This is a genomic window from Paraburkholderia ginsengisoli NBRC 100965 (assembly GCF_000739735.1).
Lineage (GTDB): Bacteria > Pseudomonadota > Gammaproteobacteria > Burkholderiales > Burkholderiaceae > Paraburkholderia > Paraburkholderia ginsengisoli.
Genome location: NZ_BBJF01000001.1, coordinates 1 through 57,553, shown reverse-complemented (window position 1 = coordinate 57,553; position 57,553 = coordinate 1). Strand labels below are relative to the sequence as shown.

Sequence of the window (57,553 nt, the reverse complement as noted above, 5' to 3'; positions counted from 1 at the left end):
AGCCGCCTGCGGCACCGCCAGCCGCGCCGTTGTTCGCACCGAAGCCACCTGCCGCGCCGCCCGAACCTTCGCCGCCACCCGAGCTCACCGCATTCAGCGCGCCGTGCGCGACCGTCGACTTCTCGACGTGCGTCGCCGCCATCGTGCGGAGGTAGTAGGTCGTCTTCAGACCACGCACCCATGCGAGCTTGTAGATCTCGTCGAGCTTCTTACCCGATGCGCCGCCCATGTAGATGTTCAGCGACTGCGCCTGGTCGATCCACTTCTGACGACGCGAGGCCGCCTCGACCAGCCACACCGGATCGAGTTCGAACGCGGTCGCGTAGATGGCGCGCAGGTCGGCCGGAATGCGGTCGATGCGCGAGAGCGTGCCGTCGAAGTACTTCAGGTCGGCGACCATCACTTCGTCCCACAGGCCGCGCGCCTTCAGGTCGCGCACCAGGTAGTCGTTGACCACCGTGAATTCGCCCGACAGGTTCGACTTCACATACAGGTTCTGGAACGTCGGTTCGATACAGGCCGACACGCCGATGATGTTCGAGATCGTCGCCGTCGGCGCGATCGCGACGCAGTTCGAGTTGCGCATGCCGTAGGTGGCGATACGCGAGCGCAGCTCGGTCCAGTCCATCGACTCGCTCGAATCGACTTCGACGTAACCGCCACGCGCGTCGGCCAGCAGCTTCACCGAGTCTTGCGGGAGGATGCCGCGGTCCCATAGCGAGCCGCGGTAGCTCGAGTAACGGCCGCGCTCCTGCGCCAGTTCGGTCGACGCGTAGTAAGCGTAGTAGCAGACCGCTTCCATCGACGTGTCGGCGAACTTGACCGCCTCTTGCGACGCGTACGGCGTGCGCAGCAGGTGCAGGCAGTCCTGGAAGCCCATGATGCCCATGCCGACCGGGCGGTGCTTCAGGTTCGAGTTACGTGCCTTGGCGACCGCGTAGTAGTTGATGTCGATCACGTTGTCGAGCATGCGCATCGCCACGCTGACGGTGCGCTTCAGCTTGTCGTGGTCGAGCGCGAGCGTGCCGTCGGCCTGTTCCTTCAAGTGAGCGACGAGGTTCACCGAACCCAGGTTGCAGACGGCGATTTCGGCGTCGCTGGTGTTCAGCGTGATTTCCGTGCACAGGTTCGACGAATGGACGACGCCGACGTGCTGTTGCGGCGAGCGCACATTGCACGGATCCTTGAACGTGATCCACGGGTGGCCGGTTTCGAACAGCATGCCCAGCATCTTGCGCCACAGTTGCGCCGCCGGAATCTTCTTGAACAGCTTGATCTCGCCGCGCGCGACCTTGTCTTCGTAAGCCGTGTAAGCCGCTTCGAACTCGGCGCCGAACAGGTCGTGCAGGTCCGGGCAGGTGGACGGCGAGAACAGCGTCCAGTCGCCACCTTCCATCACGCGCTTCATGAACAGGTCGGGAATCCAGTTCGCCGTGTTCATGTCGTGCGTGCGACGACGGTCGTCGCCGGTGTTCTTGCGCAGCTCCAGGAATTCTTCGATGTCCAGGTGCCACGTTTCCAGGTATGCGCAGACCGCGCCCTTGCGCTTGCCGCCCTGGTTCACGGCCACTGCCGTGTCGTTGACGACCTTCAGGAACGGCACGACGCCTTGCGACTTGCCATTGGTGCCCTTGATGTGCGAGCCGAGTGCACGCACACGCGTCCAGTCGTTGCCCAGACCGCCGGCGAACTTCGACAGCAGCGCGTTTTCCTTCAGCGCTTCGTAGATGCCGTCGAGGTCGTCGTCGACCGTCGTCAGGTAGCACGACGACAGTTGCGAGCGGCGCGTGCCCGAGTTGAACAACGTCGGCGTCGACGACATGAAGTCGAAGCTCGACAGCACGTTATAGAACTCGATCGCGCGCGCTTCACGGTCGATCTCGTTCAGCGACAGCCCCATCGCGACACGCATAAAGAATGCCTGCGGCATTTCGATGCGCACGTTGTCGTGATGCAGGAAGTAGCGGTCGTACAGCGTTTGCAGACCAAGGTAGCCGAACTGCAGGTCGCGGTTGTTGTCGAGCGCGGCGCCGAGGCGCTTCAGGTCGAACTGCAGCAGCTTGTCGTCGAGCAGTTCCGCTTGCACGCCGCGCTTGATGAACTGCGGGAAATACTCGGCGTAACGCTCGCCCATTTCGGCTTGCGTGACTTCTTCTTCGAGGATCTCGCGGCGGATCGTGTGCAGCAGGATGCGCGCGGTGACCTGGCTGTATGCCGGGTCCTTTTCGATCATCGTGCGCGCAGCGAGAATGGCCGAGTCGTAGACCTGGCTCATCGGCACGCCGTCGTACAGGTTCTTCACCGTTTCCGCGATGATCGGGTCGGCGCTCACCGCGTCGCCCAGGTTCGCGCAGGCGGATTCGATGATGCCGCGCAGCGCAGCCAGATCGAGCGGACGCGTGATGCCGTTGTCGGTGACGTTCAGACCCGGCGCGCTCGCGGCGACCTGCTCGTCATGACCGCGCGCCTGCGTGCGCTTTTCGCGATACAGCACGTACGCACGCGCGACGTTGTGTTCGCCGCCGCGCATCAGCGCGAGTTCGACCTGATCCTGAATGTCTTCGATGTGGAACGTGCCGCCGTTCGGGCGGCTGCGCACGAGCGCACGGACCACGCTCTGCGTGAGTTGCTCGACCAGTTCGCGCACACGCGCCGACGCCGCGCCTTGACCACCGTTGACGGCGAGGAACGCCTTCGTCACGGCGATGGCGATCTTCGACGGCTCGAACGACACCACGCTGCCATTGCGACGGATCACCTTGTAGTCCGCAAGGGTGGTCTGCGGCGCGAGCGCTTGTGCGCCTTGTGCCTGGCCGAAAGCCTGGCCAGTCGGTGAGCCCTCATACCGGGTCGTCACGTTGTCGGTGGTTTGCATGTGCAAAGCTCCTGGTCCTGGAAATGTTGCGGGAATAATCCGCGGATTAAATCGAACGCCGCGCCGCGAGCGCGAGCGATGAGGTGCAGGAAAAGAGCCGGCCGGGCCGGTTGGCGGGATGCGACTGCGATGAAGCCTGGTTCGAATTCGTAACGGTCTTCATCGTGTGTGTCGCGATCACTTGCTATGCCCCTTTCCTGAATGCTTCTGGATGCCGCCGGAGGTCTCTACCGGCCGCGCCACAGGGATTTTTTTCACTGCTGGAATGCTTGCGGCGCCATATTCCACAGAACGGGGCGCCGCTATTTATGCACTGGGTTATCCACACAGTTATGCACACTCGACACAAGATATAGTGTGCAAGCGAATCTACGGCACCAAGTATAGTGGAGATTCAAGGCAGGTCAAATCGTTTTATTTGGCCGCGCGGGGTTGACTTTTTACATCGCGCGCTGCGATGCGGTCTCCCGGAGAACGAGGCTGCGCCTTGTTCTCCTCGCATCACGCGAAGTCGCGCGAAGGGTCGTTACGGCGCCTTGGAAAACTTGAGATAGGGGAAATACTGATCGGCGAGCGACGTGTCGTCTTGCAGTCGTTGCCATTCGAAATACGGCCCTGGGTCGGTCTTGCGGCCTGGGGCGATGTCCGAGTGACCGGCTAGTGCTTCGACCGGATAACGCGCGTTCAGCGCGCTCACCAGCGCACTGAGCGTGCGGTATTGCGCCGCTTCGAAGGCCGTGGTGTCACTGCCTTCCAGCTCGATGCCAATCGAAAAATCGTTGCAGCGCTCGCGGCGGAAAAAATTCGACGGCCCCGCGTGCCACGCCCGCTCGTTGCACGACACGAACTGTTCGAGCACGCCGTCGCGATGAATCACGAAATGCGCCGACACGCGCACGCCGCGCAGGTGCGAGTCGTAGTACGGATGGGCGTCGCAGTCGAGCGTGTTGAGGAAGAGTTCGGCGATCGCCGTACCGCCGAACTCGTTAGGCGGCAGGCTGATGTTATGGACGACGATCAGCGTCGGCACGGCTCCGGCGGGCCGCGCTTCGAAATTCGGCGATGGTAGTTTGCGTGCGGCGGCGACCCAGCCGTCTGCATCGACGGCGAACTCGACGCTCATCGAGCGTCGCGGCCCGTGGGACGCGCGCCGTGACGCTGCGCGTGCGCGGCGCTGCAGAACGGCTGCCCCGCCACCACGACCGAGTCGCTCTTCGGCGCATGCACGCCGCACTCGACGCAACGGATCATCGGCTCGGCGAGTTGCGGCGCGTCGGTGGGACGCGCGCCGCCATTCGCACCATGGGCGCCGGCGCCTGGCGCGCCATTGCCAGTGCGTTGCGCGGTTTGCGCATCATGGCGGCGCAGCGCCTTCACCAGCCATTGGCCGACGATGAACAACAGGATCAGCAGAAAAATTTGTCGCATGGGGACACGCTCACACTACGGCACGGTGCAACAGCACCTCGAAAACGAAACGGCTGCCGACGTACGCCAGCAACAGCGCGACGAACGACGCCAGCACCCAGCGCAATGCCGCACGGCCGCGCCAGCCGGACACCTTGCGCGCGGTCAGCAGCGCGCCGAACATCACCCAGGAAAGGATCGCGAAGACAGTCTTGTGATCGAGCCGCAATGCGCGGTCGACCAGTTGCTCGCTGAACAGGATGCCCGACAGCAGTGTGAGCGTCAGCAGCACGAAACCCGCGCCGATCAAACGGAACAGCAGCTTCTCCAGCGTCAGCAGCGGCGGCAGCGTGTCGAGCCAGCTCGACAACCAGCCGTTGCCCGCCGCGGCCGCATGCCGCTGCGCGACGCCGCCGCGCATCGCATGCAGACGCCGCTCGACGAGCAGCATCAGAATCGCGTGCAGCGCCGCGATCGCAAACAGACCATACGCGATATTGGCGATCAGGAAGTGCAGCTTGAACAATGGCGCGGCCGAATAGGGCAACACACGCACGCCGTTGAACGCGAGCGGCAACAGCGACGCGATGCACGCGAGCGGCAATACGAGCAGACGCAGGCCGTCGAGGGGAAAGAAAAAACTTTCGATCCAGTAGATGCCAGCGCCGAGCCAGAACATCGCCGACAGCGCGAACGCGAAGCCGAACACCATCGCGTTCTGCGGGAAGATGGTGGCATGCAGCAGCACGCCGTGCGCGAGCAGTGCGACGAACAGCAACGCACGACCCGGCGTGCTCATGCCCGAAGCCGCTGACGCAGCCGGTGCGCTCGTAGCAGCCGGCACCGGCGGCACGCTCTCGAGCATGGGGCGCACGGTGGCGTGCCGGTGCGAGCGCCACCCGGCCACGGCAAGACCGCCGTAGAGGAGCGCAGTGAGGGCATACAGTACAATATCCATATTCGAAGTTTACACTAGGCCCCTGCTCCGCGACGTCTTCCACTTCGCGCGCCGCCCGGGCCGCACTGTTCATCGCTCCCCATGCTCGACAATCTGACTCAACGGATGGCGCGCGTCGTCAAGACGCTGCGCGGCGAAGCCCGGCTCACCGAGGCGAATACCCAGGAAATGCTGCGCGAAGTCCGCCTCGCGCTGCTTGAAGCCGACGTGGCATTGCCCGTCGTGCGCGAGTTCATCGCCAAGGTGAAGGAGAAGGCGCTCGGCGAGGAAGTCATCAGCAGCCTGTCGCCGGGTCAGGCGCTGGTGGGCGTGGTGCAGCGCGAGCTCACCGCGATCATCGGTGGCGACTACGAAGGCCAGGCGGTCGAGTTGAATCTCGCCGTCACGCCGCCGGCCGTGATCCTGATGGCGGGTCTGCAAGGCGCGGGTAAGACGACCACGGTCGGCAAGCTCGCCAAGCTGCTGCGCGAGAAGTACAAGAAGAAGGTGCTGACCGTTTCGTGCGACGTCTACCGCCCTGCCGCTATCGCGCAGTTGAAGACGGTGACCGAGCAGGTCGGTGCGGACTTCTTCCCGTCGGAACCGGATCAGAAACCGGTCGACATCGCGCGCGCCGCCGTCGATTGGGCCAAGCGCCACTACCACGACGTGCTGCTGGTCGACACGGCCGGCCGTCTCGGTATCGACGAAGCGATGATGCAGGAAATCGCCGCGCTTCACCGTGAGTTGAAGCCGGCGGAAACGCTGTTCGTGGTCGACGCGATGCTTGGCCAGGATGCGGTCAACACTGCGAAGGCCTTCAGCGACGCACTACCGCTCACCGGCGTGGTCCTCACCAAGCTCGACGGCGATTCGCGCGGTGGCGCGGCACTCTCCGTGCGTCACGTAACGGGTAAGCCGATCAAGTTCGTCGGTGTTGCGGAAAAGCTCGACGGCCTCGAAGTGTTCTACCCGGACCGGATGGCGAACCGGATTCTCGGCATGGGCGACATTCTTGCCCTCGTCGAAGAAGCGCAGCGCGGCGTGGACGTGCAAGCGGCGCAGAAGCTCGCCGACAAGGTCAAGAAAGGCGGCGATTTCGACCTCAACGATTTCCGCGCGCAGCTCACGCAAATGAAGGGCATGGGCGGTCTGTCGTCGCTGATGGACAAGCTACCCGCGCAGTTCCAGCAGGCTGCCGCCGGCGCCGACATGGGGCAGGCGGAAAAGCAGATGCGTCGCATGGAAGGCATCATCAATTCGATGACGCCTCTTGAGCGCGCAAAGCCCGATCTGATCAAGGCCACCCGCAAGCGCCGCATCGCCGCGGGCGCGGGTGTGCAGGTGCAGGAAGTCAACCGCATGCTGAACCAGTACGACCAGATGCGCACGATGATGAAGAAGCTCAAGGGCGGCAATCTGCAGAAGATGATGCGCGGCATGAAGGGCATGTTGCCCGGCATGCGCTAAGCTTTAGCAAGACGGCGGGCGCGCGTGCCCCGGAGACGAACCACGGCGCGCGCGGCTGACTCCTGGCTCGTGCGGGTTTATTCTGTACCGCAGGCCGCCGTTCCCCAAGGGAGCTTCCTTCGGGGTGTCCCTCAAGGGGCTACCCGCGAGGCGTTCTCTCTCACCCTTTGTATACAGTTACCGCCCGTCAGACGTCATGAACCGCGAAGAAGCTCTCCACATTTTTAGCCACTCCGAAGAAATCGTTTCGGCCAGCGACGTCAACGCGTCGATCAGCGGCATGGCGGCCGCCATCCGCGACGAAATGAGCGAGGACTTTCCGCTCGTGCTCTCGGTGATGGGTGGCGCCGCGGTGTTCACCGGCATGCTGCTGCCGCACCTCGATTTCCCGCTCGAGTTCGACTACATCCATCTGACCCGCTACCGCAATACCACCAAAGGCGGCAACGAGATGCAATGGCGCGTCGCGCCGGCCGAGTCGGTGAAGGATCGCGTCGTGCTGGTGCTCGACGACATCCTCGACGAAGGTGAGACGATGGCCGCGATCCGCGACCGCATCCTCGCGATGGGCGCGAAGCGCTTCCTCTCCGCGGTGCTGTGCGAGAAGATCATTCCGAAGGCCAAGCCGCTGCGCCCGGACTACTGCGGGTTCGAAGTGCCGGACCGTTATGTGTTCGGCTGCGGGATGGACGCGAAGGGTTACTGGCGCAACCTGCCGACCATTCGTGCGCTGACCGAAGGGGCATGATTGCCCGAAAAAGCCTGGACGTAAAAAAGCGGCCCGCGTGGGCCGCTTTTTTGTTACTGCGTTAGAAGCGCAACGCGATAGCACGCACCGCTTTCGCTGAATGCCTCGCCGGGTCCGGCTTCACAAATGCTGCACGAAAGACCGGATGCCGCCGAGCATCATCTCGACCGAGATCGCCACCAGCACGAGACCCATCAGCCGTTCGAAGGCCGCCATCGTCCGCTCGCCGAGCCAGGTCTGAATGCGCTCGGCCAGCATCAGCACGATCGCGCAGACGATCATCGTGACGGTCAGCGCGCCGATCCACTCGAACATCTTACCGGGCGCTTGTGACGTCAGCAGCATTACCGTCGCTAACGCGGACGGCCCCGCCAGCGCCGGAATGGCGAGCGGCACGATCAGCGGCTCGCCGCCGCGCGCATCGCCGCCGAACGGACCGTCCGGATGCGGAAATACCATCCTCAGCGCAATCAGAAACAGCACGATACCGCCGCCGATCCGTAACGACTGGTCGCTCAGGCTCATCATGCGCAGAAAGCTTTGCCCCAGCACCATGAAAATCAGCAGGATCGCGAAAGCGATCGCCACTTCACGGAGGATCACGATCGTACGACGCTCGGGCGCCACGCTGCGCAGACAACTGATGAAGATCGGAATATTGCCGAGCGGATCGGTGATCAGGATCAGCAGCACGGTCGCGGACAGGAAGGTGTACTCCACTGTCCGCTCCGCTTAACGAGCCAACGCCGCGCGCACTTTCCCGATGACCGTCTGGGCGGCGTCCTCGACCGGCAGCAGCGTCGCTTCGGCGTCGCGGCGGCCCTGGTATTCGAGCTTGCCGTCCTTCAGGCCACGGTCGCCGATCACCAGACGATGCGGCACGCCGATCAGCTCCCAGTCGGCGAACATCACGCCGGGACGCTCGCCACGGTCGTCGAGGATCACGTCGATGCCCGCTTCGACCAGCGTCGCGTACAACTTGTCGGCCTGCTCGCGCACCGCGTCGCTGCGGTCATAGCCCATCGGGCACAGCACGACTTCGAACGGCGCGATCGACTCCGGCCAGATGATGCCCTTGTCGTCGAAATTCTGTTCGATCGCTGCGCCGAGAATCCGCGTGATGCCGATACCGTAGCAGCCCATTTCCATTGGCTGCGGCTTGCCGGTTTCGTCGAGGCAGTTCGCGTTCATCGCTTCCGAATACTTCGTGCCGAGCTGGAACACGTGGCCCACTTCGATGCCGCGGCAGATGTCGATCTCGCCCTTGCCATCCGGCGACGGATCGCCCTTCTTCACGTTGCGGATGTCGGCGACGACCGGCTCCGGCAGATCGCGGCCCCAGTTCACGCCGGCGATGTGATAGTCCACTTCGTTCGCACCGACCACAAAGTCGCTCATATTCGCGACCGTGCGATCCGCGACGACTTTGACCGGCTTCTTTGTGTTGATCGGGCCAAGGTAGCCAGGCGGCGTGCCGAAGGTCGCGATGATTTCCGCTTCGGTCGCCATGCGGAAATCGGCGAGACCCGGCAGCTTGCTCGCCTTGATCTCGTTCAGATCGTGATCGCCGCGCAGCATCAACAGCCAGATGGTCGGCTCGGCGCCTTCGTTTTCCGTTGCCAGTACGATCGACTTGATTGTGCGTTCGAGCGGAATGTTCAGCAGTTCGGCGACGGCCTCGCACTTCGCCTTACCCGGTGTTGCGGTTTTCGTCATGGCTTCGGACGGCGCCGCGCGTTGCGCGTATAGCGGCAGCGCTTCAGCCGCTTCGACGTTCGCCGCGAAATCCGAGGTCGGGCAGTAGGCGATCGCGTCCTCACCGGTTTCGGCGATCACGTGGAATTCGTGCGAGCCGCTACCGCCGATCGAACCGTTGTCCGCCGCCACCGCGCGGAAGTCCAGACCGAGGCGCGTGAAGATCCGCACGTACGCGTCGTACATCTTGCGATACGACTCGCGCAGACCTTCGGCGTCCTTGTCGAACGAGTACGCGTCTTTCATGATGAACTCGCGACCACGCATCACGCCGAAACGCGGACGGATCTCGTCACGGAACTTCGTCTGCACCTGGTAGAAGTTGACCGGCAACTGGCGATAGCTCTTGATCTGGTTGCGCGCGATATCCGTGACCACTTCTTCGTGCGTCGGGCCGAGCACGAAGTCGGACTGCTTGCGGTCCTTGAAGCGCAGCAACTCGGGGCCGTACTTTTCCCAGCGGCCCGACTCCTGCCACAACTCGGCCGGCTGCACCGACGGCATCAGCAATTCAATCCCGCCTGCCCGATTCATTTCTTCGCGCACGATGGCTTCCACCTTGCGGATCGAACGCAGACCGATCGGCAGGTAGTTATAGATGCCGCCGGCGACGCGGCGGATCATGCCGGCGCGCACCATGAGCTTATGGCTGACGATTTCGGCGTCGGCGGGAGCTTCTTTCAGGGTGCCGATAAAGAAACGGGAAGCTTTCATTCAGATTATCCAAAAGCGGCGGCTCCGGAGGGACCGCCCGAAGGGTGAAAACGGTGGGGAAATCGATACAGACCCGGCGCCGAGCGAGCACGGTTCACGACACCGGCGACGACGCTGCCCGAGCGTGGCGCCGAAGCCGCGGCGCGATGCTGATGCACAAGGGATAAGGCCCGGAAAGACTGACAGGCTACCGCAAATGCGGGGCTTTTGCGGCGATTCGTTCCATTCTGGTGCGATTCGGTGCGTCGGGTCCGTTATCTGTTTATAATCAAAGCAATTTTAAAGGATTCGAAGGTGGTTGTATGCTGGATCGTGAAGGCTTTCGCCCGAACGTCGGCATCATCCTCTTGAACGCGCACAACGAGGTGTTTTGGGGCAAGCGGCTCCGTGAACATTCCTGGCAGTTTCCGCAAGGGGGCATCAAGTACGGAGAGACCCCCGTGCAAGCGATGTATCGGGAGTTACACGAAGAAACCGGGCTGCTTCCTGAGCACGTCAAGGTGATCGGTCGCACGCGCGACTGGTTGCGTTACGAGGTGCCTGACAAGTTCATCAAGCGCGAAGTACGCGGTCATTACCGCGGCCAGAAGCAAATCTGGTTCTTGCTACGGATGGTGGGACGCGACTGCGACATCTGCTTGCGCGCCACCGACCATCCCGAGTTCGATGCGTGGCGCTGGAACGAGTATTGGGTGCCGCTCGACTGTGTGATCGAGTTCAAGCGGGATGTGTATCAGTTGGCGCTGACGGAGCTGTCCCGTTTCATGCGCCGGGCTGCGCCGCGTGCGGAAAAACCTGGCGGACACCATGGGCCGCGTTATCCCCGGATAGCGTCGTCGATGGAAAGTCCACCGGATTCCACGGTAATGACGGTGACTTCCATCACCACCGTCAGCGTCGAAACATCGGTTCACGTCACGATCGCATCCGATTGCGGTCAGGACTCCGGGTCAACGGCCGAGGTCGGCGCCGGCCCGGAACACCTGGACGAATCGGCCAGCGAAACCGCCGGCTCGCTGTTCCGCCCGGGCGTGCGCAATTAACAACTCTGTGCGGCTGTCCATGCCGCCTCCGCTGGCGCGGCCTCGGGCCGCGCCAGTGTTTCGAGGAAACCATATTGAAAGCACTTGCACTCGTCGTGGCGTGTGTCGCCACCGGCGCCCTGCTGGCTGGCTGCTCGAGCGCCGGCAAGCCCTCCAATAAAGACGACAGCGCGTTCGTTTACCTGCTCGACCGCAAAGGCAATTGGGTTGAAAACCAGGTGGACACCTTGCCGCCGCTGCCGCAAGACTCGAATCTGCTGCCGTTCGAAGTGTCGGGCAATACGCCGCTGCAATTCGCGATCGACCGGAACTCGTTGAGCGTGGGCACCGACGGCGTAGTGCGCTATACCGTGGTTGTGACGAGCCCGAGCGGCGCTCGCAATGTGAACTACGAAGGGATTCGCTGCGACACGTATGAATGGCGTCTGTACGCGGGTTTGAACGCGGATCACGACGACTGGGACAGAACCGTCGCGAACGAGTTCTCACGCATCGAGAACGGCGCGCTGAACGCCTATCACGCGGCGCTGTATCAGGATTACATGTGCGCGAACAAGATGCCGACGGGCAAGGCCACGCAGATTCTCGACAATATCCGCTATAAGCGCACCGCGACGTCGTTGATTCATTGAGGCTTGTGCATGTGCGCGCGTCTTTGACTCAGCGCGCGTCGGGACATAAAAAAGCCGTTCCAGTTTTCACTGGAACGGCTTTTTTATCGGCCGTGTGTACGTACTGGACTGTAGATCAGACCAGCACCAGGTTGTCGCGATGAATCAATTCGGGCTCCAGCATGTAGCCGAGCACCGATTCGATCTCGCCGCTCGGACGCCGTTGAATCAGCTTGGTTTCGGCGCTGCTGTAGTTCGTCAGGCCGCGCGCCACTTCGTGCCCCGCGGGACTCAGGCACGCGATCACCTCGCCGCGCGCAAAAGCGCCCTGCACTCCGACGATGCCAATAGGCAACAAGCTCTTGCCGCCAGCCGTCAGTTTTTCGACCGCGCCGTCGTCGATCACCACATGGCCCCGCACCTGCAGATGATCGGCCATCCACTGCTTACGGGCCGCCATCCGTGCGGTGCGCGCGATCAACTGCGTGCCGATTGCCTCGCCTGAGGCCAGCCGCGATAACACGTCCGCTTCGCGACCGCTCGCGATCACCGTATTGGCGCCGCTGTGAGCCGCGCGCTTCGCCGCAAGAATCTTGGTCAACATGCCGCCGCGACCGAGGCTCGAGCCCGCGCCGCCCGCCATCGCCTCGAGTTCCGGCGCGCCAGCATCGGCCTGCTGAACGAGCGTGGCGCTCGGGTCCTTGCGCGGGTCGGCCGTGAACAGACCTTGCTGATCGGTGAGGATGACGAGTGCATCGCCTTCGATCAGATTGGCGACCAGCGCACCCAGCGTATCGTTGTCGCCGAATTTGATTTCGTCGGTGACGACCGTGTCGTTCTCGTTGATGATCGGCACCACGCCCAAGCGCAACAGCGTGAGCAATGTGGAGCGCGCGTTCAGGTAGCGTTCGCGGTCGGCCAGGTCGGCGTGGGTCAGCAGAATCTGCGCGGTCTGAATGGAGTGCTCGGCAAAGCGGCTCTCATATACCTGCGCGAGACCCATTTGACCGACAGCCGCGGCCGCCTGCAATTCGTCGATTTCGCGTGGCCGTTTGGTCCAGCCGAGCCGCTGCATTCCTTCCGCGATGGCGCCCGAACTGACCAGCACCACTTCCTTGCCTTGCGCGCGCAGCGCGGCAATCTGCGCGGCCCAGCGGCCGATCGCAGCATGATCGAGGCCGCGCCCGTCATTTGTGACGAGGCTCGAACCGACTTTCACTACCAATCGCCGTGAATCTGCGATGACGGAACGCATTGTGCGCTGTCTCCCAAGATGACGCGTGATGCATGCCGGCAGCCCGAGCAGGCTGCCGGCGCTCGAGCTTTTCTTATTGCTGCGGGTCGGTGCTGGATTCGTCGTTGGCGGGCGGCGCTTCCGGCTTCTCGCGGAAACGCACGTCGGCGGCGAGATCTTCGGCTTCCGCCTGGCGCTGTGCGTCCGAATGCGCGGCGATGTGATCGAACACCGCGTAGCAGAGGTTTTCACAACCCTGGCCGGTCAGCGCCGAGATTTCGAACACCGGACCGTCCCAACCGAAGCCTTCGAGGAATGCCGCCACCCGCGCTTCACGCTCGTCTTCCGGCACCATGTCGAGTTTGTTCAGCACCAGCCAGCGGGTCTTTTCGTACAACAACTCGTCGTACTTGCGCAGCTCGTTGACGATCGCCTTGGCTTCCGCGACCGGATCCACCGCTTCGTCGAACGGTGCGAGGTCGACGATATGCAGCAACAGGCCGGTGCGTTGCAGGTGACGCAGGAATTGGTGGCCGAGACCGGCGCCTTCCGCCGCGCCTTCGATCAGACCAGGAATGTCGGCGATCACGAAGCTGCGGCTCGGCCCGACACGCACCACGCCCAGATTCGGCGCGAGCGTCGTGAACGGGTAGTCAGCGATCTTCGGCTTCGCGTTCGACACCGACGAGATAAACGTCGATTTGCCCGCGTTCGGCATGCCGAGCAGACCGACGTCGGCCAGCACCTTCAATTCGAGACGCACCATGCGGCGCTCGCCCGGCTTGCCGTCGGTCTTCTGACGCGGCGCGCGGTTCGTGCTGGATTTGAAATGCAAGTTACCGAGACCGCCGGCACCGCCCTGCGCGATCTGCACGCTCTGGTTGTGCTCGGTCAGGTCGGCGATCAGCTCGCCGGTTTCCATGTCGGTAATCGTGGTGCCGACCGGCATGCGCAGCGTGATGTCGTCGCCGCCTTTGCCGTAGCAATCTGCGCCTCGGCCGTTTTCGCCGTTGCGCGCCAAATGTTTTTTCGCGTACCGATAGTCGATCAGCGTGTTGATGTTGCGGTCCGCGACCGCGATCACGCTGCCGCCCCGGCCGCCGTCGCCGCCATCGGGGCCGCCGAACGGAACGAATTTCTCGCGGCGCATCGACGCGCTGCCATCCCCTCCGTCGCCGGCGATGACTTCAATCCTCGCTTCGTCAATGAACTTCATGCGTAACTCCGTCCCGTGGTGTACTGCCAGATGGTGCTGCTAGATTGAATGCTACTGGATGCTGCTATTTTGCCGCGCCCGCCGCGCGTTGATCAATCGACCGAACGGCATAGCCTTTCCGGCATGAGTGATCGACCTCGCGAATCCAACGAAAGCGCCGCAATAAAAAAAGCCCCGCTAACTTCGCGGGGCCTTTTTCCGGTCCTGAAGCCCGTGCCTGAGTAAACTCAGACTGCTGCCGGGACGACGTTGACCATGTGCTTCTTCGCTGCGCCTTTCGTCGAGAAATTGACGTGGCCGTCCGTCAGCGCGAACAAGGTGTGATCCTTGCCGATGCCGACGTTTTCGCCCGGGTGCATACGCGTGCCACGTTGGCGAACGATGATGCCGCCAGCGTTGATTGCCTGGCCGCCATAAACCTTCACGCCGAGGCGCTTCGATTCAGAGTCGCGGCCGTTGCGGGATGATCCGCCTGCCTTTTTGTGTGCCATTTGATTTGCTCCTTAACCGGTGCGCTTACGCGTTGATAGCGTCGATGCGCAGTTCGGTATAGTTCTGGCGGTGGCCGCCATGCTTCTGGTAGTGCTTCCGGCGACGCATCTTGAAGATGGTCACTTTTGCGTGACGACCTTGCGACACGACGGTAGCCTTGACGGAAGCCCCACTGACCAGCGGCGTACCGAACTTAATCGATTCGCCTTCGCCCACTGCGAGAACCTGGTCGAGCGTGATTTCAGCGTCAATGTCTGCCGGTATCTGTTCTACTTTAAGTTTTTCGCCGACGGCAACTTTATACTGCTTGCCACCGGTTTTTATGACCGCGTACATTGAGAACCTCACTCTGTGTTCATTTTTTCCACGCACCGCGCGCGGAAACCCGTGATTATACATAGAGTTAGCTGCTCGGTCAAAACTCATTCAGTGGCGCCGCACGTCTACCCCGATGCCTCGCCCACAGCGCCGGCGCCGCCGTCCCGAATGCGAGCCCGAGCACGCCGCGCCGCAGCCTGCGACCCGGAACTGTCGCGATTCGCCTTATAATTCGCGGCACTACCCAATTCAGCCATCATGTCGTCGACTGCCACCCCCTCCTCCAACGCCGCCAGCCTGCTCGCTCCGATCGCCGAAGACATGCAGCAGGTCAATCGCGTCATCCGGCACCGCCTTGCGTCCGACGTGATGCTGATCAACCAGATTTCCGAGTACATCATCAGCGCCGGCGGCAAGCGGCTGCGGCCGGCGCTGCTGTTGCTGGTCGCGGGCGCGCTGGGCGAAACCACGGGGCACCGGCATGAGTTGGCCGCGGTGGTCGAATTCATTCACACTGCCACGCTGCTGCATGACGACGTGGTCGACGAATCCGATCTGCGGCGCGGCCGCCAGACCGCCAATGCGCTGTTCGGCAACGCCGCGAGCGTGCTGGTCGGCGACTTTCTGTACTCGCGCTCGTTCCAGATGATGGTCGGCGTGGGCAAGATGCGCGTGATGGAGATTCTCTCCGAGGCGACCAACATCATCTCCGAAGGCGAAGTGTTGCAACTGCTGAACATGCACGATGCGGACGTCGACGAAGCCCGCTACATGCAGGTGATCCGCTACAAGACGGCCAAGCTGTTCGAGGCGGCTGCCCAGCTCGGCGCGGTGCTGGCCGGCTCGGACGCGAAGACTGAAGCGGCCGCCGCGGAGTTCGGCCGGCGCATCGGCACCGCGTTCCAGATCATGGACGACTGGCTTGACTACACCGGCACGGCCGAATCGATGGGGAAGAATGCCGGCGACGATCTGCGCGAAGGCAAACCGACACTTCCTCTGATTTATCTGATCGAACGCGGCACGCCGGAGCAATCGGCGCTCGCGCGCGAAGCGATCGAGCAGGGCGGCACGGACCGTTTCGATACGATCTTCGAAGCGATCACCCGTTCGGGCGCCCTGGATCACACGCTCGAGTGCGCAAAACAGGAAGCGCAGGCGGCAGCAGCAGCAATTTCTTCATTTCCCAGTTCCATTTTCAAAGATAGCCTGCTAGAATTATGTTCTTACTCGACGGCAAGACAGTCTTGAACGGGACTGAAACGCCGGATTAGTCTGAATCGAGTTCGCAGTACAAATCGGGGTGTAGCTTAGCCTGGTAGAGCGCTACGTTCGGGACGTAGAGGCCGGAGGTTCGAATCCTCTCACCCCGACCAGATTTGCCTTGTTAGTTCAAGGCTCGAAAAACCGCCGCAGCTTGCTGGGCGGTTTTTTGTTTTGCGCGCGAGTTTTCTGCTTCCCGCGCAAGACGCGCTGCCATATGTGGGCGAGCACGCCACACCGTCTGCGCAGGCAGTTCGCCGCGCCCCCTCTGCTATATTCTCTCCATCCTCTCCCCTATTCTTCACGACGCGTGGAACAACTTCCCTTATGGGCGCAGATTGGCGCCGTCTTTCTGCTGCTTATCTGCTCCAGCTTCTTTTCGATTTCCGAAACGGCGATGATGGCGATCAACCGCCATCGCCTGAAACACCTTGCCAACCAGAACGCGCTCGGCGCGAAGACCACACAGGGTCTGCTAGCGCACACCGACCAACTGCTGAGCGTCGTGCTGATCGGCAACAATCTGTTCAATACGATCATCCCGGTGCTCACCACGTCGATCGCGCTGCATACGTTCGGCCGTAACAACCTGGTGCTGTCCATTGCGACCGGCATCGTCGCGTTTCTGATCATCGTGTTCGCGGAGATCACGCCGAAAATCGTCGGCGCGACGTTCCCGGAGAAGATCGCGCTGCCCGCCAGCCTGCTGATCGCGCCGATGATGCGCGTCGCAAAACCGCTCGTCTGGGTCGTCAATCTGTTCGCGAACGGCATCCTGCGCGTGCTGCACATCAACACGAAAGGCGCGCACGATCAGCGTCTGTCCACCGAGGAACTGCGCACCATCGTGCTGGAGTCGGGCAGCTTCATGCCGACCAAGCACCGTAGCATCCTGCTGAACCTGTTCGACCTCGAAAACATTTCCGTCGACGACGTGATGATCCCGCGCCGGCGCATCGAAGCGCTCGACTTCGATGCGCCGTTCGAAGAGATCCTGCACCAACTCGAAACCTGCTATCACAACAAGCTGATCGTCTATCAGGGTGACATCGACCGGGTGTTGGGCGTGCTGCACGTACGCAAGACCCTCGCGGCCCTGCACAACCAGGAACTGGAACGCGAGACGCTGCGCGAACTGCTCGCCGAGCCGTACTTCGTGCCGAGCGGCACTCCTGTCTTCCAGCAGCTGCAATACTTCCAGGAGAGCCGTCACCGCACCGCGCTGGTCGTCAACGAATACGGCGAGCTGCAAGGCCTCGTCACGCCGGAAGACATCATCGAGGAACTGATCGGCGAATTCACCACGTCGATTCCGCGTAGCGCCAACTCGCGCGGCGGCTGGAACGAGAAAGGCGAATGCATCGTCGCGGGCAGCATGCCGCTGCGCGAGCTGAACCGCTGGCTGCAACTCACGCTGCCTACCGACGGCCCGAAAACGCTCAACGGCCTGATCCTCGAAATTCTCGAAGACATTCCCGACGGCGATGTGTGCGTGCAGATCGGCGAGATCAAACTCGAAGTCATGCGCAGCGACGACCAGGCGATTCGCACGGTCAAGCTGTTCAAACCGCCGGCGCGCACCAAAGGCGGCAAAGCGCTACTGGGCTGAGTTGCTGGCCGTCGGTCACCCAAAACGCCACCAGCATCGCATACCCGCACCGCGCGCGCCATTAGCCGAATGGCTGAATGGCGGCGCCGGCCGCGTTACCGGAAGATGAAAGCCGTCATGTTCTACAGGCGGCTCATCCCCGGTTTCTCATGCAAGCGTCTTTTCAAGCAGCGGTAAACTCGCCACGGCCTCTCGCCTTCGATGGCGACAGCGCGTCACGCGCAAAGCCCAATCCGTTCACCGCCGAAGCGGGCGCGGCCCATCTCAGCGATCCCGACAACGCGCCCGCCGTACGTCTGCTGACCGACACGTTGCAGGAAGCGACGCGCCGCAATGCCTCGGATCTGCACATCGAGCCGGCCGAACACGGCTGGCGCGTGCGCTTGCGAATTGACGGCGTGCTGCACGAAATCCCGCAGCCGCCCGCTCATCTGCGCGACGCATTTATCACGCGCGTGAAGGTGCTGGCGCGCATGGATATCGCCGAGCGGCGCGTGCCGCAGGACGGCCGGCTGCGCATCGCAACGTCGCCGGGGCGGTTGGAAGACTATCGCGTCAACTCGTTGCCGACGCTGTTCGGCGAAAAGCTGGTGTTACGCCGACTCGACGCGTTGCCCACCGATCTTTCGCTCGATTCCCTAGGTCTTGATCCGCGTCAACGCGAGGCGGTGGATGCGGCGATTCACGCGCCGCACGGTCTCGTGCTCGTCACCGGGCCCACCGGCAGCGGCAAGACCTTATCGCTGTATTGCTTTCTGAATCTGTTGAATGGCGAAGCGCGCAACCTGTGTTCGGTGGAAGATCCGGCCGAAATCCAGCTGGCCGGCATCAATCAGGTCAGCGTGCGCGAAAAGGCTGGACTGACGTTCGCGGTGGCGCTGCGCGCGTTCCTTCGACAGGACCCGGACGTGATCATGGTCGGCGAAATCCGCGACAACGAAACCGCCGACGTCGCCGTGAAAGCCGCGCAAACCGGCCACCTCGTGCTGTCGACTCTGCATACGAACGACGCGCCCGCCGCGATTGCGCGTCTGATCGATATCGGCGTGGAGCCGTACCACCTCGCGGCCGCGCTGCGGATGGTGACGGCGCAGCGGCTGGTACGGCGGCTGTGCGTCGCGTGCCGCGCGCCCGCGCCGCAATCGAGGGCGGCGCTGCGTGCCGCGGGCTTCGACGAGCAACAGCTCGATGGCTGGCAGCCATACGCGGCGACTGGATGCGCGGCGTGTCATGGCATCGGCTACCGGGGACGCGTCGGCGTTCACCAGGTGATGCCTGTCTCCGATGCGATGCGCGAACTGATTGTCGCAAGCGCTGGCACGCACGAGCTTGCACGGCTTGCGCAAAGCGAACAGGTGGCCACGTTGCGCGACGCGGCGCTGGCTCGCGTACGCGACGGCACCACCAGTCTCGCTGAAGCGCTGGCCGCCACTGAAATCGCATGAGCGTAAGCATGAGCACGCTCACGACTCATCAGCCTCCTGCGGCCGACACGCGCTTCAAATGGCGCGCCGTCGACGCAAAAGGCACCCACAAAAACGGCACGGTGATCGCGCCGGACGCAGGCACTGCGCGACTCATGCTCAAGCGCGACGACCTGTTTATCGTCGAGCTCGCTGCGCAGGGACCCGCGCCGCGCCCCCGAGCGCGCACCGCCGACGTCACACTGTTCACGCGACAACTCGCCAGTCTGCTGCGCGCCGGTTTGCCGCTCGCTCCCGCGCTCGATCTGCTCGCGCAGGCGCAGTCGTCGAACCGTCAGGGCATGCTGCGCATCGTCGGCGCATTGGCGCGCGACATCTCCGCCGGCCTGCGCTTTTCGGCGGCGTTGCAGCGGCACCCGGCGCAATTCAATGCGCTGTACTGCCAGCTCGTCGAAGTCGGCGAGGCAGCTGGCGCGCTGGCCGCCGTCCTCGCGCGCATCGCCGACGACCGCGAACGCGCCGCCGCGCAGCGCGCGAAAGTGCGCGCCGCACTGACCTATCCGGTGGCGATCCTGCTGCTGGCCATGGCGATTACCGCCGCGTTACTGGTGTGGGTCGTGCCGACCTTCAAACAGATCTTCGATGGCTTCGGCGCGAAGCTGCCCGCGCCGACGCAGTTCGTGCTGGCGTTGTCGTCCGGCGCGGCGCGCTGGAGCATACCGGTCATCGTCATGAGCGTTGCATTGACTTCGGCTGTGACGTTTCTGCTGCGGCGCTCGGAAATGGCGCGCATCCGCTTCGCGCGTCTATCGCTAAGAATGCCGGTCGCCGGGCCGCTGCTGGGCACGCTGTGCGCGGCGCGCTGGAGCCGCGCGCTCGGGACCTTGCTGTCCGCAGGCACCCCGTTGGCCGACGCGTTCGACTCGCTGACCCACGCGACCGGCAACGCCTTCTTTGATCGCGCCACCGTCGACATCGCCGCTCGGCTGCGGCGCGGCGAGCGGCTCGCCGCAGCGATGCGCGCGGCGCAGTGCTTTCCGCCCGAAGTCGTGCAGCCGGTTGCGGTCGCCGAAGAATCCGGCGCGCTCGACACCATGCTGATCGACGTAGCGTCGCTCGCGGATCGTCAGGTAGACGAGAAGATCGGCACGCTGTCGAGTCTGTGCGAGCCGCTCGTGATCATCGTGCTGGGGACGCTGGTCGGCGGCCTCGTGATCGCGATGTATCTTCCCATTATTCAACTCGGCAACGTGGTGTAGGATCGCAGCCGAATCCATCCCCTTATCTATGCAGGCTCCTTTTCCACTCGTGCCAGAAACTTCTTCCAGTCTGCTCTCGGGCTTGCTGCCCGGCCACTTCGCGAGCGGTCTCGGCCTCGCGTTCGGGAGCTTGCCTGCCGGACTGCAGACCGCGTTCGCAATCGTGTTCGGCCTCGTGATCGGCAGCTTCCTGAACGTCGTCGTGCATCGGCTGCCGATCATGCTGGAGCGTGCATGGCGCGCGGAAATCAGCGACACCACCGACGCACCGCCCGCCGATGATGGCCTGCCCGCACGCTATAACCTGTGGGTGCCGCGCAGCGCGTGTCCGCATTGCGGGCACGTCCTGAGCGCGTGGGAGAATCTGCCGGTAATCAGCTATGTGTTGCTGCGCGGACGTTGCTCCGCCTGCAAAGCGCACGTGAGCCTGCGCTACCCGCTGCTCGAAATTGCCAGCGCCGCGTTCGCGGCTGGCACACTCGCGTCGTTCGGCCCGACCGCCACCGCGCTCGCCGCCTTCGGCTTATGCGCGGCGCTGCTGGCGATGAGCGCGATCGACATCGACACGCATCTGCTGCCCGATTCGATGACGCTCCCGTTGCTGTGGGCGGGCCTGATCGTCAACTTCAACGGCATGTTCACGAGCCTGCACGATGCGGTACTCGGCGCTATCTTCGGTTACCTGGTGCTGTGGGCTGTGCATTGGGTGTTCCGACTGGTGCGCGGCGTCGAAGGCATGGGCTATGGCGATTTCAAGCTGCTCGCGGCGCTCGGCGCGTGGCTCGGCTGGGCCGCGCTGCCGCAGATCGTGCTGATCGCCGCGGTCGCCGGCGCGGTAGTCGGCCTCGCGGCAACCTGGCGCGGCCGCATGCGCTTCGAAGAGCCATTGCCGTTCGGGCCGTTTCTCGCAGCGGGCGGCGCACTCACGCTGTTTCTCGGCACACCGCTCTATCTGGCTCTGGGAGGCTGAAGCATGTTTGTCGTAGGACTGACCGGTGGCATTGGCAGCGGTAAATCCACCGTCGCCGATCTGTTCGCCGCGCACGGCGTGCCGCTCGTGGACACGGACCTGATCGCGCATCGCATCACCGCGCCGCACGGCATCGCGATGCCGCTGATCGCAGCCGAATTCGGCGCTGCGTACGTCGCCGCCGACGGCTCGCTCGACCGCGCGCGCATGCGTGAGCTGGTCTTCAGCGACGAGAGCGCGCGCAAACGTCTCGAAGCGATCACGCATCCGCTGATTCGTGCGGAAACCGAACGCGACCAGCGCGAAGCGCAGGGCCCTTACGTGATCGTCGTAGTGCCGCTGCTAGTCGAGTCCGGCAGTTGGAGGGGCCGCGTCAACCGCGTGCTGGGCGTCGATTGCAGCGTCGAGACGCAGATCGCACGCGTCATGAGCCGCAACGGCTTCAGCCGCGACCAGGTGCTGGCGATCATCGCCCGCCAGGCGACGCGCGAAGCGCGCCTCGCCGCAGCCGACGACGTGATCGACAACGACCACGCGCCGCTCGACGCGTTGCAGGCGCAAGTCGACGCGCAACATCGGGTGTATCTGTCCCTCGCGGGCGCGTGAGGCGAACGTAAACCGAACGTGAGCCAAGCGCGCGCCGTCCGCGCAACGGCCAGCGCGCAGCTACGAATACAGCGCGCGCATCTGTGTCCCCTCGTTGAACTTTGCGGCCACGTGCAAGCCAAAAGCCAAAGCACGCGGAAACCGCCCGAATCGCGCGAAAAAAGTTGCGAAACCACGCTGAAAAAGTGCGTGATTGCTAGGGTAGTCTCACGGCATTAGAATGTTCTGCATTCCCGTCACCGACCACGCCCGAGGCGAGCCCGCTTGATCCTTTACGAGTATCCCTTCAACGAGCGAATCCGGACGCTGTTGCGCCTCGAAGATCTGTTCGAGCGCTTCACGTTCTTTCTGACTCAGGAAGACGCCAGGGAACATCACGTCGCACTGACAACGTTGTTCGAAATCTCAGAAGTTGCGGGTCGCGCGGATCTGAAGTCGGATCTGATGAAGGAGCTCGAACGTCAACGGCAAACGCTGGCGCCGTTTCGCGGCAATCCGGGCATCGAGCAGAACGCGCTTGAAGCGGTGCTCGGCGAAATCGAACAGACTCTCGCGGGGCTTGGGCAGATGCAGGGCAAGACCGGTCAGCATCTGGCCGACAACGAGTGGCTCGCCAGCATTCGCAGCCGCGCGATCATCCCCGGCGGCACCTGCAAGTTCGATTTACCGTCTTATTACGCATGGCAGCAGCTGCATCCCGATCAACGCCGTCAGGACATCGCAAAGTGGGTCACACCGCTGCTACCCCTGCGCGACGCGGCCACCATCGTTCTGCGGCTCGCGCGCGAGTCCGGCCAGGCATCCAAGGTGATGGCGATGCAAGGCAGCTACCAGCAGATGCTGTCGGGACGTTCGTATCAATTGATGCAGGTTCGCGTCGCACCTGAATTGCGGGTGATCCCCGAGGCGAGCGCCAACAAGTACATGCTGTGGGTGCGCTTCACGGTGCAGGACGGCGATTTGCGTCCACGCGCGGTGGATGTAGACGTGCCGTTCCAGCTCACGCTTTGCAGCCTGTGATCGGGCTCGCAACCGGGCTGCCACGTTCGCCCGGTAAATCCGGATCGAGGGACGCGCCTTTGAAGCGGCGCCAAATGCCCCTATATTCGTAACTTGTTCCGTTTGCGATTGACTGCCTGACCGTATGCCTACCGTCGTCAAATGCCCCACTTGCGGCAAGGATGTCCGCTGGACCCCTGAAAACCGCTTCCGTCCGTTCTGCTCGGATCGCTGCAAGCAGATCGATCTCGGCGCCTGGGCCGCTGAGAAATACAAGATCGGCGGGACCGATCAGGAAGCGTCGTCGGACGAGACCCCTGACGGGAATTACAACCCGCATTGAGAGCGTGGCCTCGTTCTGATGACCGCGCAGGACGACGGCCGCTGCCACCGCAACGCCCGTCGTACCGCTTTTTTGCCTATCAGTTCTTTTCCGCCGCGAGCCATTCCAGCACAGGAATGGTCGCCGGCAACAGCGGGGTGACGTCGGCAGGCAAGGTCTGCCAGACGAACGCTTGTCCTTCGCGGCCGTGCGGCTCGCCGGACCAGTGCGTCACCTTGCAGAAGAAAAGTCGCACATACGCGTGCGGATAATCGTGTTCGAGCGTATGCCAGAGATGGCTCGCCTGAACGTCGATCCCCAGTTCCTCGTGCAGCTCGCGTGCCAGCGCGGCCTCGACCGACTCGCCCGCCTCCAGCTTGCCGCCCGGAAACTCCCAGTAGCCCTCATACGGCTTGCCCGCCGGACGCTGCGCCAGTAGATAGCGCCCGTCCGGTTGAATCAGCACGCCGACCGCGACTTCCGTCACCGTCCGGCCGGCGGCGTTCTTCTGGGCGTCGCTCATGCCGAGGTCTTCCGGCCCGACCAGTCGCGCGCGAATTGCCACGCCACGCGGCCCGAGCGCGACCCGCGTTCGAGCGCCCACACCAGCGCGTCGCCGCGCGCGGCTTCGACTTCGGCGTCGTCGCAACCGAAATGCCGCAGCCAGTGGGCGATGATCGACAGGTAGTCGTCCTGCTTGAACGGATAGAAGCTGACCCACAGCCCGAAACGCTCGGACAGCGAAATCTTCTCTTCCACCAGTTCGCCCGGATGAATCTCGCCGTCCGACGTGTGCTTGTACGTCTCGTTGTCGCTCATGTACTCGGGCAACAGATGGCGGCGGTTCGACGTCGCGTAGATCAGCACGTTGTCCGACTGCGCCGCGATCGAGCCGTCGAGCGCGACCTTCAGCGCCTTGTAGCCCGACTCGCCGTCTTCGAACGACAGGTCGTCGCAGAACACCACGAAGCGCTCCGGCCGCTTCGCGATCAGGTCGACGATGTCGCCGAGATCGTGCAGGTCGTCCTTGTCGACTTCGATCAGACGCAGGCCGTCTTTCGCGTACGCGTTCAGGCAAGCCTTGATCAGCGACGATTTGCCGGTGCCGCGCGCGCCCGTCAGCAGCACGTTGTTGGCCGGTTGCTTGTGCACGAACTGACGCGTGTTCTGCTCGATCAGCCCTTTTTGGCGATCGATGTTTTGCAGATCGTCGAGCGTGATCGACGAGATGGCGGGCACCGGTTGCAGGTAGCCGCGCCCCTGGCGTTTGCGCCAGCGGAAGGCGACCGCGGCCGACCAGTCGATGTCAGGCGCGGCGGGCGGAAGCATTGCTTCCAGGCGGACGAGCACGGCTTCGGCCCGGGTCAGAAACTGTTCGAGTTTGTCCATGACGATGAAGTAAGCGGCCTGCCACGCGGCCGAGGGCCGCGCAACGAGCCTGATTACGAACGATAGTCGGCGTTGATGCTCACGTAGTCGTGCGACAGATCGCAAGTCCAGATCGTGGCTTGCGCATCACCGCGGCCGAGTACGACGCGAATGCCGATCTCGCTCTTTTTCATGACGCGCTGGCCGTCTTCTTCACGGTAGGCCGGGTTGCGGCCGCCGGCAGTCGCGACCAGCACGTCGTCCAGATACAGATCGATCTTGCCGACGTCGAGATCGTCCACGCCGGCATAGCCGATTGCCGCCAGAATGCGGCCAAGGTTCGGGTCCGATGCATAGAAGGCCGTCTTCACGAGCGGCGAGTGGCCAATCGCATACGCGATCTGGCGGCATTCGCCGACGCTCGACCCGCCTTCGACACGCACGGTCATAAATTTAGTCGCGCCTTCGCCGTCGCGCACGATCAGTTGCGCAAGCGTCTGGGCGACTTCGGTCACCGCGTCGCGCAGCGCTGCATAAGCGGGCGAATCGGTGGACGTGACCGCCGGCAGGCTCGATTTGCCCGACGCGATCAGGATGAACGAATCGTTGGTCGAGGTATCGCCATCGATCGTGATGCAGTTGAACGAGCGGTCCGCGACATGCTTCACCAGCGCGTCGAGCACCGGCTGCGCGACGGCTGCGTCGAACGCGAGGAAGCCGAGCATGGTCGCCATGTTCGGCTTGATCATGCCGGCGCCCTTGCTGATGCCGGTCAGCGTAACCGTGTGGCCGTCGATCGTGACCTGGCGCGAAGTGGCCTTCGGCAGCGTGTCCGTGGTCATGATCGCCTGCGCGGCGTCGTACCAGTTCGCTTCGCGGCGGTTGGCCAGCGCGGCCGGCAAACCGGCCTTCAGACGATCGACCGGCAGCGGTTCGAGAATCACGCCCGTCGAAAACGGCAGCACCTGTTCTGGCGCAATGTCGGTGAGACGCGCGAGTTCCGCGCAGGTTTCGCGCGCCGCCAACAGACCCGGTTCACCCGTGCCCGCGTTGGCGTTACCCGTGTTGATCACCAGCGCGCGGATCGGCTTGCCGCCGGCGCGCACACGCTGCAGATTCTCACGGCACACCGTAACGGGCGCCGCGCAAAAGCGGTTTTGCGTGAACACGCCGCCCACCGTCGCGTTTTCGTCGACGGAAATGACGAGCACGTCCTTGCGGTTCGGCTTGCGGATGTTCGCCTCCGCCCAGCCAAGCGTAACGCCGGCGATGGGATGGAGTTGAGCGGGATCGATCGAGGGGAAATTGACAGCCATGGTCGCGACCTGTCGAAGAAAATGCCGGCAGGCGCCGGCATCGAGGAAACGGAACTGGTGGCCCGGTCAGGTTGCCGAGCCACCGCGAAATCAACAGCAAAGCACTGCGTAAAACGACGCGGCGCGCTCAGAAGCGCGCCGCTTTCGGCATCAGACGATCTTGCCGTGGCACTGCTTGTACTTCTTGCCGCTGCCGCACGGGCACGGGTCGTTGCGACCGACCTTCGGCACGTTGTCTGCGCCCGCATTCGACGCCGCCGCCTGCGGCGTAGCACCGTGGCCGTGGCTCATCGCGTCGCCGATCATCGCGGCGGTGGCCGCTTCGGCTACAGGCGCCGCGGCGGCGGCTTCGGCGAACTCGGCATGGCGGAACTCGACGTGCTCGAGGTGGCTGCCCTGCTCTTCGAGTTGCTCGGCGGCCTCTTCCAACTGCTCCGGCGATTGGATCTGCACGTTCATCACCACACGGGTGACTTCGAGCTTCACCGCGTCGAGCATCGCGGCGAACAGCTCGAACGCCTCGCGCTTGTATTCCTGCTTCGGATTCTTCTGCGCATAGCCGCGCAGATGGATGCCCTGACGCAGATGGTCGAGCGCGGCCAGATGCTCGCGCCAGCTACGGTCGAGCGTTTGCAGCATGATCGAGCGTTCGAACGCGCTGAAAGATTCGCGGCCGACCAGCTCGACCTTCGCTTCGTACGCTTCGTCGGCGGCGGCTTCGACCGCTTCGAGAATCTCGTCCGCGCTGATCGAGTTCGACTCGTTGATCATTTCCTGGATCGCGAGGTCGAGCTGCCATTCGTTGCGCAGCACTTCCTCCAGTTCGGGCACATCCCACTGCTCTTCGATGCTGCCTGCCGGCACGAACTGGTGAACGATGTCGGCGATCACGCCATGACGCATTGCGCCGATAGTCTCGGTGATGTCGTTCGCTTCGAGCAACTCATTGCGCTGCTGGTAGATCACCTTGCGCTGGTCGTTCGACACGTCGTCGTATTCGAGCAACTGCTTGCGAACGTCGAAGTTGCGCGCCTCGACCTTGCGCTGCGCCGATTCGATCGAACGCGACACGATGCCCGCCTCGATGGCCTCGCCTTCCGGCATCTTCAGGCGGTCCATGATCGCGCGCACGCGGTCGCCCGCGAAAATGCGCAGCAGCGGATCTTCCAGCGACAGATAGAAGCGCGACGAACCCGGGTCACCCTGACGGCCGGCGCGACCGCGCAACTGATTGTCGATCCGGCGCGATTCGTGACGCTCGGTGCCGATGATGTGCAGACCGCCCGCGGCCTTCACCTGATCGTGCAGCGCCTGCCATTCGTCGTGCAGCTTCTGGATGCGGCGCTGCTTCTCGTCGTCGGACAGCGTTTCGTCCTGCTCGATGAATGACGCCTGCTTTTCCGCGTTGCCGCCGAGCACGATGTCGGTACCGCGACCGGCCATGTTGGTGGCGATCGTGATGCGCTTCGGACGGCCCGCTTCGGCGACGATCTCGGCTTCACGCGCGTGCTGCTTCGCGTTCAGCACCTCGTGCTGCAAACCGGCCTGCTTCAGCAGATGCGACAGCAGCTCTGAGTTCTCAATTGACGTCGTACCGACCAGCACCGGCTGACCGCGCTCGTAGCAGTCGCGGATGTCGCGAATCACCGCGTCGTAGCGTTCCTTGGCGGTCTTGTAGATCTGATCCTGCTTGTCGATCCGCTTCGGCGGACGGTTGGTCGGGATAACGACCGTTTCGAGACCGTAGATCTCGTTGAATTCGTACGCTTCGGTGTCGGCCGTGCCGGTCATGCCAGCCAGCTTCGCGTACATGCGGAAGTAGTTCTGGAACGTGATCGAGGCGAGCGTCTGGTTCTCGCTCTGGATCTTGACGTGTTCCTTCGCTTCCACTGCCTGGTGCAGACCGTCGGACCAACGACGGCCCGCCATCAGACGGCCGGTGAATTCGTCGACGATCACGACTTCGCCGTTCTGCACGACGTAGTGCTGATCCTTGAAGAACAGCGTGTGCGCGCGCAATGCGGCGTACACGTGGTGCATCAGCGTGATGTTCTGAGGCGCGTACAGGCTCTCGCCCTCACCGATCAGGCCCCACTCGGCGAGCAGACGCTCGGCCTTTTCGTGGCCCGACTCGGTCAGGAACACCTGACGGCCCTTTTCGTCCAGCGTGTAGTCGCCCGGTTTTTCGACGCCGGTGCCGTCGGCCTTCTCTTCACCGATCTGGCGTTCGAGCAGCGGCGGCAGCGCGTTCATGCGCACGTAGAGTTCGGTGTGATCTTCGGCCTGGCCGGAGATGATCAGCGGCGTCCGTGCTTCGTCGATCAGGATCGAGTCGACCTCGTCGACCACCGCAAAATTCAGTGCTCGCTGCACGCGCGCTTCGGTCTCGTAGACCATGTTGTCGCGCAGGTAGTCGAAGCCGAATTCGTTGTTCGTGCCGTAGGTGATGTCGGCGGCGTACGCCTCCTGCTTCGCCTCGTGATCCATCTGCGACAGGTTGATGCCGACCGACAGACCGAGGAAGTTGTACAGACGCGCCATCCATTCGGCGTCGCGCTGTGCGAGGTAGTCGTTGACCGTGACCACGTGGACGCCGCGGCCCGACAGCGCGTTCAGGTACACCGGCAGCGTCGCGACGAGCGTCTTGCCTTCGCCGGTGCGCATTTCGCCGATCTTGCCGTAGTGCAGGACCATGCCACCGATCAGCTGCACGTCGAAGTGGCGCATTTTCAGCACCCGCTTGCTGGCCTCGCGGCACACGGCAAACGCTTCGGGCAGCAGCTTGTCGAGCGATTCGCCGCTCGCGACACGCTGGCGGAATTCACCCGTTTTGGCGCGCAGTTGATCGTCCGTCAATTGCTCGATCTGCGGTTCGAGCGCATTGATCGCCGCGACGGTCTTTTGATATTGCTTGACTAACCGCTGGTTGCGGCTGCCAAAAATCTTTTGTAGAAAACCGGTGGTCATCGGATCGGTGTCTGCGTCGCGGCTTCGGCTGGGTCGCGGCGTGCGGTTCGTGCACGTGCGCTCCGGGGTCGGAAGGGCCTCGGCGGCTTAGTCCAAGAGTGAATTCGAATCGGGCATTTTAGCACGCGCCCCCGGCAGCGCCTGTGTTAGAGGCGCGACGGCGGCAAGGCATCCGAGGCCCGCCGCAGCGACCTTTGACGGCGCGCATTCAGGCGGGCCCGCGTGCATCCCGCGCGGTACAATCGCGGCGTGAACGCGCATAGGGTGCGAACACGCCGTTACCGTCAAACATGAGCCGTTTTCCGTCCTTTTCAAGGCCGCCGCCCCAGCAGTTCAAGGCGCGCCGCCCGCAGCCCGTCGCCGAAGTGCTCAATCGCACGGATGCGTTCGCGGCCCTGCGCGCGGGCGTCGAGCAGATTGCCGCGCTGGAAAAGGATCTGCGCACGCTGCTGCCCGATTATCTGGCGACGAGCGTCGAACCCGGCTTCATCAAGGACGGCGTGCTGGCCCTCTTCGCCGGGCACAACGCGCTCGCGGCGCGGCTTCGGCATCTGGAGCCACGGTTGCTATCGGATCTGCAGCAGCGCGGCTGGCCGGTCAATGCGCTGAGAATTCGCGTGCGGCCGCAGGCGGTCAAGCCCCCGCCGCCGGTCAAGCAGGCGCGCATGACACCGACCGGCGCCGACGCACTGCACGCGCTCGCCGAATCGCTCGCGCCGTCGCCGCTACAGGAGGCGTTGGCGAGAATGGCGGCCCGGCATCGGAGAAATCGCTAAACCGCTGAACGAAAAAAAAACGGCCCGTGGGCCGTTTTTTTATGCGTTCGCTTCCGCGAGATCAAACAAAGGCGCTATGCGAATGCCGTTTGCGTCTCGTATGCGAAGCCGCGCGGCGCCTTCTGCGTGTCGTCGAACGTGACGATTTCGTACGAATCTTCGTGCGCCAGCAACTCGCGCAACAGCGCGTTGTTCAGGCCGTGACCCGACTTGTATGCGTTGTACGAAGCCAGCAACGGATGACCCACCACATACAGGTCGCCGATCGCGTCGAGCATCTTGTGCTTCACGAACTCGTCGTCGTAACGCAAGCCGTCGTTGTTCAGGATGCGGTATTCGTCGAGCACGATCGCGTTGTCCATGCTGCCACCACGCGCCAGACCCAGCTCACGCATCATTTCGACCTCGTGCGCGAAGCCGAACGTGCGGGCACGCGCGATTTCCCGCACGTACGACGTATTGGCGAAATCCACTTCAAGCGCCTGACCGGTTTTGTCCACGGCCGGGTGGCGGAAGTCGATCGTGAACTTCAGCTTGAAACCGAAGTACGGATCGAGGCGCGCGAATTTGTCGCCATCGCGAATTTCGACCGGCTTCGTGACCTTGATGAATTTCTTCGCCGCGTTCTGCTCTTCGATACCCGCCGACTGGATCAGGAACACGAACGAACCCGCGCTGCCGTCCATGATCGGAATTTCTTCAGCGGTGACGTCGACGTAGAGATTGTCGATGCCAAGACCGGCGCAGGCGGACATCAAGTGCTCGATGGTCGACACGCGCGCGCCGTCTTTCTGCAACACGGAAGCGAGACGCGTATCGCCAATAGCCATCGCCGACGCGGGAATGTCCACCGGCGTGGGCAAATCCACGCGCGAAAACACGATGCCAGTGTCCGCCGCTGCCGGGCGGAGCGTCAGATTGACCTTTCGACCGGAGTGCAGGCCGATGCCAACTGTCTTGACGATTGATTTGATAGTGCGCTGCTTCAACATGGTGATCTTCTGTTCGATTGAAAATCCCAATCGGGACTTTTTATTCCATAGCGCGAATTATACTCCAATACCCTAAGGAGCGTCGTTGCGCGGAACGTATCAATCTGTTTCGCAGCATTACCCAATGGGCGCCCGTCAGGGAAAGCGTGACGGGCCGATGTCCCGGAACGGAGGCGTTTCCGGTCATCGGCCCGCGTAACGGCCTGTCACAAAAGCGTCTTACTCACCGTTGCCGGAGCACAACGCGCCAGAAGCGCGCTGCCGAGGCGAAGGGGCGACGCCGCGCAACTAGCTCAACGTGGCGAGAATACTCCCTGCATCGCTGACTTCGAATTTGCCGGCAGCCTCGACGTTCAACGTCTTGACCACGCCGTCGTCGACCACCATCGCGTAGCGCTGGGAACGGATTCCCATGCCGCGCGCCGACAAATCCTGCTCGAGACCGAGCGCTTTGGTGAAAGCCGCAGTGCCGTCCGCCATCATGCGCACCTTGCCCGAGGCGTGCTGATCGCGTCCCCACGCGCCCATTACGAACGCGTCGTTGACGGACACGCACCAGATCTCGTCGATGCCAAGAGCGCGCAACTGCCCGGCGTGCTCGACATAACCCGGTACATGTTTGGCCGAACAGGTCGGCGTGAACGCACCCGGCAATCCGAAGATCACCACGCGCTTGCCCGCCGTCTGCTCGCGCACGCTGAAGCTGTTCGGCCCCAACGTGCAGCCCGCCCGCTCGTCTTCGACAAACTCGAAGAGCGTCGCGTCGGGCAGCTTGTCACCTGCTTGAATCATGCTCAGTCCTTTGCATCGATGCGAAGCATCACTCGCACGTTCTCGTGTCGCAGTGAAATTCGGCAGCTAGCCATAACAAGACTCCACCGTCCGGCGACAGTCGCCCCATCCGCTTCGCGAATCCGAAGAGGGCACTTTTCCTTGCCGCGAATCTGACGATACGCGGCCTGTTCGCCGTTCACCCGCCACGCTCGTGCATTCGTCCGCCAGCGCTGCACTGCGACATCACCCGCAGCGCGGCAACGAAGCCTGCTCGCGCGCTCAGTCCGCCTGCTTGCGCAGGAATGCCGGAATGTCGTACGTGTCGACGCCCTTTTCCTGCAGCGCCTGGACGTGCGAAGCAGCCGTATCGCGCGAGGTGCGCCACACTGCCGGCGTATCCAGCGCGCCGTAATCGGCCGTGCTCGCGTGCGATGCCGACGGCGCATACGCTGCGTGCTGCATTGCGCCGATCGGCTGGTTGTCGGTGCCGGTGCGCAGCAGCGTCATCGGTGCCGATTGCTGCTTCTTCGCCGCACGGCCCAGGCCCGTTGCCACGACGGTCACGCGCAGCGCATCGCCCATCGCATCGTCATACACCGCACCGAAAATCACGGTCGCGTCTTCAGCAGCATAGCTCTTGATGGTGTTCATCACTTCGCGCGTTTCCGACAGACGCAGCGAGCGGCTCGACGTGATGTTGACCAGCACACCACGCGCGCCCGACAGATCCACACCTTCCAGCAGCGGGCTCGCGACAGCCTGCTCGGCGGCCAGACGCGCGCGATCGACGCCGGCGACCGTCGCCGTGCCCATCATCGCCTTGCCCTGCTCGCCCATCACCGTCTTCACGTCTTCGAAGTCGACGTTCACCAGACCGTCGACGTTGATGATTTCCGCGATGCCGGCCACAGCGTTGTTCAGAACGTCGTCAGCGCACTGGAAGCACTTGTCCATCTCGGCGTCGTCGCCCATCACCTCGAACAGCTTGTCGTTCAGAACGACGATCAGCGAGTCGACGTGATCCTCCAGTTGCTGCGAACCGGCTTCAGCGACGCGCATGCGCTTGCCGCCTTCGAACTCGAACGGCTTGCTGACCACACCCACGGTCAGGATGCCCATTTCTTTGGCGATCTGCGCGACTACCGGTGCGGCACCCGTACCCGTGCCGCCACCCATGCCGGCCGTGATGAAGACCATGTGCGCGCCGCGCAGTGCGTCGGCGATGCGCTCACGTGCTTCTTCCGCTGCGGCGCGGCCCATTTCCGGCTTCGCACCTGCGCCCAGACCCGTGTTGCCGAGCTGGATCACCGCGGTGGCGCGCGAACGCGACAGCGCTTGCGCGTCCGTGTTCATCACGATGAAGTCGACGCCTTGCACGCCCTTGTTGATCATGTGCTGAACGGCATTGCCGCCAGCGCCACCTACTCCGACCACCTTGATGATGGTGCCGTTCGTTTCGGTTTCCAGCATTTGGAAATCCATGATGCCTCCGTCAAGATAAAAAATTACAGCCACTCGGCCGTTATTCGGCAGGAGATCGGGCAACCTCCTGTCGCGCGCCGGCCGCCGGCACCAGCGCGTATTTTTTGGAACCCGTTCGAAACCCGTCCAGCTAAACCAGTGCAGCTAAACCCGTACAGCTAAACCGATGCGTCAGAAGTTGCCGAGGAACCAGTCCTTCATGCGCGTGAACACCTGTCCCATCGAGCCCGACTGCACCGCGACCTTGCGGCCGCGCATGCGTTGCGAGCGTCCTTCGACGAGCAGGCCCATCGCCGTCGAATAGCGCGGATTGCGCACGACGTCGGCGAGACCGCCCGCGTATTCCGGCACGCCGATGCGCACCGGCTTCAGGAAAATGTCTTCACCCAGTTCGACCATGCCGAGCATCATCGACGCGCCGCCGGTCAGCACGACGCCGGAGCTCAGCAGTTCCTCGTAACCCGACTCGCGCACCACCTGCTGCACGAGCGAAAACAGTTCTTCGACACGCGGCTCGACCACCGCCGCCAGCGCCTGGCGCGACAGCGTGCGCGGACCGCGTTCGCCGAGACCCGGCACTTCGATCATCTCGTCCGGATCGGCCAGGGCCTGCTTGGCTATGCCGTAATCGACCTTGATGTCTTCGGCGTCCGGCGTCGGCGTGCGCAAGGCCATCGCGATGTCGCTCGTGATCTGATCGCCGGCAATTGGAATCACGGCCGTATGACGGATCGCACCTTCGCTGAAAATCGCAATATCAGTCGTGCCGCCGCCGATGTCGACCAGCACCACGCCGAGTTCTTTCTCGTCTTCCGTCAGCACCGCGAGCGACGACGCGAGCGGCTGCAGAATCAGATCGTTCACTTCGAGCCCGCAGCGGCGCACGCACTTGACGATGTTCTGTGCCGCGCTCACCGCGCCGGTGACGATGTGCACCTTCACTTCGAGGCGGATGCCGCTCATGCCGATCGGCTCGCGCACATCTTCCTGACCGTCGATGATGAATTCCTGCGTGAGGATATGCAGCACCTGCTGATCGGTCGGAATGTTGATCGCCTTCGCCGTTTCGATCACGCGCGCGACGTCCGTCTGCGTGACTTCCTTCTCCTTGATCGCCACCATGCCGCTCGAATTGAAGCTGCGGATATGGCTGCCGGCGATCCCGGTGAACACGTTCGTGATCTTGCAGTCGGCCATCAGCTCGGCTTCTTCGAGCGCGCGCTGAATGGACTGCACGGTGGCTTCGATATTCACCACCACGCCTTTCTTGAGCCCCTTCGATTCGCTCTGGCCGAGGCCGATCACCTCGTAGTGACCTTCGCCCTTCAACTCGGCGACGATGGCCACGACCTTCGACGTCCCGATGTCGAGGGCGACCAGCAGATCTTTATAGTCTTTACTCATAGCGTGCTCATTGCGTGTGATGTCCGTTTACTTCTTGCCCTTGTCGGGTTCGCTGATAAAGCGCATGCCAGCCGCGCGAATCGCGAAACCGTTCGGATAGCGCAAGTCCGCATACTCGATATCCTTTCCCCAACGTTGCGTCACCGCGCTCCACGCCGCCGTCAGGCGCCTGCTGCGATCGAGCAGCGTGTCCTGATTGCGTTCGCGTCCAAGTTCCACCTGCGTGCCGTTCGACAGCTTCACCGTCCATGCGTAGCGCGGCGACAGTGTTACTTCTTCGGGCGTCGCGTTAAGCGGCGCAAACCACTTCTGAAAGTCGTGATACCGCGCGACCACCTCTTTTGCCGTGCCGTCCGGGCCATCGAACGCGGGCAGATCTTCTTCCAGCTCGCCCTGGTTCGCGGTGAACAGCTCGCCGTCGACGCTGACCAACTGATCGCTGCCCCACGTCCCCAGCGGTTTGTACTCTTCGAGCGTGACAGCCAGCGCATTCGGCCAGACTCGCCGCACGCTCGCGTGACGCACCCACGGCATCTGCTCGAACGCCTGCCGCGCGACGTCGAGATCGACCGTGAAGAAGTTGCCCTTCAACCGCCCCACTACACCGGCGCGCACCGTCGGCGAATTGATGTGCTCGGTATCGCCGTCGATCTGGATTTCGCGCAGCGCGAAATTCGGGCGCTGGATCAGCCAGTAACCGCCCGCCGCCAGCAGCACGAGCACCAGCAGCACATGCAATGCGTTGGTGGCGAGATTGAGCTGGCGAACGTTGTTCCACATGGTGTTGCTTTCGGGTCGCCCCGGTTAGTCCTGCAGCGTCAGCGCCAACACGCCGACAACCAGTTCCTGATAGCTGATGCCCACCGCGCGCGCCGCTTTCGGCGGCAGCGAGTGATCGGTCATGCCAGGCGCCGTGTTCACTTCCAGAAAGTACGGATTGCCTTCGCCGTCGAGCATGAAATCGGCGCGGCCCCAATCGGTGCAGCCGAGCACGTCGAACGCGCGGCGCGCCAGCACTTTCAGACGCGCTTCTTCGTCCGCCGCGAGACCGCACGGAATCAGGTACTGCGTGTCGTTGGCGATGTACTTCGCGTGGTAGTCGTAGAACTCGCCGGCCGGCACGATGCGGATCACCGGCAAGTCCAGATCGCCCGCGATGCACGCGGTGTATTCGCCGCCGCCTTCGATGCTCTTTTCCACCACGACGATCCTGTCGTACTTGACCGCTTCGATCAGCGCCGCCGGCAATGCGTCCGCGCTTTTCACCTTGATGACCGCGACGCTCGAACCTTCGCTCGCCGGCTTCACGAAGAGCGGCAAGCCGAGCTTCGCGACGATGTCTTTCGCACGCGCGGCGTAGTCGTCGCCACGCAGCACCGCTTCGAACGGCGGCGTCGGAATGCCGAGCTGCTGCCATACGAGCTTGGTGCGGAATTTGTCCAGACCGAGCGCCGAACCGAGCACGCCGCTGCCGGTGTACTTGATGCCGTAAAAGTCGAGCGCGCCCTGAATCTGGCCGTTCTCACCGTAGCCGCCATGCAGCGCGTTGAACGCGCGCACGAAGCCTTCTTCCTTCAACGCGGCGAGCGGACGCTCGGCCGGGTCGAACGGATGCGCGTCGACGCCGGCGTCGCGCAGGCCTTGCAACACGAGTCGCCCGGAGTTGAGCGATACCTCGCGCTCGGCGGAATCACCACCGAGCAGCACTGCCACTTTGCCGAATTGTTTAGGGTCGATACTGCTCATCTCACACCTTCGTTTCGAGCGCGAGGCGACCCGGCACACCGCCGATCGAACCCGCGCCCATCGTAATCACCACATCGCCGTCGCGCACAACTGCTGCGAGCGCGTCCGGCACTTCATCCACCGTATCGACGAACACCGGTTCGACCTTGCCCGCCACCCGAAGCGCGCGCGCCAACGCGCGGCCGTCCGCGGCGACGATCGGCGACTCGCCGGCCGCATACACTTCGGTCAGCACGAGCGCGTCGACGGTCGACAACACCTTCACGAAATCCTCGAAGCAATCGCGCGTGCGCGTGAAGCGGTGCGGCTGGAATGCCAGTACCAGACGCCGGCCAGGAAATGCGCCGCGCGCCGCCGCCACCGTGGCCGCCATTTCGACCGGGTGATGACCGTAGTCGTCGACCAGCGTGTACGTACCCGCCGCTTTGCCTTCCGTTGTTTCCGTTGCAACCGGCACTTCGCCGTAGCGCTGGAAGCGCCGGCCGACGCCGTTGAAATCCGCCAGCGCTCGCTGGATATCGGCATCTTTCACTTCAAGTTCAGTCGCAATCGCGATCGCGGCCAAAGCGTTCTGTACGTTGTGCTCGCCCGGCAGGTTCAACACGATGTCGAGCGGCGCCGCGTCTTCGCGCATCGCGGTGAAATGCATCTTGCCGTCCTGCGCTTTCACGTTGACCGCGCGCACTTGCGCATCGGGCGCGAGGCCGTAGCGGATGATCGGCTTCGACACGAACGGCAGGATCTCCTTCACGTTCGGATCGTCGACGCACAGCACCGCGATCCCGTAAAACGGCAGACGGTGTGTGAATTCGATGAACGCCTGCTTCAGGCGCGCGAAGTCGTGGCCGTAGGTGTCCATGTGATCGGCGTCGATGTTCGTGATGACTTCGATCACCGGGAACAGATTCAGGAACGACGCGTCCGACTCGTCCGCTTCGGCGACGATGAAGTCACCCGTGCCGAGTCGCGCATTCGCGCCCGCGCTGATCAGCCGACCGCCGATCACAAACGTCGGATCGAGCCCGCCCGCAGCCAGCACGCTCGCCACCAGCGACGTGGTCGTGGTCTTGCCGTGTGTGCCGGCAATCGCGATGCCCTGCTTCAGGCGCATCAGTTCCGCGAGCATCACCGCGCGCGGCACGATCGGAATGCGGCGATGACGCGCGGCCAGCACTTCGGGGTTGTCGCTGCGCACGGCGGTCGACACGACCACCGCGTTCGCACCTTCGATGTTCTCCGCCGCGTGACCAATCGCGATGCGCGCGCCGAGCGCGGCGAGGCGGTCCGTGACCGCGTTGCTCGACAGATCCGAGCCGCTCACCTGATAGCCCAGGTTGACCAGCACCTCCGCGATGCCGCTCATGCCGACACCGCCGATGCCGACAAAGTGAATGTGTTTGACGATATGTTTCATTGCTTTCCTTCTGGGCTCGCGCCCGAAATCGAACCCGCCACGGTCGCGCAAATCTGCGCGACCTGCTCCGTGGCGTCGGGTTTCGCGAGCGAGCGCGAACGCTCCGCCATTTCCGCGAGACTTTCCCGCGTCTGGCTGCCCAACCAGTCGGCAAGTGTTTCCGCCGACAGATCGCGTTGCTGCACGACTAGCGCCGCGCCGTTGTCGGCGAGAAACGCTGCATTAGTGGTTTGGTGATCGTCTACTGCATACGGGAACGGCACGAAGAACGCCGCCACGCCCACCGCTGAAATCTCCGATACCGTCATCGCGCCCGAGCGGCAGATCACCAGATCGGCCTTCGCGTAGGCGCTCGTCATGTCGTCGATGAACGGCACGAGTTGCACGTCGGGCTGCTCACCGTCGCCCGCTTGCAGACCCGCTGCCGCGTAGTTCTCGCGCAGCGCGTCGATATGTTTCGCGCCCGCCTGATGCACGACGCGCGGCCGCTCGTTCGGCGCGAGCAACGCGATCGCGCGCGGCACCACTTCGTTCAATGCCGCCGCGCCGAGACTGCCGCCCACTACCAGCACATTCAGCGGACCGCTGCGTTGTGCGTAGCGTGCTTTGGGTGCAATCGCGCGCGCAAGTTCCTCACGAATCGGATTGCCCGTCCATTCGCCGTGCGGCAACGCATTCGGGAACGCAACCAGCACGCGCTTCGCGACTTTCGCGAGCACCTTGTTCGCAAGACCCGCAATCGAATTCTGTTCATGCAGCACCAGCGGACGGCCGCTCAACGCGGTCATCAAGCCGGCCGGGAACGTGATGTAGCCGCCCATGCCGAGCACCACATCCGGCTTCACGCGACGCAGCACGCTCAAGCTCTGCGTGCACGCGCGCAGCAGATTCAACGGCAGCATCAGCTTGGTCTTGAGACCCTTGCCGCGCAGTCCGCCGAAGCGCACGTATTCCATCGGGATGCCGTGCTTCAGCACCAGGGTCGCTTCCATGCCCGCGGGGTTGCCGAGCCAAACCACTTTCCAGCCCCACGCCTGCATCAGATGCGCGACGGCGAGCCCCGGGAACACGTGTCCCCCGGTGCCGCCGGCCATCACCATCAGCGTGCGTTGGTGGAGAGCGGTCATACTTTGCCCCCACGCATTAGCACTCGGTTCTCATAGTCGACGCGCATCAACACAGCCACCGCGACGCAGTTCAGCAAAATGCCCGAGCCGCCGTAGCTGACGAGCGGCAACGTAAGACCTTTGGTGGGCAGCAAGCCGAGGTTCACGCCCATGTTGATAAAGGTCTGCGCGCCGAACCAGATGCCCACGCCCTTCGCGACCAGACCCGCGAACGTGCGGTCGAGCGCGAGCGCCTGACGGCCGATCTCGAACGAGCGGCGCACGATCCAGTAAAACATCAGGATCACGACCAGCACGCCGACGAAACCGAGTTCCTCGCCGATCACCGCGAGGATGAAGTCGGTATGCGCTTCCGGCAGATAGTTGAGCTTCTCGACGCTGCCGCCGAGGCCCACGCCGAACCACTCGCCGCGTCCGAACGCGATCAGCGAGTGCGTCAATTGATAGGCCTTGCCCTGCGCGTAACGGTCGTCCCACGGATCGAGGTACGCGAAAATCCGCTCGCGACGCCATGGCGACGCCCACACCAGCAAGCTGAACGTGCCCACCGCCGTCGCGACGAGGCCGCCGAACAGCTTGCCGTTCACGCCGCCGAGAAACAGCACGCCCATCGCGATCGCCGCGATCACCATGAACGCGCCCATGTCCGGTTCGAGCAGCAGCAACGCGCCGACGAGCCCGACCGCGACCGCCATCGGCAGAAAGCCCTTGGCGAAGCTGTGCATGTATTCCTGTTTGCGCACCGTGTAGTTCGCGGCGTAGATCGTCACCGCGAGCTTCATGATTTCCGACGGCTGCATGTTCGTGATGCCGAGCGGAATCCAGCGGCGCGCGCCGTTCACGCCCTTGCCGACGTGCGGGATCAGCACGATCACCAGCGCGACCAGCGAGATCAGGAAGAGCTTCGGCGCGTACTTGTCCCACGTCGAGATCGGCACGCGGAACGACACGATGCCGACCACGGTGCCCATCGTCACGAAAATGATCTGGCGCACGAGGAACGCGTAATCGCGATATGACGCGTACTTCGGCGAATCGGGCATCGCGATCGACGCCGAATACACCATCACGACGCCCAAGCCGAGCAGCGCGACGACCACCCACAGCAGCGAGTGATCGTAGTCGAGCATCCGCGAGCGCAGCGGACGCACGCCGTTGACGGCGCTCGCCAGCCCGCTGCCGCCCGTGCGACCTGAGACGCGCGCTGCGCCTGCGCCCAGACCGCCTGCGCTGCCCGCATCGCCGCCGGCTGCCTGACGCGAACCGAAACGTTCCGACCAGCTCATATCATCGTCCCCCGTTCGGCCGCGATGTCTTCTACCGTGCTGCGAAACACAGCGGCGCGGTGCGCGTAACCCTTGAACATATCGAAGCTCGCGCAAGCCGGCGATAGCAGCACGGCGTCGCCCGGTTGCGCCAGTGCGGTCGCGGCCCGCGTCGCTTCTTCGAGCGTCGCGTGATCGGTCATGGCGATGCCGCTGTGTTCGAGCGCCGCGCGAATCAGCGGCGCATCGCGGCCAATCAGCATCACCGCGCGGCACCAGCGCATCACCGGCGCGGCGAGCGGGTCGAAGTCCTGGCCCTTGCCATCGCCGCCGGCGATCAGCACCGCGCGCTGCGCGAGGCCGTCGAGCGCGGCCACGGTCGCGCCGACGTTGGTGCCCTTGCTGTCGTCCACGTAGTCGATGCCGTCGATCGACGCGATCAATTCCACGCGGTGCGGCTCGCCACGGTATTCACGCAGTCCATGCAGAAGCGGCGCGCCCGGCAGACCGATTGCACGCGCGAGCGCGTACGCAGCCAGCGCGTTCGCTGCGTTGTGCAGGCCGCGAATGCGCAAAGCGTCCGCCGGCATCAGGCGCTTGAGCGCGATGTTCGGCGCCGCAGCCACTTCGTTCTTGCGACGACGCTTCGGCGCGGGTTCGTCGCTCGCATCGCGATCGTGCGCTTCGACGAGCCAGATCATGCCGTTGTCGCGCAGCAGGCCGTAGTCGCCATCGTTCTTCGGCTCGGTGATGCCGAAGGTGATCGTGTCCGCTTCGCTATCGGCCGAAGGCACGAGCGACATTACGCGCGAGTCGTCGCGGTTCAGCACGCGCACGGTCTGCGCACCGAAGATGCGGCCCTTCGCGGCGGCGTATGCATCGAGCCCACCATGCCAGTCGAGGTGATCCTGCGTGATGTTCAACACCACCGCCGCATCCGGCGAGAACGTGTGCGCGGTTTCCAGCTGGAAGCTCGACAGTTCGAGCACCCACACATCGGGCAGCGCGGTGTGATCGATCGCTTCGCTGAGTTTGTCGAGCAGAGCCGGGCTGATGTTGCCTGCCACCGCAACCTTCTTGCCGGCGCGTTCGCACAGCAGGCCGGTCAGGCTCGTCGTCGTGGTCTTGCCGTTGGTGCCGGTGATCGCGATCACCTTCGGCGCGTAGCCGCTCTCGCCGAGCGTCTTCAGCGCTTGCGAGAAGAATTCGAGTTCGCCCCACACCGGAATGCCCTGCTCGCGCGCAGCGGAAATCAGCGGCAACAGGTCGGCGGCGAGCGGAGACAGGCCCGGGCTGATCGCGACCAGCTCCGCACCTTCGAGCAGCACCGGCGAGAACGGACCGCCGACGAAGTCAGCGTCGACGCCGTGCGCTTCCAGCGCGGACAGGTTCGGCGGCACTTCTCGCGTATCGGCCACACGCAGCCGACAGCCGTGCCGCGCGCACCAGCGCGCCATCGCGAGACCGGATTCACCCAGTCCCAGCACGAGCACCATCGGCTTTTGCCGATCCCGAAACTTCTCGCCGAACATCGCTTGCTTTCCCTTAACTTCGACTATTGCTTAACGCAGCTTGAGCGTGGACAAACCGAACAGACACAACATCAACGTGATGATCCAGAAACGCACGACCACCTGCGTTTCCTTCCATCCCGACAACTCGAAGTGGTGATGCAGCGGCGCCATCTTGAACAGACGCCGCCCTTCGCCGAACCGGCGCTTGGTGAATTTGAACCACGTGACCTGCAACATCACGGAGAGCGTCTCCGCGACGAAAATGCCGCCCATGATGAAGAGCACGATTTCCTGCCGCACGATCACCGCGACCGTGCCGAGCGCGCCGCCGAGTGCGAGCGCGCCGACGTCGCCCATGAACATCTGCGCCGGGTGCGTGTTGAACCAGAGGAAGGCGAGGCCTGCACCGCCCATCGCCGAGCAGAAGATCAGCAATTCACCGGCACCGGCGATATGCGGAAACAGCAGGTACTTCGAGTAGACCGAGCTGCCCATCACATAAGCGAACACGCCGAGCGACGCGCCCACCAGCACGACCGGCATGATCACGAGGCCGTCGAGACCATCGGTGAGATTGACGGCGTTGCTCGCGCCGACGATCACCAGATACGTGAGCACGATGAAGCCCCACACGCCGAGCGGATAGCTGATCGACTTGACGAACGGCAGCATCAGATCGGCGCGCGCGGGCAAGCCCATCGACAAACCGCTGCGCACCCACGCCATGAACAGGTCGAACACGCGCACATTGCTCGCTTCGGACACGCTGAACGCGAGATATACGGCCGCGAACAGCCCGATCACCGACTGCCAGAAATACTTCTCGCGCGAGGACATGCCGCGCGGGTCCTTGTAGACCACCTTGCGGTAATCGTCGACCCAGCCGATCACGCCGAAGCCGAACGTGACGAGGATCACGATCCAGATGAAGCGGTTGGTCAGGTCGGCCCACAACAACGTGGCCACGGCGATGCCGAGCAGAATCAGCACGCCGCCCATGGTCGGCGTGCCGGATTTGACGAGGTGAGTCTGCGGGCCGTCTTTACGGACGGCCTGACCGACCTTCATCGCGGTCAGCTTGCGAATCACCGCCGGGCCGCAGACGAGCCCAATCAGCAGTGCGGTGATGGTCGCCATCACCGCACGGAAAGTCAGATAACTGAACACGCGCAAGAAGCTTGCGTCATTCTGCAGCCATTGCGCCAGCGCCAGTAGCATGCTTCGGTCCTTCTATTTCAATGTGCGGCGGGCGTCGAGCCCGCAGCGTTGGGTTGTGGACTCGTTACGGCGTCCACCACGCGCTCCATCTGCATGAAGCGCGAGCCTTTCACGAGAAGCGTTGCAGCCGCGCCGAAACCGGCCTGCTGCAATTGCGCGATCAACGTGCCGACGTCGGCTACGTGATGCGCGTTCGCGCCGTAGGCGGTGCAGGCGTCGCGCGAAGCGTCGCCCATCGCGTACAGCGCGTCGATGCCGCGCTCTTTCGCGTACGCACCGATTTCGCGGTGGAACGCGGGACCGTTGTCGCCGACTTCGCCCATGTCGCCCATCACCAGCACGCGCGGCGCGGCGCGCGACGCGAGCACGTCGATCGCGGCGCGCATCGAGTCGGGATTGGCGTTGTAGGTGTCGTCGATCACGGTGGCGCCGGCGAGCGTGCCGAGTACGGCCTGCTTCACCTGCAAGCGGCCTTTCACCGCCCCGAACGCTTCGAGGCCGCGTTTGATCGCGTCGAGCGAAACCCCTGCGGCCAGCGCGGCTGATGTCGCGGCCAATGCGTTGTGCGCGTTGTGGTCGCCGAGCACTTGCAGCGTGACGTCGAGGTGGCCTTCAGGTGTGTCGATACTGAGCCGAGTGCCTTCGAACGTGCCCGTGACCGCTGCTTCGGTTGAGCGGCCATCGTTGTTCAACGCGAAGTCGATGATGCGGTTGCCGGTGGCGGCCACGCGCCAGATGCTCGCGTACGCGTCGTCCGCCGGGAAAACCGCGATGCCTTCGGGCTTGAGCGCGTGAATCACGCTCGCATGTTCGAGCGCGACCGCTTCGACGGTCGCCATGAATTCCTGATGCTCGCGCTGCGCGTTGTTCACCACCGCCACGGTCGGCTCGGCAATTTTCGCGAGCAGCGAGGTTTCGCCCGGATGGTTCATGCCGAGTTCCACCACCGCCAGTTGATGCGCGGCGTGCAGGCGAAACAGCGTGAGCGGCAAGCCGATGTCGTTGTTGAAATTGCCGGCGGTCGCGAGACGCGCGTCCGCGCCGACTGCGGCGGCGAAGATCGACGCGATCATTTCCTTGACCGTGGTCTTGCCGTTGCTGCCCGTCACGGCGACGAGCGGCATGTCGAACTTGCGACGCCAGCCGCGTGCGAGCGCACCCAGCGCGACGCGCGTATCGGCAACGCGAATCGCGGGCACACCGAAGCCATCCGGCGTGCGCGTGACGAGCGCGGCCGTCACGTTGCGCGCGGCCACGTCCGGCAGGAAGTCGTGCGCGTCGAAACGGTCACCTTTGATCGCGATGAACAGATCGCCGGGACCGGCGCTGCGGCTGTCGGTCGACACGCGCTCGAACGCAACGTCTTCGTCGCCGAGCAAGGTCGCGCCGGGAATCAGCGCGGCGGCTTCACGCAGCGTGAACATGCTCATTCGCCACCTCCGCGCGCGTGCGTCGCCCGCGCGGCGAGCGCGAGGCGGGCGTGGTCCTGATCGGAGAAAGCGCGTTTCTTGCCCATGATTTCCTGTGTTGCTTCGTGCCCCTTGCCGGCCAGCACGATGACGTCTTCACGCGCGGCGCCGCGGATCGCTTGCAGAATCGCGCTCGCGCGGTCTTCGACGCGGCGCGCCTTCGACGCGTCCTTCATGCCCGCGGCGATCTGCTCGATGATCGATTGCGGGTTTTCGCTGCGCGGGTTGTCGCTAGTCACGACGACGCCGTCGGCGAGCTTCTCGGCGATCGCGCCCATCAGCGGACGCTTGGTCGCGTCGCGATCGCCGCCGCAGCCGAACATGCAGATCAGTTCGCCGCCGCGAGCGGCCGCCATCGGGCGCAGCGCTTCGAGGGTTTTTTCCAGCGCGTCCGGCGTGTGCGCGAAATCGATTACAACGAGCGGCTCGTCGTTTTGCAGACGGCCACCAAGACGCTCCATGCGGCCGTTCACCGATTCGAGCTTCGCGAGTTCGGCGAGCGCGGCGTCGAACGGCACCTCGGCGGCGAGCAGCGCGCCGAGCACGCCGAGCAGATTGCTGACGTTGAACGCGCCGAGCGTTTGCACTTCGACTTCGGCGTCGCCCCAGTCGGAGGTGCTCAGATGGAACGCGGTGCCCGTGGCGGTTGCGCGCACGTTCGACGCGAGCAGCAGCGCGTCGGCTTGCGGTGCGTCTTGCACCACGGCATCGATGCCGTAGGCGATGGTCCGCGCATGACCTTGCGTGCTGGCGAGCAAACGACGGCCCGCGGCATCGTCGCGATTGATCACGGCCGCGCGCAGGTCCGGCCACGCGAACAGGCGCGCCTTCGCCGCTTCATAGGCGTCGAACGAGCCGTGATAGTCGAGGTGGTCCTGCGTGAGATTCGTGAACACGGCGATGTCGAACGCGGTGCCGTTCACGCGCCCTTGATGCAATGCATGCGACGACACTTCCATCGCCACCGCCTGCGCGCCTGCGTCGCGCAATTGCGCGAGGCTGCGTTGCAGTTGCGGCGCATCGGGCGTCGTGAAGCCGGTGTACACGAGCTGGCCCGGCAAGCCGGTGCCGAGCGTGCCGACGATCGCGCAACGCTGGCCGAGCGAGGTCAGCGCCGCCGAGATCCACTGGCTGCATGAGGTCTTGCCGTTCGTCCCTGTGACGCCGACCGTCAACATCGCGTCGCTCGGATCGCGATACCAGCCGCTCGCGATCGAACCGGCAAGTTCGTTCAACGCCGGCACGGCGAGCGCGATGGACGGATCGATCGCGCCGTCGAAGCCTTCGGGCTGAAGCAGCACGGCGGCCGCGCCGCGCTCGATCGCGCCGTCGATGAACGCGCGGTTGTCCGCGCCATCCACCGCGTACGCGAAGAACACGTCGCCCGCTGCGAGCGAGCGTGTGTCCGCGTGCAGATGCGCGTCTGGCTGCACGTGCGCGTGCAGCCAGCTGAGGGCGTCGGCGATCTGCCGGTGCGCTGGATTCCCGCTACGCAGCGCGCTCATCGCTCGACTCCGGGGTGACTCTTCGCGCTGGCGGAGATCGTCATCTTCTTCGCGCCGGCGCTGGTGGAAATCTTCCTGGGGCCTGCCGACGTCGCCGGCGTGCCCGCGGTGCCGTTCGCGGCGGGCGCCGAATCATCGGACACGACCATCTGCTTGACCGGCATATCCGGCGGCACATTGAGCGAGCGCAGCGTATCGCCGACGATGCCCGAGAACACCGGGCCCGACACCTGGCCGCCGAAGTGGCTGCCCGCGGTCGGTTCGTCGACCGACACGGCGACCACGATGCGCGGATTCGGCATCGGCGCCATGCCGACGAACGACGCGCGATACTTGGAGTGGTCGTAGCCGTGCGGGCCGTGCTTGTACGCGGTACCGCTCTTGCCGCCGACGCGATAGCCCGGCACCGCCGCATCTGGCGACGTGCCGCCCGGCGCGGTCACGGTTTCGAGCATCGCGCGCACTTCACGCGCGGTGGTCGGCGCGAAAATCTGCGGCCCGGTGGCCGGCTGGTCGCCCGGCGTGCGGAAAATCGACACCGGCATGATCTCGCCGTCATGCGCGATCGCGGTGTACGCGCGGCCCAGCTGGAACAGCGACACCGACAGACCGTAGCCGTACGACATGGTCGCCTGCTCGATGCGGCGCCAGCTTCTCCACGGCCGCAGGCGGCCCGCCGCCGCGCCCGGGAAGCCGACCTTCGGCGCCTGGCCGAGACCGATGCTGGTGTACATGTTCCACATCTCTTCGGGCTTGAGCTGCATCGCGATCTTCGTCGCACCGATGTTGCTCGACTTCTGGATCACGCCGCCCACCGTCAGCACGCCGAAGCCGCTGTCGTCGGTAATCGGCGCACCGTCCAGCACGAAGCGGCCCCCTCCCGTATCTACCAGTGTAGTCGGCGTGACGCGGTGCAGATCGAGCGCGAGCGACACCGTGAACGGCTTCATGATCGAGCCCGGCTCGAACGTGTCGGTCAGGATGCGGTTGCGCAACTGGTCGCCGGTCAGGTGCGAGCGGTCGTTCGGGTTGTAGGTCGGGTAATTGACGAGCGCCAGCACTTCACCGGTGCGCACGTCGATCACCATTGCCGCGCCGGCCTTTGCCTTGAATTTTTCGACGGCCGCTTTCAGGTTCGTGTACGCGATGTACTGGATCTTGCTGTCGATCGACAGATCGACGTCCTGGCCGTTGTGCGGCACGACCTGTTCGTCCACATCCTCGATGATGTGGCCCATGCGGTCCTTGATCACGCGCCGGCTGCCCGACATGCCCGCGAGCAGCTTCTGGTCGCCGAGCTCGACGCCTTCCTGGCCTTCGTCCTCGACGTTCGTGAAGCCGATCAGGTGAGCCGTGATCTCGCCTTCCGGATAGAAGCGCTTGTACTCGTCGCGTGCATAAATGCCGGGGATGTCCAGCGCAGCGACTTTCTCGGCGACGTCGACCGGCACCTGGCGCTTCACATAGACGAAGGTCTTGTCTTCAGACAGCTTGCGGCGCAGCTCCTTGCTGGTCATGCCGAGCAATTGCCCGAGCGAATTCAGCTTGTCCGCGCCGAGGTCGTCCGGCACCGATTCGGGAATCGCCCAGATCGCGCGCACCGGCAGACTCGTGGCGAGAACGAGACCGTTGCGGTCGAGAATCTTGCCGCGCGTGGCCGGCAGTTCGAGCCGGCGCTGATAGCGGATTTCACCCTGCTTCAGATAGAACGCGTTGCCCGGGCCCTGAATCCAGAACGCGCGCGCAGCCAGCGCGACGAACGCCATGAACAGCAGGAACACGACGAGTTTCGAGCGCCACATCGGCAGGCGCACCGATAGGATCGGATTGGCCGAAAAGGCGACGCTCTTGCGACCCGACGATTTTTTCATCGCACGCCTCCACGACGAGTGGCCGCCGGCGCCGACGCCGGACCGGAAGTCGGGATCGGCGCGTCCTCGGCCTTCGCCGCGCCCGGATCGAGCGTCAGATATTGCGTGCGGCCGGTCGTGACCGCCTGCATCTTCAGCGACGCGGTAGCGAGCTGTTCGATGCGCGACGTCTTCGACAACGCGCTCTGCTGATATTGAAGCTGTGAATAGTCCTGCTGCAGTTGGCGCTCCTGTGATTGAGCGCGCTGCAACTGGATGAAGATCTGACGCTGCTGATTGGTCGCGTTGACGACCGATAAGGCGCAACCCATCACGATGATCAGCAGGAAAATGTTGAGGCGATTCATGGCGCGATCCGCTCCGCCACACGCATCACGGCAGAACGGGCGCGCGGGTTCGCGGCGACTTCAGCGTCGCTCGCGAATACGCGGCCGATGATTTTGAGCGGGGGGCTCGGCAGATCGACGGCGCGAATCGGCAGACGGCGATCGACCGCAGGCGCACTGGCGTGCGCCTGCATGAATCGCTTGACGATCCGGTCCTCGAGCGAATGAAAGCTGATGACCACCAGCCGCCCCCCTTGCTCCAACAGCGACAACGCTGCTTCTAAAACGACTTGCAGCTCCGCAAGCTCTTGATTGATGTGAATCCGTATAGCTTGAAAGGTGCGGGTTGCCGGATCCTTGCCCTTCTCACGGGTTTTGACGACGTTAGCCACGATTTGGGCAAGCTCGCCCGTGCTGACGAGAGGCCCAAGACGGTCGGACTCTGCCCGGCGAGCAACAAGCGCCTTTGCAATCTGAAAAGCAAACCGTTCTTCCCCATAATCTCGTATCACCTCCGTCAGTTCCTGCACCGTGGCCCGCGCCAGCCAGTCAGCGGCAGACTCGCCGCGCGTCGGGTCCATCCGCATGTCGAGCGGCCCGTCGGCGCGGAAGCTGAAGCCCCGCTCCGGATCGTCGATTTGCGGCGACGATATGCCCAGATCCAGTAAAACGCCCGACACCCGTCCTACCCCGCGCTCCGCAATCGCGGCGCGCAGTGAAGCAAAACTCTCGTGCACGATGCCAAAGCGCGGATCCGCGATCTGCTGCGCCGTGGCGATGGCGAGCGGGTCCTTGTCGAACGCGATCAGACGTCCCGACTCGCTCAATCTCTCCAGCACGAGGCGGCTGTGACCGCCGCGCCCGAAAGTACCGTCCACGTACACGCCGTCCGCGCGTGTAACCAGCGCATCGACCGCTTCATCCAGCAGCACCGTGCGATGCTGCAATTCGTTTCCCATCGCAGGTGCCATATATGTAAGCCGCGATCAGAACGTGAAATTCTTCAACGCTTCGGGCATGCCCTCGGCGATCGCCGCCTGTTCCTTCGCGGCGTAGGTTTGTGCATCCCATAACTCGAAGTGACGCCCCATGCCGAGCAAGGTCACTTCTTTTTCCAGTCCACCAGCCGTGCGCAACTCCGGCGACACGAGCACGCGGCCTGCGCCGTCCATATCCACATCCATTGCGTTGCCGAGAAAAATGCGTTTCCACCAGGCTGCATTCATGGGCAGCTTGTCGACCTTGTCGCGGAAAACTTCCCATTCGGGACGAGGAAAGAGCAACAGGCAGCCGTCCGGGTGCTTGGTGATCGTCACCTGGCCCTCTGCCTGTGTTTGCAGCGCATCCCGATAGCGAGAGGGAATCGACATCCGCCCTTTCGCATCGAGCGTCAGCGCCGACGCCCCTTGGAACACTTCGCTCTCCCCTGTCGACCCGAATTGGCGCTTGAGCGCCTGCTCCCGGTCCCATGCAACTAGTTGCTTGCGGCACTTTTGCGCCGGTTGCCTGATTCATGAAAATCTACCCGAAACCGCTTGGGAGATCACACAAAAATACACTTTCTCACACTGTCTCCCACTTTAGAGGAACGATAAACGGGGGTCAAGGGAGCCGGCTGCTTTTCGGCCGAATTTTGTTTGTAAGAACAAGGACTTAGCGCCACTACTTCACGCCACGCATAAAACGGAAAACCGTTATAAATGAACGGGCTAGTGCAACTTGTGAAGGTGATACGTGAAAAGTGCGAGGAAACTGCGTGGAATGAAAGAGATCGCGGCGGGGAATTAAGAGATATCGGCGGGTGATTCGTGGAGGTGCGGCGGACGGCGCGCGGAGCGCCGTCCCACTACGAAAACGCGTGCCCGGCAGGCGCCGTTTCTAGATGTAATAGGCAGTGCGCGTCATGACTTTCGATGCCGCGCGCATCAGCGCTCGCGCGGGGAACGGCAACTCGATACCGCCGGCGTCCATCGCGGCCTTGCCATGCGCGACTTCGTCCGCACGCATCTGCTCGACGATTGCTCGCGACTCGTGATCCGCTGCCGGCAACTGGTCCATATGGCTGTCGAGATGCTGCTCGACCTGTCGCTCGGTTTCGGCCATGAAGCCGAGACTGACGCGATCGCCGAGACGCCCCGCCGCGAGGCCGATGGCCAGTGCGCCCGTATACCAAAGCGGGTTCAGCAGACTGGGACGTGAATCGAGCGCTTCGAGACGTTTGGCGGTCCACGCGAGATGATCCTCTTCTTCGACGGCGGCGTGATCGAACACGGCACGCAACGACGGCGATCGGGTCGCGAGTTTCTGAGCCTGGTAAAGCGCTTGCGCGCACACCTCGCCGACATGATTCACGCGCATCAATCCGGCCGCGTGCGCACGCTCAGCCGGCGTCAATTCGGGCGCTTCAGCCGCCACCGCCGATCCCTCGGGAATCGGTAATGGACGACTCATCCGCGACACGCCTGTCATTGAGCGTAAACCCCGATCAAACTCGCTAATCAACTCGTCCAGAAACATTAAGCACTCCCTGATTCAACATCGGCTTCATCGAACCGGCATGTCCGTCCGGCAAGGCTTTGCGCGGAAAAACCCATTGCGCGAGAACCTTAAATCCGCATGAATTAGCCGGCCAATTTTCGATTTTAGACCATGTTGCGTAAACGAAACAGGAGCCTTCCCGGCCATCTCCTTTTTCTTTGTGCCATGTATGCCTTTTGTTACATTACGTGCAACTTCTCGCGAAGTTAGCAAAGCAAGGCCTCAACGCTAGATAAATATTCGCCTTGTACAAAAGATTCGTAATCCTTGGAGATCATTCGATGAAAAAGTCGCTTCTCGCTCTTGCAGCACTGGGCGCATTCGCAGGCGCCGCTCATGCTCAGAGCAGCGTGACCCTGTACGGCATCATTGACGTTGGTATCAACATGAACACCAACGCCGGCGGCAGCCACAAGTACGACATGTCCAGCGGCGTGATGCAAGGCTCGCGTTTCGGCCTGCGCGGCACGGAAGATCTGGGCGGCGGTCTGAAGGCAATCTTTGTGTTGGAAAACGGCTTTGACGTGACCAACGGCAAGCTGGGTCAAGGCGGCCTGATGTTCGGTCGTCAGGCATACGTCGGCCTGTCGAGCCAGTTCGGCACGGTCACGCTGGGTCGTCAGTACGACTCCGTGGTCGACTACGTGGGTCCGTTCGAATCGGGCGACCAGTGGGGCGGCTACATCGCAGCTCACCCGGGCGACATCGACAACTTCAACAACGCGTATCGCACGAACAACACGGTCAAGTACACGAGCGCAAACTACGGCGGCCTGACGTTCGGCGGCACGTATAGCCTCGGCGGCCAGGCAGGCAACTTCACCGGCAACCAGATCTGGTCGTTGGGTGCTGGCTACAACAACGGCCCGTTGGCTTTGGGCGTTGGTTACTTGAACGCACGTACGCCGGCAGCTTCGGGCGGTATCTTCAACAACGGCGGTACGATCTCGCCGAACACGCCTGCTACCGCTACTGCTGCAGCCAACTTTGCTGTAACGTCGCCGATCTACGCTGGCTTCGCATCGGCTAACACGTACCAGGTCATCGGTGCAGGCGGTTCGTACACGTTCGGCGCGGCAACGCTCGGCCTGACCTACTCGAACATCCGCTTCGGCAACCTGGGCAAGACGTTCGCGTCGCCGTTCGCTGGCCAGTCGGCTACGTTCAACAACGGCGAAATCAACTTCAAGTATCAGTTGACCCCGGCACTGCTGGTCGGCGCAGCGTATGACTACACGCGCGGCGCGGAAATCAACGGCGCAGACCGTGCTCAGTACCACCAGGGCGCAGTGGGCGTGGACTACTTCCTGTCCAAGCGTACCGACGTGTACGTGGTCGGTGTCTACCAGCACGCACTGGGCGAAACGCTCAGCGCAACTGGCGCAACGGTCGACGCAACGGCTGGCATCAACGGTCTGACGGGTTCGTCGGGCAACAACCAGTTCACGGCTCGCGTCGGTATTCGCCATAAGTTCTAATAAGTCGTAAAAAAGCAGTTTGCCTCAAAGGCGCCTTCGGGCGCCTTTTTTTTATGACGGATTGCCAGGGCGTCGGTCTGCGATGGCTCGGGTTACTTGCGCACAAGCGATGGCGATGACGCAAAGAGAAAGCCCCGGCAGACTTCCGTCTGCCGGGGCTTTCTCTTTTGCTACGGGCTGCTTCGCCTCAGCGTCGAGCGGAAGCGGACGCTTCGGTCGCCGACGTCATGCCCGCCCGTCGCGCAACTCGCGGCGCAGAATCTTGCCGACGTTGCTCTTCGGCAGTTCCGTCCGGAATTCCACGATTTTGGGTCGCTTATAGCCGGTCAATTGCGTCTTGCAGTACGCGAAAATCTCGGCATCGGTCAGCGCCTGGTCCTTCTTCACGACGAAGAGTTTCACCGCCTCGCCCGAGTGCTGGTCCGGCACGCCGACCGCCGCAACTTCGAACACGCCCGGCAACTTGGCGACCACGTCCTCGATCTCGTTCGGATACACGTTGAAACCGGACACCAGAATCATGTCCTTCTTGCGATCGACGATCTTCACGAAGCCGCCATCGTTCATCAGGCCGACATCGCCTGATTTGAAGAAGCCGTCGGGCGTCATCACCTTGGCGGTTTCGTCCGGGCGGTTCCAGTAGCCCGCCATCACCTGCGGACCGCGAATGCAGATTTCGCCCGGCTGACCGAGCGGCACTTCGTTGCCTTCGTCGTCGCGAATCGACACTTCCGTGGACGGCAGCGGCAAACCGATCGTCCCGCTGTATTCGGTGACGGTGACCGGATTGCACGTCACGCACGGCGACGTCTCCGACAACCCATAACCTTCAACGATCGGCGTATGCGTGAGTTCGTACCAGCGTTTGGCAACCGCCTCCTGCACCGCCATGCCGCCGCCATTGGCGGTCAGCAGCTTCGAAAAGTCGAGCTTGTGGAAGTCCGGGCTGTTCAGCAGCGCGTTGTACAGCGTGTTGACGGCGGGGATCGTCGTGATCGCATAGCCGTCCAGCGCCTTGATCATGCCCGGGATGTCGCGCGGATTCGGAATCAGCACGCCGAGCCCGCCGGTGCGGATGGTCAGCAGCCCGCACACCGTCAACGCAAACACGTGATAAAGCGGCAGTGCCACGACGGTGATGAATTGATCAATGTCCGTGCGGTTCGCCCGCACAGGATTGAGCCAGATTTCCGACTGCAGGACGTTCGCGATCAGGTTCCGGTGCAGCAGTGTCGCGCCCTTGGCCACGCCGGTCGTGCCGCCCGTGTACTGGAGAAACGCGACGTCGTCGGGACCTTGCTCGACCGGCTTGAAACTGTGACGCCCGCCTTCCGAGATCGCGGTGTTGAATTTGACGTGGCCCGGCAGACTCCACGCCGGCACCATCTTCTTCATCTTGCGCACGACGAAGTTGACCAGCGTGCCCTTGACGCCCATCAGATCACCCATCGCCGCGACGACGACATGCTTTACCGCGGTATTGCGCACGATGGCCTGCAGCGTCACCGCAAAATTTTCGAGCAGGATGATCGCTTCCGCGCCGCTGTCCTTCAGTTGATGTTCGAGTTCGCGCGGCGTGTAGAGCGGGTTCACGTTCACGACGACGTAACCCGCGCGCAGAATCGCGGCAATCGCCACCGGGTATTGCAGCACGTTCGGCATCATGATCGCGACGCGCGCGCCGCGGACGAGCCCTTTCGACTGGAACCACGCAGCGAGCTTGCGCGAAAGCGCGTCAAGCTCGCCGTAGCTGATTTCCTTGCCCATGCAGACAAACGCCGGTTTAGCGCGATGCTCGCGAAATGCTTCTTCGAGCAGGTCGGCGAGCGACGAATAGCGGTTTACGTCAATCTCTGCGGGAACGCCGGGCGGATAAGATTTCAGCCAGATTTTGTCCATGCAGCGTCTCCTTATTTATTTTCGAATGGTCGTGCTAAAAACGCATCGTAGCATGGGCACCCTATTGCTATTTGCGAATGCGACCGGGTTAGACGGCTGCCTCGAACCTGCGAGGAGCGAGCGCCTGCAGGGACTTTCGCGTGTTTTCAGACGCGCTCGACTTCGACCAGACAGTCGTAGAAAGTGGCCGATCCGCCCAGATCGGTGAGCGCCTGGCTTGTCACCTGGTTCGCATTGCGGCCGTCCGGCGCGAGCTTCTTCCACCAGATCGACAGGCCAACGACGAGCCCTTCGCGCGCTCTGTCGGTGACGCGGGCGCGCGCCTGCATCGAGCCGCGATCATTGAAGATGCGCACCTGAGCGCCGTCGACGATGTCACGCGCCTGCGCGTCGGCAGGATGGATGTCGAGATGCGGCTCGCCCTCAGTCGCGCGCAGACTCTCGATGTTCACGAAGGTGCTGTTCAGAAAGTTGCGGGCCGGCGGTGAGATCATCGCGAGCGGATAACGGGCGGCGAGTTCGGGCGCGCCGTCGGCGGATTCATAGGGCGGCAGATAGTCCGGCAACGGGTCGAGCCCCTGCTGCGCAAGACGCTCGCTATAGAACTCGCATTTGCCGGACGGCGTGCGGAAGCCACCGTCGGCGAACGGCGCGTCGGGCAGATTCAGCTTTGCCCAGCCGGTCTGCTTCAGCGTCTCCCAGCTCGCGCTTTCGAGCGTGCTGTCCTGCCAGCGGAATGCGGCCTGCGCGACGACTTCGTCGCTTTCGAACAGCGCCGGTTCGTCGAGTCCCATCCGGCGTGCGAGGCCACGGAAGATTTCCGTGTTCGGACGCGCGTCGCCGACCGGCGCGATCGCCGGCAAGTTGAGCATCACGTGCGTGTGACCGTACGACTTGTGCACGTCGAGATGTTCGAGTTGCGTCGTGGCGGGCAGAAGCAGGTCGGCGTAATCGGCGGTATCCGTCTGAAAATGCTCGAGGACGATGGTGAAGAGGTCTTCACGCGCGAAACCCGCAGCGACCCGTTCGGAGTCCGGCGCGACCGCAACGGGATTCGAGTTGTACACGACGATTGCTTCCAGCTTGGGGCCAAATGCGGTGTCGCCGGGATGCAGCAGCGCATCGCCGATCGCATTCATATTGATGACGCGGCTCGGCTTGGCCGGCCAACCGGGCATTAGGTCTGGACGCTGCAGCGCGTGCGAATCGACCGGCGCCCAGCCGCTCGACGACAGCAGCGCCCCGCCCGCCCGCTGGCGCCATGCGCCGGTCAGCGACGGCAGGCAGGCGATTGCGCGCACGGCATTGCCGCCGCCGCGCACGCGTTGCAACCCGTAATTCATGCGGATCGCCGCTTTCTTCGTGCTGCCGTAAAGTCGCGCAAGATCGACGATTACCTGCTCTTCGATCCCGCAAATCTCACCAACCCGCGACGGGGGATAGCTGAGCGCACGCGCCTTCAACTCGGCGAAGCCCAACGTGTGAGCCTCGATGTACGCGTGATCGAGCAGGTTCTCCGTGATCAATACGTGCATCATGCCGAGCGCCAAAGCGCCGTCGGTGCCCGGCTTCAATGCAATGTGCTGATGGCATTTTTCTGCTGTCAGCGAGCGGTACGGGTCGATCGCAATCAGACGCGCGCCGCGACGCTTGGCTTCCTGAGCGCGTGTCCAGAAATGCAGATTCGACGCGATCGGATTCGCGCCCCAGATCAGGATCACCTCGCTCTCGGCGAAAAACTCGGTGAGCATCCCGATGCCCGCGCCGTAGGTGTACTTCAAGCCGGCCGCGCCGGCCGCCGCGCAAATCGTGCGGTCGAGTTGCGATGCGCCGAGCTTGTGAAAGAACCGCTGCGCGATGCTGTCGCCCTGTACCAGACCCATCGTACCCGCGTAGCTGTACGGCAGAATCGCCTCCGGCGCGCGTCGCGCGATTTCCGACAGACGGGTTGCCGCGAATTCGAGCGCTTCGTCCCAGTTGATCGGTTCGAAACGGCCCTCGCCTTTACGGCCGACGCGCTTCATCGGCGTGGTCAGCCGGTGCGGATGATACACACGCTCGGGGTAGCGGCTCACCTTCGTACATAGCGCACCCTGCGTCGGCGCATGGGCGGGATCGCCGGAGACCTTGATTGCGCGGCCATTCTCGACGGTCACACGCATCGCACAGGTGTCAGGGCAGTCGTGCGGGCACACGGCGCGAGCGAATTCAGTCGGGGCGTTCATATTCGGCGATTAGTCGGCGAAGCGGGAGTAATGCGGGATTTTATTACGTCCATTGGCGCTTAGCCTGGATGGTGCCGCCAAAATTGCCTTCGGCGTAGAATCGTTTATCACCGTGCCCGGGCCGATGTGTCCCCGAGCGATCCCACGCAAGTCAAAGCACAAGCGCAATATCACTCCATCATGAAACTGATTCCCGAAATCCAGGCCGCTCACGGCGAAATTCAGAACCTTCGACGAACGATTCACGCAAACCCTGAGCTACGTTACGAAGAAACGGCTACCGCAGATCTTGTGGCCAAGACGCTTGAGTCTTGGGGCATTGAAACGCATCGTGGACTCGGCAAGACCGGCGTAGTCGGCATATTGAAACGCGGCAGCAGCTCGCGCGCCATTGGCTTGCGAGCCGACATGGACGCGTTGCCGATTCAGGAATTGAACGGCTTCGACCATCGATCGAAAAACGACGGCAAAATGCACGCGTGCGGCCATGACGGACATACTGCGATGCTTCTCGGCGCGGCGCGGCATCTGGTTAAACATGGCGAATTCGACGGCACAATCGTCTTCATTTTCCAGCCGGCCGAAGAAGGCGGCGCTGGCGCGCAAGCGATGATCGACGACGGCCTGTTCGTGAAGTTTCCCGTCGATGCGGTGTTCGGCATTCATAACTGGCCGGGCATGCCCGCGGGCCGCTTCGGCGTGACCGAAGGTCCAATCATGGCCTCGAGCAATGAATTCCGCATTGAAATCAAGGGGGTGGGTTCGCATGCGGCTTTGCCGCACAACGGCCGCGATCCCGTCTTTACGGCCGTACAGATCGCGAACGGACTGCAGAGCATCATCACGCGGAATAAGAAGCCGCTCGATACCGCTGTGTTGTCAATCACCCAGATTCATGCGGGCGATGCAGTCAATGTCGTGCCAAACGATGCATGGATTGCGGGAACGGTGCGAACGTTCACGACAGAGGCGCTCGATCTGATCGAAGCACGCATGCGCAAAATCGCGGAAAGTACCGCCGAAGCATACGATTGCTCCGTCACGATTCACTTTCACCGAAACTATCCGCCGACTATTAACAGTGGTGAGGAAGCCCGTTTTGCTGCGTCGGTCATGAAGGAGATTGTCGGAGCAGAAAATGTCGACGATGCGGTTGAACCGACAATGGGTGCCGAAGACTTTTCCTTCATGCTGCTGGCGAAGCCGGGCTGTTATGCATTTTTGGGCAACGGCGATGGCGGCCACCGAGACGCCGGGCATGGCGCCGGCCCTTGTATGCTGCATAACGCGAGCTATGACTTTAACGACGAGCTATTGCCGATCGGATCGACGTATTGGGTCCGCCTGGCGCAACGGTTCCTATCGCAGGAAAAGTAACGGTGGCGGGGATAGCATGAGACGGCGCATGACGCGTCGTCTCATGCTGAGTGGCTGGCGCGATCGCTAGTGCCTGTGGTAGGTGACCGGGTAGCGCATTTGCGGGGATGATGCCCGTGCCATACGGCAGCTACGGGTTGTGCGGCTGGCGGAGAATCTGGCGGTGATTTATGGTGCATCTGCCTGCGTCCCCCGCCGCACGTAACATCAGTCGTGACCGCACTGCGCCT

At 63.2% G+C, this 57,553-nt stretch carries 49 protein-coding genes and 1 tRNA gene (1 of these 50 cut by a window edge); 16 read left to right on the top strand and 34 right to left on the bottom strand.

Annotated elements, in window-relative coordinates:
- The 4 genes from BGI01S_RS00255 to BGI01S_RS00240 form a co-directional block, all read right to left on the bottom strand.
- On the bottom strand, positions 1–2,875 hold the 5' portion of the coding sequence (locus BGI01S_RS00255) for a ribonucleoside-diphosphate reductase subunit alpha (RefSeq protein WP_042320818.1). Its footprint begins 119 nt before the window's first position; the window shows 2,875 of its 2,994 coding nt (coding positions 1–2,875); its start codon is at positions 2,873–2,875; its stop codon lies beyond the left edge, outside the window.
- Positions 2,876–3,401: 526 nt separating this feature from the next.
- Complete coding sequence (ampD, locus tag BGI01S_RS00250; protein ID WP_042320816.1) at positions 3,402–3,998, bottom strand: 1,6-anhydro-N-acetylmuramyl-L-alanine amidase AmpD; 597 nt, start codon at positions 3,996–3,998, stop codon at positions 3,402–3,404.
- On the bottom strand, positions 3,995–4,303 hold the full coding sequence (locus BGI01S_RS00245) for a PP0621 family protein (RefSeq protein WP_042320814.1): 309 nt from the start codon (positions 4,301–4,303) through the stop codon (positions 3,995–3,997). Before BGI01S_RS00245 ends, ampD begins: the two co-directional genes overlap by 4 nt.
- A 10-nt stretch (positions 4,304–4,313) precedes the next feature.
- Positions 4,314–5,240 (bottom strand): cytochrome C assembly family protein, encoded by a 927-nt coding sequence (locus BGI01S_RS00240; protein ID WP_042320813.1) that lies wholly within the window; start codon positions 5,238–5,240, stop codon positions 4,314–4,316.
- Positions 5,241–5,321: 81 nt separating this feature from the next.
- Between BGI01S_RS00240 and ffh the strand changes: the two genes are divergently transcribed.
- Positions 5,322–6,689, top strand: a complete 1,368-nt coding sequence (gene ffh, locus BGI01S_RS00235) for a signal recognition particle protein (RefSeq protein WP_042320809.1) — start codon at positions 5,322–5,324, stop codon at positions 6,687–6,689.
- 196 nt (positions 6,690–6,885) lie between these two features.
- Positions 6,886–7,437: a hypoxanthine-guanine phosphoribosyltransferase gene (locus BGI01S_RS00230; protein WP_042320806.1), complete on the top strand. Its 552-nt coding sequence runs from the start codon at positions 6,886–6,888 to the stop codon at positions 7,435–7,437.
- Positions 7,438–7,557: 120 nt separating this feature from the next.
- On the opposite strand, the gene BGI01S_RS00225 is transcribed toward BGI01S_RS00230, so the two are convergent.
- On the bottom strand, positions 7,558–8,157 hold the full coding sequence (locus tag BGI01S_RS00225; RefSeq protein ID WP_042320803.1) for a MarC family protein: 600 nt from the start codon (positions 8,155–8,157) through the stop codon (positions 7,558–7,560).
- 12 nt (positions 8,158–8,169) lie between these two features.
- Positions 8,170–9,906 carry a proline--tRNA ligase gene (locus tag BGI01S_RS00220; RefSeq protein ID WP_042320802.1) on the bottom strand — a complete coding sequence of 579 codons (1,737 nt, stop codon included), beginning with the start codon at positions 9,904–9,906 and terminating at the stop codon, positions 8,170–8,172.
- 302 nt (positions 9,907–10,208) lie between these two features.
- Between BGI01S_RS00220 and BGI01S_RS00215 the strand changes: the two genes are divergently transcribed.
- Both BGI01S_RS00215 and BGI01S_RS00210 read left to right on the top strand, forming a co-directional pair.
- Positions 10,209–10,949: an RNA pyrophosphohydrolase gene (locus BGI01S_RS00215; RefSeq protein ID WP_042320799.1), complete on the top strand. Its 741-nt coding sequence runs from the start codon at positions 10,209–10,211 to the stop codon at positions 10,947–10,949.
- A gap of 74 nt (positions 10,950–11,023) precedes the next feature.
- Positions 11,024–11,581, top strand: coding sequence for a CNP1-like family protein (locus tag BGI01S_RS00210; protein ID WP_042320796.1), 558 nt, complete (start codon positions 11,024–11,026; stop codon positions 11,579–11,581).
- Between the two features lie 115 nt (positions 11,582–11,696).
- Here the strand turns inward: BGI01S_RS00210 and proB are convergent, their stop codons facing one another.
- The 4 genes from proB to rplU form a co-directional block, all read right to left on the bottom strand.
- Complete coding sequence (proB, locus tag BGI01S_RS00205) at positions 11,697–12,815, bottom strand: glutamate 5-kinase (protein ID WP_042320793.1); 1,119 nt, start codon at positions 12,813–12,815, stop codon at positions 11,697–11,699.
- A 73-nt stretch (positions 12,816–12,888) separates the two neighbouring features.
- Positions 12,889–14,010 (bottom strand): Obg family GTPase CgtA, encoded by a 1,122-nt coding sequence (cgtA, locus tag BGI01S_RS00200; RefSeq protein WP_042320790.1) that lies wholly within the window; start codon positions 14,008–14,010, stop codon positions 12,889–12,891.
- Between the two features lie 227 nt (positions 14,011–14,237).
- Positions 14,238–14,501: a 50S ribosomal protein L27 gene (gene rpmA, locus BGI01S_RS00195; RefSeq protein ID WP_007180330.1), complete on the bottom strand. Its 264-nt coding sequence runs from the start codon at positions 14,499–14,501 to the stop codon at positions 14,238–14,240.
- Between the two features lie 25 nt (positions 14,502–14,526).
- Entirely contained in the window at positions 14,527–14,838 is a 312-nt protein-coding gene (gene rplU / locus BGI01S_RS00190) for a 50S ribosomal protein L21 (protein ID WP_007180329.1), read from the bottom strand.
- Positions 14,839–15,078: 240 nt separating this feature from the next.
- On the opposite strand from rplU, the gene BGI01S_RS00180 reads away from it, so the two are divergent.
- The 9 genes from BGI01S_RS00180 to yacG all read left to right on the top strand — a co-directional run bounded on the left by BGI01S_RS00180 (position 15,079) and on the right by yacG (position 23,293).
- Positions 15,079–16,071, top strand: a complete 993-nt coding sequence (locus tag BGI01S_RS00180) for a polyprenyl synthetase family protein (protein WP_042320787.1) — start codon at positions 15,079–15,081, stop codon at positions 16,069–16,071.
- A 48-nt stretch (positions 16,072–16,119) separates the two neighbouring features.
- Positions 16,120–16,196: transfer RNA gene (locus tag BGI01S_RS00175), tRNA-Pro, on the top strand.
- A gap of 197 nt (positions 16,197–16,393) precedes the next feature.
- Positions 16,394–17,692 (top strand): HlyC/CorC family transporter, encoded by a 1,299-nt coding sequence (locus tag BGI01S_RS00170; protein ID WP_042320785.1) that lies wholly within the window; start codon positions 16,394–16,396, stop codon positions 17,690–17,692.
- Positions 17,693–17,841: 149 nt separating this feature from the next.
- Complete coding sequence (locus tag BGI01S_RS00165) at positions 17,842–19,137, top strand: GspE/PulE family protein (RefSeq protein ID WP_042320782.1); 1,296 nt, start codon at positions 17,842–17,844, stop codon at positions 19,135–19,137.
- An 8-nt stretch (positions 19,138–19,145) separates the two neighbouring features.
- Positions 19,146–20,375 carry a type II secretion system F family protein gene (locus tag BGI01S_RS00160; RefSeq protein ID WP_042320779.1) on the top strand — a complete coding sequence of 410 codons (1,230 nt, stop codon included), beginning with the start codon at positions 19,146–19,148 and terminating at the stop codon, positions 20,373–20,375.
- Between the two features lie 28 nt (positions 20,376–20,403).
- Complete coding sequence (locus tag BGI01S_RS00155; protein ID WP_042320777.1) at positions 20,404–21,345, top strand: prepilin peptidase; 942 nt, start codon at positions 20,404–20,406, stop codon at positions 21,343–21,345.
- Positions 21,346–21,348: 3 nt separating this feature from the next.
- Positions 21,349–21,951 (top strand): dephospho-CoA kinase, encoded by a 603-nt coding sequence (coaE, locus tag BGI01S_RS00150; RefSeq protein WP_042320774.1) that lies wholly within the window; start codon positions 21,349–21,351, stop codon positions 21,949–21,951.
- A gap of 264 nt (positions 21,952–22,215) precedes the next feature.
- Positions 22,216–22,971 (top strand): cell division protein ZapD, encoded by a 756-nt coding sequence (zapD, locus tag BGI01S_RS00145; RefSeq protein ID WP_042320771.1) that lies wholly within the window; start codon positions 22,216–22,218, stop codon positions 22,969–22,971.
- Between the two features lie 124 nt (positions 22,972–23,095).
- Positions 23,096–23,293 (top strand): DNA gyrase inhibitor YacG, encoded by a 198-nt coding sequence (gene yacG / locus BGI01S_RS29135; RefSeq protein WP_042320767.1) that lies wholly within the window; start codon positions 23,096–23,098, stop codon positions 23,291–23,293.
- Positions 23,294–23,372: 79 nt separating this feature from the next.
- Here the strand turns inward: yacG and BGI01S_RS00135 are convergent, their stop codons facing one another.
- From BGI01S_RS00135 to secA, 4 genes are all read right to left on the bottom strand, one after another.
- Positions 23,373–23,795 (bottom strand): NUDIX domain-containing protein, encoded by a 423-nt coding sequence (locus BGI01S_RS00135; protein ID WP_042320765.1) that lies wholly within the window; start codon positions 23,793–23,795, stop codon positions 23,373–23,375.
- Positions 23,792–24,661: an ATP-binding protein gene (locus BGI01S_RS00130; protein ID WP_042320761.1), complete on the bottom strand. Its 870-nt coding sequence runs from the start codon at positions 24,659–24,661 to the stop codon at positions 23,792–23,794. The genes BGI01S_RS00135 and BGI01S_RS00130 overlap by 4 nt, the downstream gene beginning before the upstream one ends.
- Positions 24,662–24,714: 53 nt before the next feature.
- On the bottom strand, positions 24,715–25,956 hold the full coding sequence (argJ, locus tag BGI01S_RS00125) for a bifunctional glutamate N-acetyltransferase/amino-acid acetyltransferase ArgJ (protein ID WP_042320758.1): 1,242 nt from the start codon (positions 25,954–25,956) through the stop codon (positions 24,715–24,717).
- Positions 25,957–26,106: 150 nt separating this feature from the next.
- Positions 26,107–28,923: a preprotein translocase subunit SecA gene (secA, locus tag BGI01S_RS00120; protein WP_042320755.1), complete on the bottom strand. Its 2,817-nt coding sequence runs from the start codon at positions 28,921–28,923 to the stop codon at positions 26,107–26,109.
- A 290-nt stretch (positions 28,924–29,213) separates the two neighbouring features.
- Between secA and BGI01S_RS00115 the strand changes: the two genes are divergently transcribed.
- Entirely contained in the window at positions 29,214–29,699 is a 486-nt protein-coding gene (locus tag BGI01S_RS00115) for a DciA family protein (protein ID WP_042320752.1), read from the top strand.
- Between the two features lie 74 nt (positions 29,700–29,773).
- Here the strand turns inward: BGI01S_RS00115 and lpxC are convergent, their stop codons facing one another.
- From lpxC to coq7, 18 genes are all read right to left on the bottom strand, one after another.
- A complete protein-coding gene (gene lpxC, locus BGI01S_RS00110; RefSeq protein ID WP_042320825.1) occupies positions 29,774–30,691 on the bottom strand; it encodes a UDP-3-O-acyl-N-acetylglucosamine deacetylase in 918 nt (305 codons plus the stop codon).
- Positions 30,692–30,979: 288 nt separating this feature from the next.
- Positions 30,980–31,483, bottom strand: a complete 504-nt coding sequence (locus BGI01S_RS00105; RefSeq protein WP_042320750.1) for a peroxiredoxin — start codon at positions 31,481–31,483, stop codon at positions 30,980–30,982.
- Positions 31,484–31,744: 261 nt separating this feature from the next.
- Positions 31,745–32,947 carry a cell division protein FtsZ gene (gene ftsZ, locus BGI01S_RS00100; protein WP_042320748.1) on the bottom strand — a complete coding sequence of 401 codons (1,203 nt, stop codon included), beginning with the start codon at positions 32,945–32,947 and terminating at the stop codon, positions 31,745–31,747.
- A 171-nt stretch (positions 32,948–33,118) separates the two neighbouring features.
- Complete coding sequence (gene ftsA / locus BGI01S_RS00095; RefSeq protein WP_007180311.1) at positions 33,119–34,351, bottom strand: cell division protein FtsA; 1,233 nt, start codon at positions 34,349–34,351, stop codon at positions 33,119–33,121.
- Between the two features lie 27 nt (positions 34,352–34,378).
- Positions 34,379–35,131: a cell division protein FtsQ/DivIB gene (locus BGI01S_RS00090; protein ID WP_042320744.1), complete on the bottom strand. Its 753-nt coding sequence runs from the start codon at positions 35,129–35,131 to the stop codon at positions 34,379–34,381.
- Positions 35,132–35,155: 24 nt separating this feature from the next.
- A complete protein-coding gene (locus BGI01S_RS00085) occupies positions 35,156–36,097 on the bottom strand; it encodes a D-alanine--D-alanine ligase (RefSeq protein ID WP_042320742.1) in 942 nt (313 codons plus the stop codon).
- 1 nt (position 36,098) lies between these two features.
- On the bottom strand, positions 36,099–37,511 hold the full coding sequence (gene murC / locus BGI01S_RS00080; RefSeq protein WP_042320741.1) for a UDP-N-acetylmuramate--L-alanine ligase: 1,413 nt from the start codon (positions 37,509–37,511) through the stop codon (positions 36,099–36,101).
- Positions 37,508–38,638 (bottom strand): undecaprenyldiphospho-muramoylpentapeptide beta-N-acetylglucosaminyltransferase, encoded by a 1,131-nt coding sequence (gene murG, locus BGI01S_RS00075; RefSeq protein WP_042320738.1) that lies wholly within the window; start codon positions 38,636–38,638, stop codon positions 37,508–37,510. The genes murC and murG overlap by 4 nt, the downstream gene beginning before the upstream one ends.
- On the bottom strand, positions 38,635–39,924 hold the full coding sequence (ftsW, locus tag BGI01S_RS00070; RefSeq protein ID WP_042320735.1) for a putative lipid II flippase FtsW: 1,290 nt from the start codon (positions 39,922–39,924) through the stop codon (positions 38,635–38,637). Before ftsW ends, murG begins: the two co-directional genes overlap by 4 nt.
- Complete coding sequence (gene murD / locus BGI01S_RS00065) at positions 39,921–41,435, bottom strand: UDP-N-acetylmuramoyl-L-alanine--D-glutamate ligase (RefSeq protein WP_042320733.1); 1,515 nt, start codon at positions 41,433–41,435, stop codon at positions 39,921–39,923. Before murD ends, ftsW begins: the two co-directional genes overlap by 4 nt.
- Before the next feature lie 30 nt (positions 41,436–41,465).
- Entirely contained in the window at positions 41,466–42,635 is a 1,170-nt protein-coding gene (mraY, locus tag BGI01S_RS00060) for a phospho-N-acetylmuramoyl-pentapeptide-transferase (protein ID WP_006053209.1), read from the bottom strand.
- 17 nt (positions 42,636–42,652) lie between these two features.
- Positions 42,653–44,065 (bottom strand): UDP-N-acetylmuramoyl-tripeptide--D-alanyl-D-alanine ligase, encoded by a 1,413-nt coding sequence (locus BGI01S_RS00055; RefSeq protein ID WP_042320730.1) that lies wholly within the window; start codon positions 44,063–44,065, stop codon positions 42,653–42,655.
- Positions 44,062–45,609 (bottom strand): UDP-N-acetylmuramoyl-L-alanyl-D-glutamate--2,6-diaminopimelate ligase, encoded by a 1,548-nt coding sequence (locus BGI01S_RS00050; protein WP_042320729.1) that lies wholly within the window; start codon positions 45,607–45,609, stop codon positions 44,062–44,064. The genes BGI01S_RS00055 and BGI01S_RS00050 overlap by 4 nt, the downstream gene beginning before the upstream one ends.
- Positions 45,606–47,480, bottom strand: coding sequence for a peptidoglycan D,D-transpeptidase FtsI family protein (locus BGI01S_RS00045; RefSeq protein ID WP_042320727.1), 1,875 nt, complete (start codon positions 47,478–47,480; stop codon positions 45,606–45,608). Before BGI01S_RS00045 ends, BGI01S_RS00050 begins: the two co-directional genes overlap by 4 nt.
- Positions 47,477–47,827, bottom strand: coding sequence for a cell division protein FtsL (ftsL, locus tag BGI01S_RS00040; protein WP_042320724.1), 351 nt, complete (start codon positions 47,825–47,827; stop codon positions 47,477–47,479). The genes BGI01S_RS00045 and ftsL overlap by 4 nt, the downstream gene beginning before the upstream one ends.
- Positions 47,824–48,777 (bottom strand): 16S rRNA (cytosine(1402)-N(4))-methyltransferase RsmH, encoded by a 954-nt coding sequence (gene rsmH / locus BGI01S_RS00035; RefSeq protein WP_042320722.1) that lies wholly within the window; start codon positions 48,775–48,777, stop codon positions 47,824–47,826. Before rsmH ends, ftsL begins: the two co-directional genes overlap by 4 nt.
- A 15-nt stretch (positions 48,778–48,792) precedes the next feature.
- On the bottom strand, positions 48,793–49,221 hold the full coding sequence (gene mraZ / locus BGI01S_RS00030; RefSeq protein WP_042320720.1) for a division/cell wall cluster transcriptional repressor MraZ: 429 nt from the start codon (positions 49,219–49,221) through the stop codon (positions 48,793–48,795).
- A 463-nt stretch (positions 49,222–49,684) separates the two neighbouring features.
- Entirely contained in the window at positions 49,685–50,323 is a 639-nt protein-coding gene (gene coq7, locus BGI01S_RS00025) for a 2-polyprenyl-3-methyl-6-methoxy-1,4-benzoquinone monooxygenase (protein WP_042320719.1), read from the bottom strand.
- A gap of 302 nt (positions 50,324–50,625) precedes the next feature.
- Here coq7 and BGI01S_RS00020 point away from each other — a divergent pair, with 302 nt between their 5' ends.
- Positions 50,626–51,822 (top strand): porin, encoded by a 1,197-nt coding sequence (locus tag BGI01S_RS00020; RefSeq protein ID WP_042320717.1) that lies wholly within the window; start codon positions 50,626–50,628, stop codon positions 51,820–51,822.
- A gap of 225 nt (positions 51,823–52,047) precedes the next feature.
- On the opposite strand, the gene BGI01S_RS00015 is transcribed toward BGI01S_RS00020, so the two are convergent.
- On the bottom strand, positions 52,048–53,721 hold the full coding sequence (locus BGI01S_RS00015; RefSeq protein WP_042320714.1) for a long-chain fatty acid--CoA ligase: 1,674 nt from the start codon (positions 53,719–53,721) through the stop codon (positions 52,048–52,050).
- A gap of 146 nt (positions 53,722–53,867) precedes the next feature.
- Positions 53,868–55,946 carry a molybdopterin-containing oxidoreductase family protein gene (locus BGI01S_RS00010; RefSeq protein ID WP_042320712.1) on the bottom strand — a complete coding sequence of 693 codons (2,079 nt, stop codon included), beginning with the start codon at positions 55,944–55,946 and terminating at the stop codon, positions 53,868–53,870.
- Between the two features lie 180 nt (positions 55,947–56,126).
- Between BGI01S_RS00010 and BGI01S_RS00005 the strand changes: the two genes are divergently transcribed.
- Entirely contained in the window at positions 56,127–57,323 is a 1,197-nt protein-coding gene (locus BGI01S_RS00005) for a M20 aminoacylase family protein (RefSeq protein ID WP_042320710.1), read from the top strand.
- Positions 57,324–57,553: the final 230 nt, after the last annotated feature.

What these genes read in the sequence shown, in the direction of transcription:
- ampD (WP_042320816.1), bottom strand. Translation starts at nt 3,998, where the DNA reads ATGAGCGTCGAGTTCGCCGTCGATGCAGACGGCTGGGTCGCCGCCGCA.
- BGI01S_RS00245 (WP_042320814.1), bottom strand. Translation starts at nt 4,303, where the DNA reads ATGCGACAAATTTTTCTGCTGATCCTGTTGTTCATCGTCGGCCAATGG.
- BGI01S_RS00240 (WP_042320813.1), bottom strand. Translation starts at nt 5,240, where the DNA reads ATGGATATTGTACTGTATGCCCTCACTGCGCTCCTCTACGGCGGTCTT.
- ffh (WP_042320809.1), top strand. Translation starts at nt 5,322, where the DNA reads ATGCTCGACAATCTGACTCAACGGATGGCGCGCGTCGTCAAGACGCTG.
- BGI01S_RS00230 (WP_042320806.1), top strand. Translation starts at nt 6,886, where the DNA reads ATGAACCGCGAAGAAGCTCTCCACATTTTTAGCCACTCCGAAGAAATC.
- BGI01S_RS00220 (WP_042320802.1), bottom strand. Translation starts at nt 9,906, where the DNA reads ATGAAAGCTTCCCGTTTCTTTATCGGCACCCTGAAAGAAGCTCCCGCC.
- BGI01S_RS00215 (WP_042320799.1), top strand. Translation starts at nt 10,209, where the DNA reads ATGCTGGATCGTGAAGGCTTTCGCCCGAACGTCGGCATCATCCTCTTG.
- proB (WP_042320793.1), bottom strand. Translation starts at nt 12,815, where the DNA reads ATGCGTTCCGTCATCGCAGATTCACGGCGATTGGTAGTGAAAGTCGGT.
- cgtA (WP_042320790.1), bottom strand. Translation starts at nt 14,010, where the DNA reads ATGAAGTTCATTGACGAAGCGAGGATTGAAGTCATCGCCGGCGACGGA.
- rpmA (WP_007180330.1), bottom strand. Translation starts at nt 14,501, where the DNA reads ATGGCACACAAAAAGGCAGGCGGATCATCCCGCAACGGCCGCGACTCT.
- rplU (WP_007180329.1), bottom strand. Translation starts at nt 14,838, where the DNA reads ATGTACGCGGTCATAAAAACCGGTGGCAAGCAGTATAAAGTTGCCGTC.
- BGI01S_RS00180 (WP_042320787.1), top strand. Translation starts at nt 15,079, where the DNA reads ATGTCGTCGACTGCCACCCCCTCCTCCAACGCCGCCAGCCTGCTCGCT.
- BGI01S_RS00165 (WP_042320782.1), top strand. Translation starts at nt 17,842, where the DNA reads ATGCAAGCGTCTTTTCAAGCAGCGGTAAACTCGCCACGGCCTCTCGCC.
- BGI01S_RS00160 (WP_042320779.1), top strand. Translation starts at nt 19,146, where the DNA reads ATGAGCACGCTCACGACTCATCAGCCTCCTGCGGCCGACACGCGCTTC.
- BGI01S_RS00155 (WP_042320777.1), top strand. Translation starts at nt 20,404, where the DNA reads ATGCAGGCTCCTTTTCCACTCGTGCCAGAAACTTCTTCCAGTCTGCTC.
- coaE (WP_042320774.1), top strand. Translation starts at nt 21,349, where the DNA reads ATGTTTGTCGTAGGACTGACCGGTGGCATTGGCAGCGGTAAATCCACC.
- yacG (WP_042320767.1), top strand. Translation starts at nt 23,096, where the DNA reads ATGCCTACCGTCGTCAAATGCCCCACTTGCGGCAAGGATGTCCGCTGG.
- BGI01S_RS00135 (WP_042320765.1), bottom strand. Translation starts at nt 23,795, where the DNA reads ATGAGCGACGCCCAGAAGAACGCCGCCGGCCGGACGGTGACGGAAGTC.
- BGI01S_RS00130 (WP_042320761.1), bottom strand. Translation starts at nt 24,661, where the DNA reads ATGGACAAACTCGAACAGTTTCTGACCCGGGCCGAAGCCGTGCTCGTC.
- argJ (WP_042320758.1), bottom strand. Translation starts at nt 25,956, where the DNA reads ATGGCTGTCAATTTCCCCTCGATCGATCCCGCTCAACTCCATCCCATC.
- secA (WP_042320755.1), bottom strand. Translation starts at nt 28,923, where the DNA reads ATGACCACCGGTTTTCTACAAAAGATTTTTGGCAGCCGCAACCAGCGG.
- BGI01S_RS00115 (WP_042320752.1), top strand. Translation starts at nt 29,214, where the DNA reads ATGAGCCGTTTTCCGTCCTTTTCAAGGCCGCCGCCCCAGCAGTTCAAG.
- lpxC (WP_042320825.1), bottom strand. Translation starts at nt 30,691, where the DNA reads ATGTTGAAGCAGCGCACTATCAAATCAATCGTCAAGACAGTTGGCATC.
- BGI01S_RS00105 (WP_042320750.1), bottom strand. Translation starts at nt 31,483, where the DNA reads ATGATTCAAGCAGGTGACAAGCTGCCCGACGCGACGCTCTTCGAGTTT.
- ftsZ (WP_042320748.1), bottom strand. Translation starts at nt 32,947, where the DNA reads ATGGATTTCCAAATGCTGGAAACCGAAACGAACGGCACCATCATCAAG.
- ftsA (WP_007180311.1), bottom strand. Translation starts at nt 34,351, where the DNA reads ATGAGTAAAGACTATAAAGATCTGCTGGTCGCCCTCGACATCGGGACG.
- BGI01S_RS00090 (WP_042320744.1), bottom strand. Translation starts at nt 35,131, where the DNA reads ATGTGGAACAACGTTCGCCAGCTCAATCTCGCCACCAACGCATTGCAT.
- BGI01S_RS00085 (WP_042320742.1), bottom strand. Translation starts at nt 36,097, where the DNA reads ATGAGCAGTATCGACCCTAAACAATTCGGCAAAGTGGCAGTGCTGCTC.
- murC (WP_042320741.1), bottom strand. Translation starts at nt 37,511, where the DNA reads ATGAAACATATCGTCAAACACATTCACTTTGTCGGCATCGGCGGTGTC.
- murG (WP_042320738.1), bottom strand. Translation starts at nt 38,638, where the DNA reads ATGACCGCTCTCCACCAACGCACGCTGATGGTGATGGCCGGCGGCACC.
- ftsW (WP_042320735.1), bottom strand. Translation starts at nt 39,924, where the DNA reads ATGAGCTGGTCGGAACGTTTCGGTTCGCGTCAGGCAGCCGGCGGCGAT.
- murD (WP_042320733.1), bottom strand. Translation starts at nt 41,435, where the DNA reads ATGTTCGGCGAGAAGTTTCGGGATCGGCAAAAGCCGATGGTGCTCGTG.
- mraY (WP_006053209.1), bottom strand. Translation starts at nt 42,635, where the DNA reads ATGCTACTGGCGCTGGCGCAATGGCTGCAGAATGACGCAAGCTTCTTG.
- BGI01S_RS00055 (WP_042320730.1), bottom strand. Translation starts at nt 44,065, where the DNA reads ATGAGCATGTTCACGCTGCGTGAAGCCGCCGCGCTGATTCCCGGCGCG.
- BGI01S_RS00050 (WP_042320729.1), bottom strand. Translation starts at nt 45,609, where the DNA reads ATGAGCGCGCTGCGTAGCGGGAATCCAGCGCACCGGCAGATCGCCGAC.
- BGI01S_RS00045 (WP_042320727.1), bottom strand. Translation starts at nt 47,480, where the DNA reads ATGAAAAAATCGTCGGGTCGCAAGAGCGTCGCCTTTTCGGCCAATCCG.
- ftsL (WP_042320724.1), bottom strand. Translation starts at nt 47,827, where the DNA reads ATGAATCGCCTCAACATTTTCCTGCTGATCATCGTGATGGGTTGCGCC.
- rsmH (WP_042320722.1), bottom strand. Translation starts at nt 48,777, where the DNA reads ATGGCACCTGCGATGGGAAACGAATTGCAGCATCGCACGGTGCTGCTG.
- coq7 (WP_042320719.1), bottom strand. Translation starts at nt 50,323, where the DNA reads ATGTTTCTGGACGAGTTGATTAGCGAGTTTGATCGGGGTTTACGCTCA.
- BGI01S_RS00020 (WP_042320717.1), top strand. Translation starts at nt 50,626, where the DNA reads ATGAAAAAGTCGCTTCTCGCTCTTGCAGCACTGGGCGCATTCGCAGGC.
- BGI01S_RS00015 (WP_042320714.1), bottom strand. Translation starts at nt 53,721, where the DNA reads ATGGACAAAATCTGGCTGAAATCTTATCCGCCCGGCGTTCCCGCAGAG.
- BGI01S_RS00010 (WP_042320712.1), bottom strand. Translation starts at nt 55,946, where the DNA reads ATGAACGCCCCGACTGAATTCGCTCGCGCCGTGTGCCCGCACGACTGC.
- BGI01S_RS00005 (WP_042320710.1), top strand. Translation starts at nt 56,127, where the DNA reads ATGAAACTGATTCCCGAAATCCAGGCCGCTCACGGCGAAATTCAGAAC.